Source organism: Pseudomonas sp. P1_F7 (assembly GCF_056405655.1).
This window is the reverse complement of record NZ_JBFUBR010000005.1, coordinates 230,687-287,699: the sequence shown is the minus strand read 5'-3', so window position 1 is coordinate 287,699 and position 57,013 is coordinate 230,687. Positions and strand designations below refer to the sequence as shown.

Annotated in this window: 48 protein-coding genes and 1 pseudogene (2 of these 49 cut by a window edge); 17 read left to right on the top strand and 32 right to left on the bottom strand. The window is 60.8% G+C overall.

Annotated elements, in window-relative coordinates; genetic code table 11:
* The 3 genes in view from AC1D1M_RS09720 to gspM are tightly spaced (each overlapping or abutting the next) and all read left to right on the top strand, a layout consistent with a single transcriptional unit that may run on beyond the window.
* On the top strand, positions 1-539 hold the 3' portion of the coding sequence (locus AC1D1M_RS09720) for a type II secretion system protein GspK (RefSeq protein WP_477775472.1). The gene continues 313 nt to the left of window position 1, outside the view; only the last 539 of its 852 coding nucleotides appear in the window; the start codon falls outside the window, past its left edge; the stop codon is at positions 537-539.
* Positions 536-1,642: a type II secretion system protein GspL gene (gspL, locus tag AC1D1M_RS09715; RefSeq protein ID WP_477775471.1), complete on the top strand. Its 1,107-nt coding sequence runs from the start codon at positions 536-538 to the stop codon at positions 1,640-1,642. Before AC1D1M_RS09720 ends, gspL begins: the two co-directional genes overlap by 4 nt.
* The gene (gene gspM, locus AC1D1M_RS09710; RefSeq protein ID WP_477775470.1) at positions 1,639-2,070 is read left to right on the top strand and encodes a type II secretion system protein GspM; all 432 of its coding nucleotides are present in this window, start codon (positions 1,639-1,641) and stop codon (positions 2,068-2,070) included. The genes gspL and gspM overlap by 4 nt, the downstream gene beginning before the upstream one ends.
* Here gspM and AC1D1M_RS09705 read toward each other — a convergent pair.
* Positions 2,063-3,388, bottom strand: a complete 1,326-nt coding sequence (locus AC1D1M_RS09705) for an MFS transporter (RefSeq protein WP_477775469.1) — start codon at positions 3,386-3,388, stop codon at positions 2,063-2,065. The two genes, gspM and AC1D1M_RS09705, sit on opposite strands and share 8 nt — an antisense overlap.
* A gap of 73 nt (positions 3,389-3,461) precedes the next feature.
* Here AC1D1M_RS09705 and AC1D1M_RS09700 point away from each other — a divergent pair, with 73 nt between their 5' ends.
* The 3 genes from AC1D1M_RS09700 to AC1D1M_RS09690 all read left to right on the top strand — a co-directional run bounded on the left by AC1D1M_RS09700 (position 3,462) and on the right by AC1D1M_RS09690 (position 6,123).
* Positions 3,462-4,364: a LysR family transcriptional regulator gene (locus AC1D1M_RS09700; RefSeq protein WP_150754744.1), complete on the top strand. Its 903-nt coding sequence runs from the start codon at positions 3,462-3,464 to the stop codon at positions 4,362-4,364.
* 523 nt (positions 4,365-4,887) lie between these two features.
* A complete protein-coding gene (locus AC1D1M_RS09695) occupies positions 4,888-5,151 on the top strand; it encodes a DUF6124 family protein (RefSeq protein ID WP_477775468.1) in 264 nt (87 codons plus the stop codon).
* A gap of 588 nt (positions 5,152-5,739) precedes the next feature.
* Positions 5,740-6,123, top strand: coding sequence for a type II toxin-antitoxin system PemK/MazF family toxin (locus AC1D1M_RS09690; protein WP_150726602.1), 384 nt, complete (start codon positions 5,740-5,742; stop codon positions 6,121-6,123).
* A 208-nt stretch (positions 6,124-6,331) separates the two neighbouring features.
* Here AC1D1M_RS09690 and AC1D1M_RS09685 read toward each other — a convergent pair whose 3' ends face one another.
* Genes AC1D1M_RS09685 through AC1D1M_RS09590 form a run of 20 tightly spaced genes read right to left on the bottom strand, consistent with a single transcriptional unit; the run spans position 6,332 to position 24,340 of the window.
* Positions 6,332-7,558 carry a beta-ketoacyl-ACP synthase gene (locus tag AC1D1M_RS09685; RefSeq protein ID WP_477775467.1) on the bottom strand — a complete coding sequence of 409 codons (1,227 nt, stop codon included), beginning with the start codon at positions 7,556-7,558 and terminating at the stop codon, positions 6,332-6,334.
* Entirely contained in the window at positions 7,558-8,286 is a 729-nt protein-coding gene (fabG, locus tag AC1D1M_RS09680; protein WP_477775466.1) for a 3-oxoacyl-ACP reductase FabG, read from the bottom strand. Before fabG ends, AC1D1M_RS09685 begins: the two co-directional genes overlap by 1 nt.
* A complete protein-coding gene (locus AC1D1M_RS09675) occupies positions 8,283-8,744 on the bottom strand; it encodes a hotdog family protein (protein WP_477775465.1) in 462 nt (153 codons plus the stop codon). Before AC1D1M_RS09675 ends, fabG begins: the two co-directional genes overlap by 4 nt.
* Positions 8,741-9,937: a beta-ketoacyl-[acyl-carrier-protein] synthase family protein gene (locus tag AC1D1M_RS09670; protein ID WP_477775464.1), complete on the bottom strand. Its 1,197-nt coding sequence runs from the start codon at positions 9,935-9,937 to the stop codon at positions 8,741-8,743. The genes AC1D1M_RS09675 and AC1D1M_RS09670 overlap by 4 nt, the downstream gene beginning before the upstream one ends.
* Complete coding sequence (locus AC1D1M_RS09665; protein ID WP_477775463.1) at positions 9,934-10,464, bottom strand: hypothetical protein; 531 nt, start codon at positions 10,462-10,464, stop codon at positions 9,934-9,936. The genes AC1D1M_RS09670 and AC1D1M_RS09665 overlap by 4 nt, the downstream gene beginning before the upstream one ends.
* A complete protein-coding gene (locus AC1D1M_RS09660) occupies positions 10,464-11,189 on the bottom strand; it encodes a class I SAM-dependent methyltransferase (RefSeq protein ID WP_477775462.1) in 726 nt (241 codons plus the stop codon). Before AC1D1M_RS09660 ends, AC1D1M_RS09665 begins: the two co-directional genes overlap by 1 nt.
* Positions 11,186-12,433 carry an NAD(P)/FAD-dependent oxidoreductase gene (locus AC1D1M_RS09655; RefSeq protein WP_477775461.1) on the bottom strand — a complete coding sequence of 416 codons (1,248 nt, stop codon included), beginning with the start codon at positions 12,431-12,433 and terminating at the stop codon, positions 11,186-11,188. Before AC1D1M_RS09655 ends, AC1D1M_RS09660 begins: the two co-directional genes overlap by 4 nt.
* Entirely contained in the window at positions 12,420-13,580 is a 1,161-nt protein-coding gene (locus AC1D1M_RS09650) for a sodium:proton antiporter (RefSeq protein ID WP_477775460.1), read from the bottom strand. The genes AC1D1M_RS09655 and AC1D1M_RS09650 overlap by 14 nt, the downstream gene beginning before the upstream one ends.
* Positions 13,577-15,916: an MMPL family transporter gene (locus tag AC1D1M_RS09645; RefSeq protein WP_477775459.1), complete on the bottom strand. Its 2,340-nt coding sequence runs from the start codon at positions 15,914-15,916 to the stop codon at positions 13,577-13,579. The genes AC1D1M_RS09650 and AC1D1M_RS09645 overlap by 4 nt, the downstream gene beginning before the upstream one ends.
* Positions 15,900-16,502, bottom strand: a complete 603-nt coding sequence (locus tag AC1D1M_RS09640; protein WP_477775458.1) for an outer membrane lipoprotein carrier protein LolA — start codon at positions 16,500-16,502, stop codon at positions 15,900-15,902. Before AC1D1M_RS09640 ends, AC1D1M_RS09645 begins: the two co-directional genes overlap by 17 nt.
* Positions 16,499-16,924, bottom strand: a complete 426-nt coding sequence (locus AC1D1M_RS09635; protein WP_477775457.1) for an acyl-CoA thioesterase — start codon at positions 16,922-16,924, stop codon at positions 16,499-16,501. The genes AC1D1M_RS09640 and AC1D1M_RS09635 overlap by 4 nt, the downstream gene beginning before the upstream one ends.
* The gene (locus AC1D1M_RS09630; protein WP_477775456.1) at positions 16,917-18,461 is read right to left on the bottom strand and encodes an HAL/PAL/TAL family ammonia-lyase; all 1,545 of its coding nucleotides are present in this window, start codon (positions 18,459-18,461) and stop codon (positions 16,917-16,919) included. The genes AC1D1M_RS09635 and AC1D1M_RS09630 overlap by 8 nt, the downstream gene beginning before the upstream one ends.
* A complete protein-coding gene (locus AC1D1M_RS09625; protein WP_477775455.1) occupies positions 18,442-19,383 on the bottom strand; it encodes an LpxL/LpxP family acyltransferase in 942 nt (313 codons plus the stop codon). Before AC1D1M_RS09625 ends, AC1D1M_RS09630 begins: the two co-directional genes overlap by 20 nt.
* Complete coding sequence (locus AC1D1M_RS09620) at positions 19,380-20,114, bottom strand: glycosyltransferase family 2 protein (protein WP_477775454.1); 735 nt, start codon at positions 20,112-20,114, stop codon at positions 19,380-19,382. The genes AC1D1M_RS09625 and AC1D1M_RS09620 overlap by 4 nt, the downstream gene beginning before the upstream one ends.
* A complete protein-coding gene (locus AC1D1M_RS09615) occupies positions 20,107-21,786 on the bottom strand; it encodes an ApeI family dehydratase (RefSeq protein ID WP_477775453.1) in 1,680 nt (559 codons plus the stop codon). The genes AC1D1M_RS09620 and AC1D1M_RS09615 overlap by 8 nt, the downstream gene beginning before the upstream one ends.
* Entirely contained in the window at positions 21,783-22,328 is a 546-nt protein-coding gene (locus AC1D1M_RS09610) for a COG4648 family protein (protein WP_477775452.1), read from the bottom strand. The genes AC1D1M_RS09615 and AC1D1M_RS09610 overlap by 4 nt, the downstream gene beginning before the upstream one ends.
* Complete coding sequence (locus AC1D1M_RS09605) at positions 22,325-22,579, bottom strand: acyl carrier protein (protein ID WP_007993766.1); 255 nt, start codon at positions 22,577-22,579, stop codon at positions 22,325-22,327. Before AC1D1M_RS09605 ends, AC1D1M_RS09610 begins: the two co-directional genes overlap by 4 nt.
* A 9-nt stretch (positions 22,580-22,588) precedes the next feature.
* Positions 22,589-22,849: a phosphopantetheine-binding protein gene (locus AC1D1M_RS09600; protein WP_477775451.1), complete on the bottom strand. Its 261-nt coding sequence runs from the start codon at positions 22,847-22,849 to the stop codon at positions 22,589-22,591.
* Positions 22,830-23,639 carry a lysophospholipid acyltransferase family protein gene (locus tag AC1D1M_RS09595; protein WP_477775450.1) on the bottom strand — a complete coding sequence of 270 codons (810 nt, stop codon included), beginning with the start codon at positions 23,637-23,639 and terminating at the stop codon, positions 22,830-22,832. Before AC1D1M_RS09595 ends, AC1D1M_RS09600 begins: the two co-directional genes overlap by 20 nt.
* Positions 23,615-24,340: a beta-ketoacyl synthase chain length factor gene (locus AC1D1M_RS09590; RefSeq protein ID WP_477775449.1), complete on the bottom strand. Its 726-nt coding sequence runs from the start codon at positions 24,338-24,340 to the stop codon at positions 23,615-23,617. The genes AC1D1M_RS09595 and AC1D1M_RS09590 overlap by 25 nt, the downstream gene beginning before the upstream one ends.
* A 355-nt stretch (positions 24,341-24,695) precedes the next feature.
* Between AC1D1M_RS09590 and AC1D1M_RS09585 the strand changes: the two genes are divergently transcribed.
* On the top strand, positions 24,696-25,466 hold the full coding sequence (locus tag AC1D1M_RS09585; RefSeq protein ID WP_008016979.1) for a ParA family protein: 771 nt from the start codon (positions 24,696-24,698) through the stop codon (positions 25,464-25,466).
* 15 nt (positions 25,467-25,481) lie between these two features.
* Here AC1D1M_RS09585 and trxC read toward each other — a convergent pair whose 3' ends face one another.
* Positions 25,482-25,916 (bottom strand): thioredoxin TrxC, encoded by a 435-nt coding sequence (trxC, locus tag AC1D1M_RS09580; RefSeq protein WP_477775448.1) that lies wholly within the window; start codon positions 25,914-25,916, stop codon positions 25,482-25,484.
* 194 nt (positions 25,917-26,110) lie between these two features.
* Between trxC and AC1D1M_RS09575 the strand changes: the two genes are divergently transcribed.
* Together AC1D1M_RS09575 and AC1D1M_RS09570 are read left to right on the top strand one after the other, a co-directional pair.
* The gene (locus tag AC1D1M_RS09575; RefSeq protein WP_108216275.1) at positions 26,111-26,407 is read left to right on the top strand and encodes a type II toxin-antitoxin system HigB family toxin; all 297 of its coding nucleotides are present in this window, start codon (positions 26,111-26,113) and stop codon (positions 26,405-26,407) included.
* On the top strand, positions 26,404-26,805 hold the full coding sequence (locus AC1D1M_RS09570) for a helix-turn-helix domain-containing protein (protein ID WP_477775447.1): 402 nt from the start codon (positions 26,404-26,406) through the stop codon (positions 26,803-26,805). Before AC1D1M_RS09575 ends, AC1D1M_RS09570 begins: the two co-directional genes overlap by 4 nt.
* A 6-nt stretch (positions 26,806-26,811) precedes the next feature.
* Here AC1D1M_RS09570 and selO read toward each other — a convergent pair whose 3' ends face one another.
* From selO to AC1D1M_RS09555, 3 genes are read right to left on the bottom strand one after another with little or no spacing between them, the layout of a single operon-like run.
* A complete protein-coding gene (selO, locus tag AC1D1M_RS09565; protein ID WP_477775446.1) occupies positions 26,812-28,275 on the bottom strand; it encodes a protein adenylyltransferase SelO in 1,464 nt (487 codons plus the stop codon).
* A 48-nt stretch (positions 28,276-28,323) separates the two neighbouring features.
* Positions 28,324-31,692: a mechanosensitive channel MscK gene (gene mscK, locus AC1D1M_RS09560; RefSeq protein WP_477775445.1), complete on the bottom strand. Its 3,369-nt coding sequence runs from the start codon at positions 31,690-31,692 to the stop codon at positions 28,324-28,326.
* 34 nt (positions 31,693-31,726) lie between these two features.
* Positions 31,727-33,469, bottom strand: a complete 1,743-nt coding sequence (locus AC1D1M_RS09555) for a potassium/proton antiporter (RefSeq protein WP_477775444.1) — start codon at positions 33,467-33,469, stop codon at positions 31,727-31,729.
* A gap of 300 nt (positions 33,470-33,769) precedes the next feature.
* On the opposite strand from AC1D1M_RS09555, the gene AC1D1M_RS09550 reads away from it, so the two are divergent.
* From AC1D1M_RS09550 to AC1D1M_RS09535, 4 genes and pseudogenes are all read left to right on the top strand, one after another.
* On the top strand, positions 33,770-33,979 hold the full coding sequence (locus tag AC1D1M_RS09550) for a hypothetical protein (RefSeq protein ID WP_095943263.1): 210 nt from the start codon (positions 33,770-33,772) through the stop codon (positions 33,977-33,979).
* Positions 33,976-34,278 (top strand): cell division protein ZapA, encoded by a 303-nt coding sequence (locus AC1D1M_RS09545; protein WP_007981180.1) that lies wholly within the window; start codon positions 33,976-33,978, stop codon positions 34,276-34,278. The genes AC1D1M_RS09550 and AC1D1M_RS09545 overlap by 4 nt, the downstream gene beginning before the upstream one ends.
* 100 nt (positions 34,279-34,378) lie before the next feature.
* Positions 34,379-35,452, top strand: a pseudogene (locus tag AC1D1M_RS09540) (HAMP domain-containing protein); the annotation flags it as partial.
* An 18-nt stretch (positions 35,453-35,470) separates the two neighbouring features.
* On the top strand, positions 35,471-36,316 hold the full coding sequence (locus AC1D1M_RS09535) for a methyl-accepting chemotaxis protein (protein ID WP_477775652.1): 846 nt from the start codon (positions 35,471-35,473) through the stop codon (positions 36,314-36,316).
* 141 nt (positions 36,317-36,457) lie between these two features.
* Here AC1D1M_RS09535 and AC1D1M_RS09530 read toward each other — a convergent pair whose 3' ends face one another.
* Both AC1D1M_RS09530 and putA read right to left on the bottom strand, forming a co-directional pair.
* On the bottom strand, positions 36,458-38,260 hold the full coding sequence (locus AC1D1M_RS09530) for an acyl-CoA dehydrogenase (RefSeq protein ID WP_477775443.1): 1,803 nt from the start codon (positions 38,258-38,260) through the stop codon (positions 36,458-36,460).
* Between the two features lie 256 nt (positions 38,261-38,516).
* Positions 38,517-42,467, bottom strand: a complete 3,951-nt coding sequence (putA, locus tag AC1D1M_RS09525; RefSeq protein WP_477775442.1) for a trifunctional transcriptional regulator/proline dehydrogenase/L-glutamate gamma-semialdehyde dehydrogenase — start codon at positions 42,465-42,467, stop codon at positions 38,517-38,519.
* A gap of 460 nt (positions 42,468-42,927) precedes the next feature.
* Between putA and putP the strand changes: the two genes are divergently transcribed.
* The 3 genes from putP (at position 42,928) to AC1D1M_RS09510 (ending at position 46,136) form a co-directional block, all read left to right on the top strand.
* Complete coding sequence (gene putP / locus AC1D1M_RS09520; RefSeq protein ID WP_477775441.1) at positions 42,928-44,412, top strand: sodium/proline symporter PutP; 1,485 nt, start codon at positions 42,928-42,930, stop codon at positions 44,410-44,412.
* 449 nt (positions 44,413-44,861) lie between these two features.
* Entirely contained in the window at positions 44,862-45,185 is a 324-nt protein-coding gene (locus AC1D1M_RS09515; protein ID WP_477775440.1) for a hypothetical protein, read from the top strand.
* 114 nt (positions 45,186-45,299) lie between these two features.
* Positions 45,300-46,136, top strand: coding sequence for a 23S rRNA (adenine(2030)-N(6))-methyltransferase RlmJ (locus AC1D1M_RS09510; protein WP_477775439.1), 837 nt, complete (start codon positions 45,300-45,302; stop codon positions 46,134-46,136).
* Positions 46,137-46,235: 99 nt separating this feature from the next.
* Here the strand turns inward: AC1D1M_RS09510 and msrA are convergent, their stop codons facing one another.
* The 5 genes from msrA to aceE all read right to left on the bottom strand — a co-directional run bounded on the left by msrA (position 46,236) and on the right by aceE (position 56,160).
* Positions 46,236-46,886, bottom strand: a complete 651-nt coding sequence (msrA, locus tag AC1D1M_RS09505; protein WP_477775438.1) for a peptide-methionine (S)-S-oxide reductase MsrA — start codon at positions 46,884-46,886, stop codon at positions 46,236-46,238.
* A gap of 63 nt (positions 46,887-46,949) precedes the next feature.
* The gene (locus AC1D1M_RS09500; RefSeq protein ID WP_477775437.1) at positions 46,950-49,643 is read right to left on the bottom strand and encodes a putative bifunctional diguanylate cyclase/phosphodiesterase; all 2,694 of its coding nucleotides are present in this window, start codon (positions 49,641-49,643) and stop codon (positions 46,950-46,952) included.
* A 234-nt stretch (positions 49,644-49,877) separates the two neighbouring features.
* Positions 49,878-51,272, bottom strand: a complete 1,395-nt coding sequence (locus AC1D1M_RS09495) for an alkaline phosphatase D family protein (RefSeq protein WP_477775436.1) — start codon at positions 51,270-51,272, stop codon at positions 49,878-49,880.
* Positions 51,273-51,547: 275 nt separating this feature from the next.
* The gene (gene aceF, locus AC1D1M_RS09490) at positions 51,548-53,503 is read right to left on the bottom strand and encodes a dihydrolipoyllysine-residue acetyltransferase (protein WP_477775435.1); all 1,956 of its coding nucleotides are present in this window, start codon (positions 53,501-53,503) and stop codon (positions 51,548-51,550) included.
* Between the two features lie 11 nt (positions 53,504-53,514).
* Entirely contained in the window at positions 53,515-56,160 is a 2,646-nt protein-coding gene (gene aceE / locus AC1D1M_RS09485) for a pyruvate dehydrogenase (acetyl-transferring), homodimeric type (protein ID WP_477775434.1), read from the bottom strand.
* 383 nt (positions 56,161-56,543) lie between these two features.
* Here aceE and glnE point away from each other — a divergent pair, with 383 nt between their 5' ends.
* Positions 56,544-57,013, top strand: partial view of a bifunctional [glutamate--ammonia ligase]-adenylyl-L-tyrosine phosphorylase/[glutamate--ammonia-ligase] adenylyltransferase gene (gene glnE, locus AC1D1M_RS09480; protein WP_477775433.1) — the start only. It continues 2,470 nt past the right edge of the window; only the first 470 of its 2,940 coding nucleotides appear in the window; it begins with the start codon at positions 56,544-56,546; its stop codon lies beyond the right edge, outside the window.

Genomic DNA, 57,013 nt, shown 5'->3' with positions numbered 1-57,013 from the left:
ATCTCAATGCGTTGTTACGCCAGGGGCAGGTGGATCAAGTCACCCTCAATCGTTGGGCACGTCTGCTCGAGCTGCTCGAACTGCCTCCTCTGCAACTGAGCCAGGTCGGGCCACTGCGGGAACTGAGCCAGCTGCGCTTGCTACCTGGCATTGACGCTCGCTTGCTGCAGCAGCTGGAGCCCTGGGTGGCGCTGTTGCCCACCGACGCCGCCTTGAACATCAACACCGCACCGGCGCTGCTGTTGAGAACGCTCGGCGAGGTGGACGCCGCGACCGCCGATGCGCTGGCGCGTCAGGCGGCAGCAACGCCCTGGGCGAGCGTCCAGGCGTTTACGCAGGACCCGTTGCTCTCCGGGCAGGGCCTGAACAATCACGGACTTGGTACCCAAAGCCGCTGGTATCGGATAAGGGTGCAGGTGACCCGGGGCGGGCGCGAACTGCACCTGGCCACGGATGTCGGGCACGACCCCAAGACTCGACAGCTGACGGTGCTGCAACGACGTTTTCTTCCCATGAACAGCCACGAGAGACCGCGATGAACACTTGGCTTTACCTGACCGCCGAAGGCCAGGACGCGCCATCCAGCCTCTGGCCCTGCGTCCTGTGGTCACAAACCGGTCAACGTCAGCCGATGCCACTGAATCAAGCGGCCTCGGCATTGCAGGGGCAGGCGGTCGATGTGCTGCTGCCTATGGAAATGTGCAGTTGGGTTCGTAGCGAGCCATGGCCGTCGCGACGTATGCCCGAAGCCCAAGCCATGGCCTACGCCGTGGAAGATCAACTGAGTGAAGCGCTGGAGGTCGTGCATCTGAGCATTGGCGCTCGTGATCGTGACGGCTGCTACCCGGTCATGGTCATTGGTCGCGAACGGTTGGCCGCCGTGCTCGACTTGCTGCGCGAGGCGGGTATTGAGGTGCGCGGGGTGTTCGTCGATGCAGATGTGTTGTCCGGCGATCAGCCGTACGGCGCATGGTGGTTCGGTCGCTGGTTGTTGGGCGCAGGCCTGTCGGCGCGTATGGCGTTGTCGCAAGACCACCTGGCACTGCTCACTCCGTTATTGCCCAAGGACATGCAATGGCTGGATGAGCGTGAGGCCCCCGCAGTAGTCGACCAATGCCTGGCCCGCCGTCCAACCCGGGCCATCAACCTGTTGCAAGGCACATTCGCCCCACGCGGCAAGCGTCTGCCCTGGCGTGCCGGCGGGTGGGCGCTGTTGATGCTGGCGCTGTTGACCTGGGGTGCCAGTGAAACGCGAATCCGCTTCCTCGACAGCGAAGCCCGCCGCCTCACAACTCAAAATGAACAGCGATTCAAGGCGCTTTACCCTGAGCAAGGCCGCATCGTCGATATGGCAGCGCAACTCAAGGCGCTGCAAAGCCAACCTGTCGAATCGCAAGATACCCGCATTGCGGGGCTGGTCCAGTTGATTGAGCAGGTGGTCGGCGCCAGTCCGGTCGAGGTCCTGCGCATCGAGTTCCGGGTCGGCGAAGGCTGGAAAATCCAGCTGACCGCCAGCAGCTTTGCCGAGCTGGAGCAATTGCGTGAACGCGGACGACAACAAGGCATGCCCGTCCGGCTCGATAGCGCGAACAAAGCTGCTGACCGGGTGCATGCCACCCTCACCGTGGAGGACGAAGCATGAAGCAAGCATGGCGGCGCATTTCCGTGCGCGAACAACGGCTGTTGCAGGTGTTGGGGGCTTTTTTGTTGGCGGTTGTGGCTTTCAGTGTGATCTGGCAACCGACCCGGCAGCGCCTGGAAACTGTCGAGCGACAGTATCAACAGCAGGCGGGGCTGGCCGCGCAACTGCAGCGGGCGTTACCGCGCAGCCACGTCCCCGTCGACAGCGATCAACCGCTATCGCTGCGCATCAGCGAAAGCGCCACAGCGGCGGGGCTGGAAATCCGTCAGATGGAGAGCGACAGCGATCTGCTGCGCCTGACCCTCAATGGCAATGCGCAGCCGTTGATGCAGTGGCTCGACGGCATGGAGCGCAACGGTGTCGCGCTGCAATCGCTGACCCTGGAAAAACGCGACGATGCCCTGGAGGCTCGGCTGGTACTCAAATAGCCGAGGTGTTCTGCGGCAACAACGGCAACTTCGCCAGCTTCAACGCGACCAGCAGCGCAATCACCAGCAGCGTGCCGATGAACAACCCGATGCCGTTCCAGCCGCCCAGGTGCCAGAACACGCCACCCGCCGTACCGGCGATGCTTCCCCCGGCGTAGTAGCTGAACAGGTACAAGGACGATGCTTGCCCCTTGGCCCTGGTGGCGCGGCGGCCGATCCAGCTGCTGGCCACCGAGTGGGCGCCAAAGAAGCCGAAGGTAAAGATCAGCATGCCGATGATCACCAGCGGCAATGGCGTAAACATCGTCAGGGCGAGACCACCGATCATCAGCGCGATGGTGCTCCAGAGCACTTTGCGGCGGCCGAGTCTGTCGGCCAGCGAGCCGATTTTCGCTGAGCTGTAGATGCCCGACAGGTACACCACCGACAGCAACCCGACGAAGGCCTGTTCCATGTGGTACGGCGCGGCCAGCAGGCGATAGCCGATGTAGTTGAACAGCGTGACGAACGCGCCCATCAACACAAAGGCTTCAAGAAACAGCAGCGGCAGGCCGGCGTCGCGAAAGTGCATGGTGAAACCGTCGAGCAGGCTGCGCGGGTGCAGCGAGCGGGCGCGGAAGTTGCGCGATTCCGGGAGGATTTTCCAGAACACCGCCGCGGCAATCAGCGCCAGGCCACCGATCACCAGCATCGCCGTGTGCCAGCTGACGAAGTCGATCAATACCCCGGTGATCAAGCGTCCGCTCATCCCGCCTATCGCGTTGCCACCGATGTACAGCCCCATGGCGAGGCCGATGTGCTGTGGGTGGATCTCTTCGCTCAGGTAAGTCATCGCAACCGCCGCCAGGCCGCTCAACGACAATCCAATCAGTGCACGCATCAGCAGCACACCGTGCCAGCTCGGCATCATCGCACTGGCCATGGTGCACAGCGCAGCGGCGAACAGTGCTGCCACCATCACCGGTTTACGCCCGATACGGTCGGAAATCGGGCCAGTGATCAGCAGGCCGATGGCAAGCATGCCGGTGGCGATAGACAGGATCAGGCTGCTTTGCGCCGCGTTGATGGAATACTCGTGGGACAGCAGCGGCATCATCGGCTGCACGCAGTAGAGCAGGGCGAAAGTCGCGAAGCCGCCGCAGAACAACGCCAGCACCGTGCGCATGAACGCCGGGGTGCCTTTTTCGATGTAGATCTCCGCCAGCTCAGCGGCGATAGCGTCCGGTGCTGCAGGAGGAACTTCATGGGCGAGTGGGGCGACAGCAGTTTTCACGTGGGACCTCGGAGGGCACAGCCGGTCAGGCAATGAAAAAAGCATATAGCTGGCTAATGATTCAATCCAATATATTGTTCGACCTGTTTGATAGCTTTTACGACCTAATGGGGTTTCCATGGAATTGCGTCATCTGCGCTACTTCATCGCCGTCGCCGAAGAACTGCACTTCGGCCGCGCTGCACAGGTGCTGGGCATCTCCCAGCCACCGCTGAGCCAGCAAATTCAGGCGCTGGAGCAGGAAGTCGGTGCACGGCTGTTCGAACGTACCAATCGTCGGGTCGAGCTGAGCGAGGCCGGTCGGCTGTTTCTGCAAGAGGCGCGGCTGGTGCTGGCGCAGGTCGACAAAGCGGCGGATGTCGCGCGACGGGCGCAACTGGGCGAGTTGGGTGAACTGAAAATCGGCTTCACCTCGTCGGCACCCTTCAACTCGACCATTCCCCAGGCGATTTTCTCTTTTCGCCAGCGCTTCCCGGCGGTGCACTTGAACCTGCGGGAAATGAGCAGCACCCAGGTGGCCGATGCGCTGGTGGACGAGTCGATTGAAGTCGGCATCATGCGCCCGCTCGGGTTGCCGGACTGCCTCAGTGTGGTCGAGTTGATGCGCGAGCCGCTGGTTGCGGTGCTCAGCTCCAAGCACCCGTTGGTAGAGGGCAGCGAGGAGGGCTTGTTTCTGTCAGCCCTGGCGCTTGAGCCCTTTGTATTTTTTCCGCGCAGCTACGGCAGTGGCCTGTATGCGCAGTTGCTCAGCCTGGCCCGGGACTCCGGCTTCAGCCCGCACTTCGCCCAGGAGGCAGGAGAGGCGATGACCATCATTGGGCTGGTGGCGGCGGGGCTCGGTGTGTCGGTGCTGCCGGCGTCTTATCAGCGGATGCGCATCGACGGTGTGGTCTACCGCCCGCTGCTCGATCCGGCGGCGGTGTCGGCGGTGTGGTTGGTGCAGCGTAAGGACCAGAAGTCGGCGATGGCGCGGGCGTTTGTGGAGTTGTTGACCAGGAAGGTCGAGCCGTTAGAGGCGTGACTGCTGCGCAGTCAATCGCGAGCAAGCTCGCTCCCACAGGTTTCAGCGGTGTGAACACGATTTTGGAAGTGCCGGGAAACCCTGTGGGAGCGAGCTTGCTCGCGATGGCGTCCGAGAGAACACCAAAAAGACCAGCTGTATGGAGCAAGAAGCATCAGTCCTGCCGGACGCTTTACCACCCGCCGTGGGACATTTCCGAAATCCCTCGCAACGGCTACAGCGCCTTGCGACGTTGCCTGCAACTACTCCAGAATCCGCCGGCTTGTGCGCTTTGAGGGTCATCGCTAACTTGATTCGTGTCACTGATTGTCAGTGATCGGGTTTAGCAGCCCGTGTCCACAATGAAGCGCATTTGCGCTCCTGATAGGCAGGTATATCCATACCTGCTTTTGACGGTAGCTGTGCGCAGGGCGCCTTCTGGCGCGCCGGTTTCATCGTGGCCCGGTCTGCTAACCTGCGTACAGCTGCCACCCTTTTGATCAGTAGCGATTCGGTGTGGCCCCCACTTTCAGGACGCTGAATCATGACCAATACGCCGAACCAACCGGATACCGATCGGGACGCGCCACACCAACCCAGCACCCTCTTCCTCATCGCCCCCGATATCGACAACCACACCCTGCTGGAATACGCCTGCGTGTCGCTAGCCTCGGCAAACGTCATGGCAAGTGACTTCGCCAGAGACCTGAAGGGATCGCAGGGCCACACACTGCTGGGGATCCAGCAATCGATCATGCTGGGGGAGCTGGCGGTGAATCGGGTGCTGGATAATCTTGATCCGCCCTGATCACCCCATTGATTGTTCCCATACGTGGTAACGCTCAATTCGCCTTACATCGAGCAAGCCGGAGCAAATCATGACAGGTCAATTCCGTCGCTGGGACTCTACCGAATACTTAAAGACCGAAGAGGATTTGGCAGAATATCTGGATGTTTGTATGGACGTGGGGGGGAGGGGATCCAGAATTCGTCGCCAAGGCGCTTGCGACAATTGAGCGTGCTCGCGAATCACACCCAACGTTCCCGAAAGAGGCTAATGAGAACCTTAAGATCCGGGGCAACCAACTATCCCATGGCCAGACACGTTAAGGGCTATGACAACTCGACCTGTCTGTGAAGGGGGGCCGAAAGGCGCTCAATCCAGCACGCCGCACAACGTCACACACACAACACTTCTGCTTTGGGCAGCTTTATCCGGTGGCGGCGTGGCTGGTGCAGCGCAAGGATCAAATGGTCGCCGATCACCAAGGTATTTGTTGAGCTGTTGACGAGTAGAGATAAGGGGCTTGAACGCAGGGACACTTCACGTAACGGATCCGGTTTCGTGATTCACCCGATATTGAGCAGAATCGATTTCTTTAGATGAGTGCCATGGATGCCACTTCTATATCAACCCAAGGAAGGCAGCGTACTGATTTGTGATTTCAGGGGTTACGAAGTTCCCGAAATGATCAAGGTCAGACCTGTTGTCGTGATTCGCAAACACAGAACCAACAACTTGTTGGTGACGGTTGTGCCGCTTAGTACAACCGCTCCGGATCATATGCTTGAACACCATCTAGAGCTGCCGAATCATCTGCAGGGAGCAAGTCCGACTTGTTGGGCTAAATGCGATATGGTTGCCACCGTCAGTCTTTCCAGGCTCGACCGAATAAAGAGCCGAGATCGTCGAGGGAAGCGCACTTACGTCATTTCACAACTTGAAACAGATGAGTTTTTTGCGGTCAAAGTCGCTGTACGCAAGGCCTTAGGCCTATAAGCGCAGCAGATTTGGTTGAGATGGGCAAGTTGCCAGCGGTTGTTCGTAGGGGGATTTCGGACAATACTGATGGCGTTCCCGAAAGGGGCTTGTGAGACTCTGAGGATCCTGGGCAACCAGCCATCACAGAGCCAGGCAGGTAAAGGGCGATGACAAGCCGACCTGTTTGTGAAGGGGCGCCGAAAGGCGCCCTTTGTCGTTTCTGGCCTTACGACCAGCGCTTGAAAATCAGCGACGTATTGACCCCACCAAACGCAAAATTATTGTTCATCACGTACTGGTTGCTCATCTGCCGAAACTCGCCGCGCAGGTAGTCGAGCTTGCCGCAATGCGGGTCGACTTCGTCGAGGTTGAAGGTGTGGGCGTACAGGTCGCGGTTCATCATTTCAATGCTGAACCAGGACTCCAGCGCACCGCAGGCGCCGAGGGTGTGGCCGAGGAAGCTTTTCTGCGAACTGATCGGCATGTGTTCGCCGAACAGGCTGCTGGTGGCCAGGGTTTCGGCGATGTCGCCCTGTTCAGTGGCGGTGCCGTGGCCGTTGACGTAGCCGATGTCCGACGGTTTCAGCCCGGCGTCTTCCAGGGCCAGTTCCATGGCCCGGCGCATGGTGACCTGTTCCGGACGGGTGGTGTGCTGGCCGTCGGCGTTGCTGCCGAAACCGACGATTTCGGCATGGATGTGGGCGCCGCGGGCCAGGGCGTGTTCCAGTTCTTCGAGCACCAGCATGCCGCCGCCTTCACCGATCACCAGGCCATCGCGTGCAGTGTCGTATGGGCGCGGGCTGCGTTGCGGGGTGTCGTTTTTCAGGCTGGTGGCGTAGAGCGCGTCGAAGACCATGGCTTCGGTCGGGCACAGTTCTTCGGCACCGCCGGCGAGCATCAGTGGCAGGCGCCCGAACTTGATCGCCTCGTAGGCATAGCCAATGCCCTGGCTGCCGCTGGTGCAGGCGCTGGACGTCGGGATCAGGCGACCGGTGAGGCCGAAGAAGATGCTGATATTGGCTGCCGTGGTGTGCGGCATCATGCGCACGTAGGAGTTGGCGTTCAGGCCTTCGGCCACCGAGTTGAGCAGCATGTTGCCGAACGCCTTGATCTCGTCGGTGCTGCCGGTGGAGGAGCCACAGGCGACGCCCATGCGCCCGTCCTTGATCGACTCGTCGCCCAACAGGCCGGCGTCGGCCAGTGCCATCTCCGCCGCCCCCACAGCAAGCCGTGAAACCCGGCCCATGCTGCGCAGTTGCTTGCGGGTCCAGTGGCTTGGGACCTTGAAGTCATCGATGGGGCCCGCCAAGCGCGTATTGAGCTCGGTAAAACGATCCCACTCGTCCATCCGGCGGATGCCGCTGCGGTTGGCCGCGAAGTTGCCGGCGATGGTCTCCCAGTCGCTGCCCAGTGAGGTGATGCCGGCCATGCCGGTGACGACGACGCGCTTCATCAGCACAGGCCTCCATTGACGGCCAGAACCTGCCGGGTGATGTACGAGGCTTCCGCCGACATCAGGAAATTCACCGCGCCGGCCACCTCTTCAGGGGTGCCCATGCGTTGTGCGGGGATCATTTTCATCAGTTCTTCCACCGGCACGTTTTCGTCGAGCATGGCTGTGTCGATCAGGCCGGGGGCGACACAGTTAACGGTGATTTTGCGCTTGCCCAACTCGATCGCCAATGCCTTGGCCGCGCCGATCAACCCGGCCTTGGAGGCACTGTAGTTGACCTGGCCACGGTTGCCGATCAGGCCGGATACCGAGGTGATGCAGACAATCCGCCCGGCGGCGCGACGACGGATCATCGGCATCATCACCGGGTGCAGCACGTTGTAGAAACCGTCGAGATTGGTGCGCATCACCACATCCCAATCCTCCTCGCTGAGGGCCGGAAAGGCTCCATCGCGGGTCAGGCCGGCATTGAGCACCACGCCGTAATAGGCGCCGTGGGTTTCCACGTCGGCTTCGAGAATTTCTTTGCAACGGGCGCGGTCGGACACGTCGAACTGCAGGATGCGCGCACGACGGCCCAAGGCCTCGACTTCGGCCTTGACGGCGTCGGCGTCGGCCAGGCCGCTGCGGCAATGCAACACGATGTCGTGCCCGGCCTGGGCCAGGCGCAAGGCGATGGCACGGCCGATGCCACGGCTGGAACCGGTGACCAGTACGGATTCAGTCATGGCTGGACTCCTTCGGGTTCATGGAGATATTGAGCGGCCTGGGGTGGGCGATACACGTTCAGACGGGCGGTGACATGTATGCCGGGGGCGTTGATGTGGCACTCGAACACGCCCATGCCGTTATCGTCTTCCAGGGAGCGAATCCCGTGGATGGTCAACTCGGTGCCGGCCGGGAAGCTTTCAACGTTGCATTCGAACTTTCGGCTGCCGAGCAGGAAGCCCAGCTCCACCGCATCACCGCGCTGACGCGCATGGCAACCGGCGAAGGCGGCCACGCTCTGGGCCATCAATTCGATGCCGACCCAGGCCGGCAGGCTGCCGTCGGGGAGATTAAACAGGCCATCGGGCTTGACGGTCAGGCGCGTGTGAATCTGCTCTTCATCGAATGCCAGGATCTGATCGATAAGGATCATGTCGCCAGCGTGGGGCAGCAATTCGGCGAGCGGCCAGTCAATCATGGGGCGTCTCCGATAATCAGGCTGACGTTGTTGCCACCGAAGGCAAAGGAATTGCTCATCAGGTAGCGGGGTGCAATGGACGTCAGGCGAGTGGTCGGGGTCACCCATTGCAGCGGCGGCAGTTCGGGGTCGGGCTGTCCGTCCCAGACGTGGGGCGGCAGGGCATGCTCGCGATTGTCCGGGCTCAGGCTCAACCAGCAGAACGCCGCTTCCAGCGCCCCGGCGGCACCGAGGGTGTGGCCGGTCATGGGTTTGCTCGACGAACAGGGTACGCCGGCCGGGAACAGCGTCGCCACGGCCTGGCTTTCCATGGCGTCGTTGTGCTGGGTGGCGGTGCCGTGCAGGTTCAGATAAGCGATCTGCTCCGGTTGCAGGTTGGCACGGCCCAAGGCTTTGCGCATGGCTTGCAGGGCGCCACGCCCGCTCGGCTCCGGGGCGGAGATGTGATGCGCATCGGAACTGGCGCCGCTGCCGAGCAAGGCAATCGGTTGGCTGTCGCCTGCACGCCGGGTCATCAGGAACAGCACCGCCGCTTCGCCAATGTTGATGCCATTGCGGTTCACCGAAAACGGATTGCAACGCTGTTCCGAGACTGCTTCCAGCGCCGAGAAACCGTTGAGGGTCAGCTTGCACAAGGTGTCGACACCGCCACACAGCACCGCGTCGCAAATGCCCAGGTCCAACAGGCGCTGGGCGCTCATCAAGGCCCGGGCGCTGGAGGTGCAAGCCGTGGAAATGACATAGGCCGGCCCGCTCAATTGCAGCCACTCGGCGAGGAAGTTTGCCGGCGCACCGAGTTCCTGTTGCTGATAGTCGTACTCGGCAGGGAACTGCTTTTCGCGCAGGTAATGCGCCAGGCCCTGGCTGGCCTCGTCGATACCCGAAGTGCTGGTGCCCAGCACGACACCGATGCGGTCGCGGCCGTAGGTCTGGATCGCGTTGTCGATGTCCGGGCGGATTTGCAGCGTGGCTTCCAGCAACAACTGATTGTTGCGACTGTGATGGCGCGACATGTCGGCTGGAATGCTTGCCAGTTTGCCCTGCACCGCACCGACCGGTAGCGCGCGTTGCGGTACCCACCCGGCTTGTTCGCGCATGCCGGAGCAGTCGCCGGCAAACAGGTTGCGCGCGACCTCCTGCTTGTCGCGGCCTAGCGCGCAGACCACTCCGAGGGCATTGAGGTAAGCGGTCATGGCTTTTCACCGCTCAGGGGCGTGACTTGATAGGTCGGACCACTTGGAAACTTCAATTCAAAATTCTGCGGTTGTGCGTAACGGATGTCCCAGCGCTCGGGCAGGGACCGTTGTCTGCCGTGCTGCCAGGCGCCGGGATAGTTGGTCGCCAGTTCATCTTTCGGCGTCAGCGCAAACAGCAGTGCCGCGAACAGCTCCCGGGCTTGCGGATTGGGCGGCAAGAAACCATCGGACTCCCAGGTTTTGTCGATCAATTTCTGGCGGGCCTGGGGAATGCCCAACAGGTCCATCATCGACCAGCGAATACCAGCCTCTTCACGCTGGATCACCAGCACCCAGTCCTGGCGGTCGTCGGGCTGTAAGAGCTGGATGTGCAGTTGCAGCGGCAACGGCAGATCCGGATTGTGCTCGGGCAGTGGCGCCCGGCCGGCGCAGGCGCTCAGCAGCAGGGTTGCGGCGATTAACAGAAATCGCATAGCACCGGTTACCCCACAGGTTTGGTAGTTCAAGCGGCTGGCAATGAACATCACACCGTTCCTTCAAAAGGTTTGCGCGCCACCACATTGACCAGGGTTTCTTCCCGTTGGCCAAAGGGTTTTGGCTTGCACACACCCAATAGTTCGAGCAGGCCGAAATCCTTGGCGCGACTCCACCACAGGTACGGATAAGACACGTTTTGTGCCGAGAATTCGAAACCCTGCTGGCGAATCATTTGCAGATACTGCGCAGCGCTTTTCTGCACGTGCATCGGGTGGCGGAACAACCAGCGGATCACCCAGGTATCAATGTAAGCCTCGGTGGATTCGGCGAACAGCAGATAACCACCGGGCTTGAGCACGCGGTAGAACTCGGCCAGTGCCTGTTCCTGCTCCACCAGATGATGGAAGGTCTGGTGACAGAACAGCAGGTCGATACTGGCGTCCGGCAGCTTGAGGCTGGCGCAGTCACTGCCGATCAACTCCACGTCCATGCCCTGGCGCGCCGCTTCTTCGCGGCTCTGGTCCAGGCTGTGGGGGTCGGCATCGACGCCAATCAGGCGACCGGGCGCAAAGGCCTGGCGCAGCAGCGGGAATGACTTGCCCTGACCGCAACCGGCATCCAGCAGCACCGGGCTGACCGGTAGCGCTTCGCTGAACAGGTTGCGCAAATCGTCGATCGCCAAGCGCAGCACATAGTGTTGCCAGATCCGGCTGCGCAGGAACCACAACCCGAAACGGGTTTCTTCGACGTAGTGGTCGCTCAAGTAGTTCATGACGCATCCATTGCACAGAACTCCGATATCACCTTCAACCGGCGCCTGGCTTCGCTGACGAACGGGTTGCTTGGGTCCCAGGCATATCCGGCAAGAATGGAGCTGATCATCCCGCGGATTTCCGGCGAGCTGCCCTCATGGAAAATCACGTCCTGGAAGGTCCCGGCGTACCAGCCTTCGACGTAGCAACGGAATGTATCGACGCCGCGCTTGAGCGGTTCGGCGAACTCGGTTTGCCAGTCGACGGCTTCGCCTTGCAACTGACGGTGCAAGACCCCGGCGGCCATGCTCGCCGAACGCATGGCGATGGTCACGCCGGAGGAGAATACCGGGTCGAGGAATTCCGCGGCATTGCCCAGCAGCGCGAAGCCCGGACCGTGCAGGGTTTTGACGTTGGCCGAATAACCGCCGATGGTTCGCGCCTCGGTGTCCCACTGCGCATTTTGCAACACACTGGCCAGGCTTGGCGTCTCGGCGATAAAGCTGCGCAGGCACTCATCCAGATTGTCGCTGCGGCCGGTGAAACGTTCCTCGGCGGCGACCACGCCGACCGAGCAGCGCCCGTTGCTGAACGGGATGGTCCAGAACCACACGTCGCGCAGGGTCGGATGAGTGGTCACGAGGATCTTGCTGCGGTCGAAGGTCGGGAGGTCGATACGGTCTTCGATATGAGTGAACACGGCCTGACGCACCGGGAAATTCGACGGTGCCTCGAGGTCGAGCAAGCGCGGCAGCACGCGGCCGTAACCACTGGCATCGAGCAGAAAATCGGCTTCGACGCGATACTCGCTACCGTCTTCGCGGCGCACGCCGAGCTGCGGTTTCCCCGGGGCAATGTCGACGCTGACGATGGTTTCGCCATAGCGGATCTCCACGCCTTGCAGCGCGGCCTGATCGGCCAGCAGCTTATCGAAATCGGCGCGCTGGACCTGAAACGTCGTCGATTTGCCGTGGCTGAACGTTTCGCCGAAATCGAACGCGCTGTAGCGTTCGCCCCAGGCAAACGCGGCACCGGTTTTCAGCTGGAAACCGGCGGCGTTGACGGCGTCGAGCATGCCCGCTTCCTCGACGAAGTCCAGGCAGTGCGCCAACAGGCTCTCACCAATCGAAAACCGTGGAAAATGCTGACGCTCGATCACCAGTACATCGTGTCCCTTGCGCTTGAGCAACGCAGCGGCGATGGCCCCGGAGGGCCCGGCGCCGATGACTACGACCTGACGACATTCCATTTCAGCGGTTGGCATGGGGGCTCCTTGCCGGGACAGCGGTATTCAGGGGGATTCGGTGCATGCCGGTCAGGGCTGGCAACAGTGTAGCGATCAGGCCCATCAGCATCAGGGCAAAGTACAGCGGCGGGCTGATGAGTTGCTGCTGCAGCAGCAGGTTGAGAAAAACGATCTCGCTCAAGCCACGGATGTTCAGCAGGACACTTTCCCGCCAGCGGCTGGCGCCCTTGAACGAGGCCCCGGCCCAGCCGAGGCCAAGCCAGTTGCCCAGCAGTTTGCTCAGCATCGGCAACAACAGCAGGGCGACCAGTTGCACCCAGCCGAGGCTGTCCATCGCGCTGTGCACGTTGATCTGCACGATGCCGAACGTGAGGATCAGCGGGATGGCGATGTACGTCTGCAATCGGCTCATCCACAAGGCCGGCAACGGCAGCACCAGCGGCGCTTTCAGTGCGGCCATGATCAACACATAGCCAATGCCGAAAATCAGCGCATTGAGCTTGTAGTGCTCGGCGACGACCAGCAGGGCGAAAAAACACAGGCTGTAAAGCCAAGTCTGGCGCAAACCGAGCAACCGCAGCAGCACCGGCAGGCACGCGCCGGCCAGGGGCAGCAACAGGCTGCTCAGGTGCAGGCTGCCTTGGGCGATGCCGAACAGCGTCCAGCAGGCGAGGTCGATGAGGATCGCAGTTTGCACCAGACGCCGGGTGGCGGCGGGTGGGTAGTCGATGTGCCGCAGGTACAGGTACAACACCGGAATCGCGGTGATGGCGAACAACAGGCCGACGGCCAGTGAGCTGATCCACGGTTGCGGCGGCAACAACCAGACCGCCGTGGCCAGGCCGCAGGCAAACGGAATGCAAAAGCTGGGCAGGGCGATTTTCAGGCTTTGGCGATCCAGTTGCAGGTCGATCACATCGCTGAGGATGTAGCCCAGCAACAAGGCAAAGCTCAGGCTGTAGAGGTTCTTCAGCCAGCCCGGCGACACCAGCAGCGCACCGCTCAACTGCCATTGGGGCTCGATCCAGAAATACATCAACAGCGGCAAGCCGAGGGTCGCCAACAATAACTGGCTGACGATGGGGATCAGGCCGAAATGGCGGCCGACACGGGTCGCCACCGCGAACAACACCAGCGCCATCGCCCAGAACAGAACGACCATCATGTTGCCCGCTCCACGGCCGTAGGCTCATGCACCTGTCGACCGGCCCAAGGCGCGAGCAGGAAGCTGAAGATCAGGCCGAGGCTCACCGACAATCCGAAATTGCTCACCGCCGGGGTGCTCGACACCGCCAGCAAACCGAACGACAGCCAGGTGGTCAACGCCGCCAGCAGGGTGCCCAGCAGGCTCACGGCCGCGCCGCCGACCTGTTCGCGCATCAGGATCGCGTAATCGACGCTGATCGCCGTCACCAGCAGCAGGCCGAACAGACTGAACAGGGTCAACGGCTGCCCCAGCCAGCCGAGGCTGGCCAGGCTGCACAACGCTGCCAGCAGTGGCAGGGACACGATACGCAACGCACCGCCGAGGCCGAATGGCAGGATCAGCACCAGCACGATCAACACGCAGGAGGCGAGTTTCAGTTCGGCGGCACTGATTTGGGTGGCCGCGAAGACGTTGTTCAACTCACCCAGTCGATCCACCAGTGTCACGCCGGGTAAATCCTCACCCTGGAGCCGCAGCAGGGCCGGGTTGTTGATGCCTTGCAGGCTGATCATCGCCGCCACGCCATCATCGGTCGGCCCCAGCCACAAGGCCCGGAAGGGTTCTGCCAACGGGCCGCTGAGCGCTGCGTCGATGTCCACGGTCGGCAATGCCTGTAACTTCGTCAGCTCGGTTTGCAGCGCCTCGGCCGGTACGCCGATGTCGAGCAACGGTTGCCAGAACGAAGGCAGTTTGCTCAACGCTTCGCGCACCTGTTGCTGTTCGCTCGGCGGGCTGACCAGTTGATTGAGCGACAGATAACCCTGGAGCTTTTCCAGGCCAATCAATTGATCCAGTCGCTCTCTCAGGGCGGTCTGGCGTTCGAGCAGTTGCTGCTGATTGGCGGCGCGTATCAGGAAGAACTGGCTGGTGGGTTGATAGCCGGTAATCCGGGCAATGGTCTGGGCTTCGTCGGTCAATTGTTGCGGTGCGCTGATCCACTGGCGGATGTCGTTTTTGCTGCCCAGCTGCAACAGGCCGCCCACGCAAAAGGCGATAAGCAGCGCCAGCAAGACAGGCGTTTTCGCCTGTTTGAGCAGCGCTTCACGACAGTCCAGCAAAAGCTCGCAAAGGCGCAATGGCCACTGCGCCGGGCGCAGGTCTACGCCCTTGAGCAATGCCGGCAACAGGCACACGGCGGACAGGTAGGCGCCGAGCAAACCGGCGGCAGAGAATGCGGCAATCTGGGTCAGTGCCGGGAAGGGTGTCCAGGCCAGGGCCAGATAGCCGATGCCGCTGGTGATCAGGCTCAGGGTCAATCCGGGCAAGGTCATGCGCAGGGCAGGCCAGCTGTGCCAGGGTTTCAGGCTCCAACTCTTGGACAGGTAATGCAGCGGGTAATCGACGGCAACACCGATCAGGCTCGAACCCAGCACCAGCGTCATCACGTGCATATGGCCGAACAACGCAACGCAAGCCACCGCACCGAAGAGCATCCCGACCAGCACCGGCACGAACGCCAGCAAGACGCGCCAGCGTCGGAAGGCCAACAGCAGCAACAGCAAAATCCCGGCGGTGGCACCGCCGCCGACCCAGGTCATCTCCCGGGCAGCCTGCTGCTGCCCGCTGGCTGCGTACAACAGGCCGCTGGCGGCGAGCAGTTGTACGTCGTGCCGGGCGGCTTCTTCGCGGCTGTGCTTGAGCAGGTCGGCCACTTGCAGCGGCAGGTTCATGTCGAAGGCGTTGCCGGTGGTGCGCGCGCGCAGCAGCACCCAGCTCTTGCCATCGGCATCGGCGACCAGGGCGCCGCTGCCGATGTCCAGTTGCACCGAACCGCGTTGCGGCTGGCTGTTCTGGATGCGCCCGGTCAGGCCCAGCCAGTCGTCCTGGCTCGGCACCAGGCTGTAACCGTTGAACGGGTCGAACAACGCCTGCACGCGTTGCTGGATAAAGGTCTCGGGGTGCTCGATCAGCAGTTGTCGGTCCGCCGCCTGGAGCATCGCCAGGCGACCTTGCAGCAACTGCGTGCGCAACGCCGGCAAGTCAGCTTGCAGGGTCCACTGGACCTTTTCGAACAAGCCGCTGGCCTGCCATTGCTCGCCGAGGGTTTGCGCCATGGCGACGGCTTGCTGGCGATCGGTGTGGCCGACCAGCACCAGCATTTCGCGGTTCAGCGGTTCTTGCATGCGTTGTTCGGCGCGCAGTTCAAGGGCATCGGGCGCCGTGCCGGGCACCAGTTCCATCAGGTTGGCCGACAGCGGCGCGGCATCACGCCATTGCCAACCGGCGAGCGCCAGTACGGCCAGCAGCAGGATCAGAAACAGCCGTGGCAACCACCGTTCACTCGGCAAAGTCATGTTGCTCCGCGTCGCTCAAGGGTTGGGCGCTGGTGCTGTCCTGCATGCGCAACAACGTACTGTCGCCCTGGGTTTCGAGCAGTTCGATGCTGTGCACCAGTTCTGCGCCGGTAATGTTGATCTGGTTGAACACCTGCTTGAGCAGCATCGAGCGTGGCAGCAGCGTGAGCTTCCAGTTCTGCGCGTCGCCGCTCAAGGACAACTCGAAATCCCGTTGCAGGCCGCTGCTGTCACCTTGCAGCACGGCGAGGAACAAACGGTTCTGCTCGGCACCGGCGCTTTTGCCCGGCAGCATTTGCCAAACAATGCCGTCACGCCGGGCAATGCCTTTGGCGGTGATGCGATAGTCCTGTTGCAGTGGCGTTTTCAGCAGCCACAACAAGCCGTGGTTTTTTGCCAGCACGAACGTGCCTTTGCTGGTCAGAGGCTGGGGCAGGGCGCGCAGGTGTTTTTCCTGGATGAAGCTGCCGTGGATCACCTCGGGCCGGGCCAGTTGATCGCTGAGTTGTTGCAGGTCGAAGGCGCTGGCCATTGAAGAGAGCCCGAGCAGCGCCAGAACAGCGAGGCATCTGCAAATCGACTTCATGCCAGCACCTTCGCCACGGCGTCGGTGAACACTGTCGGCGAGACCAGTTGCATCTCGCGGCTGGCGATGTCGACGGCCACCTGTACCGACATGGCCCGCGTCAGGCGCTCACCGGTTTGCAGGTCGCTGATCAGGTAGTTGATCTTCAAGCGGTTCTCCCACTCCACCAGGTTGGCGCGCACGTTGAGTTTCTGGCCGAACACCGCACCGCGCACGTAGCGCAATTGCAGGTCGATCACCGGCCACGCATAGCCGGATTCGTTCATCGCCGTGTAGTTGTGGCCGATCTTGTCCAGCAGCGCACAGCGGGCGACTTCCAGGTATTTGACGTAATGGCCGTGCCAGACTACGTGCATGCTGTCGACGTCAAAGAACGGTACGACGATTTCCGTGTCGGTGTAGAGAAATCCCTTACTACGCATGCAGCCTCCAGTGTTGTTCGGCGATGCGTAGCAGGCACAGGCGCAATTCGCCTTCCAGCGCGCGGTCTTCGATGACCGGTGGGAAGTCCCTGGCCAAGTCTTCATGCATGGCGGCCAATGCGGGTGGCAGTGGTCGTGCATCTTCGGCCTGGCCGCGCAGCCAGACGCCCTGATTGGCCGCCAGCAGCGTGGCGGCGGCCACCTGCTCGGTCAATTCCAGTACGCGGATCGCATCCCGGGCGGCGATGGTGCCCATGCTGACTTTGTCCTGGTTGTGGCATTCGGTGGAGCGCGAGAAGACGCTGGCCGGCATGGTGTTTTTCAGCGCTTCGGCGGTCCAGGCACTGGTGCCGATCTGCACCGCCTTGAAGCCGTGGTTGAGCATGGCGCGATCAGCTGTGGCGCCGGACAGGTTGCTCGGCAAACCATGGTTATAGCGCTCATCCACCAGCAGCGCGAGTTGCCGGTCCAGCAGGTCGGCGACGTTGGCCACGAGGTTTTTCAGGCTGTCCATGGCGAAGGCGATGTGCCCACCGTAGAAGTGTCCACCGTGCAGCACGCGCTCGGCCTCGGCGTCGATGATCGGGTTGTCGTTGGCGCTATTGAGCTCGATTTCGATGAACGAACGCAGCCAGTTCAGGCTGTCGGCCAGTACGCCCAGCACATGGGGCGCGCAGCGCAGGGAATAGCGGTCTTGCAGGCGATGCAGCGGCGCGGTCGGGGCGTCGATGGCCAGATCCTTGCGCAACCACGCGGCGACTTGCATCTGACCCGGGTGTGGCTTGGCGGCGAACAGGCGCTCGTCGAAGTGCTCCGGGTTGCCTTGCAGGGCGACCACGTTCAGCGCGGTGATGCGCGTGGCCAGATGCAGCAGGTAATCGGCGCGGGCGTAAGCCAGGCAAGCCAGACCAGTCATCACCGCGGTGCCGTTCATCAATGCCAGGGCTTCTTTCGGACGCAAAACCAGCGGCTGCCAGCCGAGTTCGCGGTGCACATCGGCAGCCTGCCGGCGCTCGCCGCGGAACATCACCTCGCGTTCGCCGGACAGTGTGGCGGCAACGTACGAAAGCGGCGTCAGGTCACCACTGGCGCCCACCGAACCTTCCTCCGGAATCAGCGGCAGGATGTCGTGTTCAAGGAACGCCTGCAGGCGTTCCAGCAGTTCCACGCGGACCCCGGAAACACCGTGGCACAACGACTGCAAACGCGCGGCCAATACCGCACGAGTGGCCTGGGCGTCGAGCAGTTTGCCCAGACCGCAGCCGTGGAAGGTATACAGATGACGGGGCAGCGCCTCGACGTGATGCAACGGCACCGCGACCACGCAGGAGTCGCCATAACCGGTGGTCACGCCGTAGATCACGCCTTCCTTGTCCAGCAGAGAGTCGAGAAAACGCGCGCCCTTGGCGATGCGCTCGCGGTAGGCGGGATCGCTTTGCAACTGCGTCGGCACCTTGCGGTTGGCCAGTGCCAACACATCTTCAATGCGCAAAGGGCGTTCGCCGAAGGTTACCGGCTCAAGCGTTGGCGTCGTCATCGGTCTTCCAGAAAGGGTAAAAGTTGAACCATTGTTGGGGCGCTTCGAGGCAATAGTGACTCAGGCGCTCGGCATAGCGGGAGGCCCACTGATGAATGACCTGTTCACGGTCGCTGCGCTTCCAGGTGATTGCCTCAGCGAACGGCTCGATGGTCAGTCGATAGTCACCGTCGGGCTTTTTCAGGCACAGCAGTAGGTTGACCGGGCATTTCAGCAGGCCGGCCAGCAGCCACGGGCCTTGGGGGAACCTGGCCGGATGACCGAGGAAATCCACGGTCGCGCAGCGTCCGCCATGCAGCGGCACGCGGTCGCCGGCAATCGCCAGCCACTCGCCACGCTCCAGGCGTTCGCTCAGTTGCAGCATGATCCCCGGGTCGAGCTCGCTGACTTGAATCAGGCGCAAATTGGTTGCCCCGGCTTCGCCCAGCAAACGGTTGAACTGTTCGGCGTGCTTGGTGTGCACCAGCACGTTCATCGTGACTTTCTCGCCGATCTCTGCCAGTGCGCGGCAGACTTCCAGGTTGCCCAGGTGCGCGCCCACCAGCATTTGCCCGCGGACACCGCGCAACTGATCGCGCAGCAGCGCCGGGTCGATGATTTCGATTTGTTCGATGCTCAGCTTGCCGTTCCATACGTCGAGTTTGTCGAGCATGGAATCGGCGAAGGCCATGAACTGGCCGAACACCCGCCAATGGCTCGGGCGCAATTCGCTGCGACCGCTCCAGTCGCTCAGGCGTTGCTGGTATTGCCAGGCACTGTGTCGGGCGCTGCGACCGAACAGGAAAAAGTACAACACGATGCCGTACAGCACTGGGCTCAGTACTCGACGGCCCAGCACTTTGGCGCCGAACGCGGTGAGCTTCATCAGCCAGAAACTGCCCCGTTCTTCGCGGTCGGCCCAGTGCTGCTTGTCTGTGCTCATGCCCGCCACCGTCGCCAGAGGATCACTGGCGCGCGCAGTAACATGCCGAAGAACAGCCGCGTGTGCATGCTGGAAATCAGCACGTTGTCGTGGAACATCCGAAAATGCGAAACGCCATCCAATGGATAGTGGACCTTGGTTTGCAGCCATTGCATCGGCTGATTGCGCCAGGCCAGGCGCACCAGAATGTCTGAGTCGAAGTCCATGCGCTTGCCGATTTTCGCTGACTCGATCAACGCCAGAACCGGTGGCAATGGGTAAACCCGGAAACCGCACATGGAGTCGCGAATCTGCAACGACAGGGTGTTGATCCAGACCATCACGTGAGTCAGGTAGCGCGCATACAAACGGCCTTTCGGCACGCTGGCGTCATATAGCGGATAACCACAAATCACCGCCTGCGGATGGCGGCGTGATTGTTCGATGAAGCGTTTGACGTCCTGCAAGTCGTGCTGGCCATCGGCATCCACCTGCAAGGCGTGGCTGAAACCCAGGCGTGACGCTTCGCGCAAGCCGGTCATGACCGCGCCACCTTTGCCCTGGTTTTCGGCGAGACGGATCAGGTAAACCATTTCACGTTGGGCCAGGCGATCCAGCACCCGGGCGCAGCGCGGGCTGCTGGCATCATCTACCAGAATGCACGGCAAATGGCTGGCGATCAGGGCATCGACCACCGTGGTGATCGCGTCTTCGTGGTTGTATACCGGGACGATGGCGCAGGGGCTATGCATGCGACGCCTCCAGCAAGATCCGCCCGCTGGAGCAAGTGGCGGTTTCGTTGCGATAGGCGAAATACAATTTGCCGCGCGCCGGATCAAAGCGCAGGTGCAGTTGGATTTCGTCTCCCGGGCGCACCAGTTGCTGGAACTTCAAGACTTCCAAGCCGGCGAATTTTTTCGGCAGGTTCATCAGTTGCTGGCCCAGGCTCAGCGCCCAGTCCACCTGCACCACGCCAGGCAACACCGGCGCCGTGGGGAAGTGACCGCTGAAATAGGCCAGGTCCGGTGGCACGGCCAGTTGCAGGCTCCACTCACCATGGCTTTCGACTTGCTCCAGCACCTCAGGCGCTTTGGGGCGCGGTGCCAACAGCAAGGCATCGACGTCGGCCTGGGGCAGTTTGCCCTGAGTGTTCAGCGGCAGATGCCGCAGCAGACGCCAGCGCCTTGGCAGGGCCAGGGCTTCGCAATGTTGGCTCAGGCGTTGGCGCAATTGCTCGGTGAGGCTGCGTCGACCCTGATTGCGCAGCACATGCAAGCCAGCCTCGCTCAGCACCAACAACGCACCCAGGGAGGCGCGGTTTTCCTGAACGACACCGAGCCGCGCTTCGACGACCCATTCATGGGCCATCAGCGCCTGTTCCAGCATCGGCAGCGAGATGCGTTTTTCTTCCAGTTTGACGATCCGGTCCAGTCGCCCGAGCAATTCGAAGCGCCCATCGACGGCAATGCGCGCAGCATCGGCGGTGTGTTCGACCTGGCCACTCGGCAAATACGGCGAAGCGATCAACAGCGCGCCATCACTGTCCTGACTCAGCGTGACATCGGCAAAGGGCTGCCAGAGTTCATCGCCCTGACGCCAGGCGATGCCGCCGGTTTCCGAACTGCCGAAAATTTCCGTTGGCCATTGCCCCAGACGCTCATGCAGGCTCTGTGCGGCCTCGACCGGCAATGCGCCGCCGGAGGAAAACACCCGGCGTACGGAGCTCAAGGCCGGCCAGTCGAGGTTGTCGCCCATGCGCTTGAGTAGCGCCGGGCTGGCCACCCAGGCGAAGGCCGGGTGCTCGCGGCTGGCGCGTTGCAGGTCTTCCGGAAAGGCCAACTGCCGACGTACGAACGGGCGCCCGGCGCACAGCGGCCACAGCACCCGGAACAGCAGGCCATAGATGTGTTGGGTGGCCACACTGCCAATGATGCATGCCGGGCCAAGGTCCGCGCCCCATAACTGCTCAAGGGATTCGACTTCATTGGCCAGTTGGCGCAGGTTTTTTTCGATGCGCTTGGGTTCGCCACTGGAGCCGGATGTGCACAGGCTGAGTTGGCAGTTATCCAGGTCCAGCGCGGCGGCACTGAGCGGCGGCTGTTGGAGGTCGCCAAGGTGCGTGTCGTCGGGCTGATCGCTCAGCCACAGATCAACGTCACCTGACCAGCGTTGGCGGGTCTGCGGTTGCAGGTCGGACGGCAGCAGCACACTGACCCCGGCACGCCAGGCGCCGAACAGGGCAATCGCCAGGTCGGCGGCATCCTCAAGGTGCACGGCCATTTGCCGTACCCCCCGGGCTTGCAGGCCGGCAGCCAGGCGCAGCGCCTGTTCGCACAGTCGGGCGTGATCCAGTGCCGGAGCGGTCGTTACGGCGCGCTCAGGCTGAGCCTTGAGCAGCAGGTGCTCAAGTTTTATCCAATTCATGGGCGGCCTCGTACCCTTTGTCGAATGAGCCATTCAATGGCAAACATCAGGCCTATCAATCCGTAGGAAATCAGGCCGGTGTACAACGTCCACCAGCTCAGCGGCGCCCAGACGGTCAGGGCGGCGGCGCACACACCGTTGCAAAGAAAAAAGACGCTCCAGGCGATGGTCACCTGACGGGTATAGCGAATGCCCTCGGCCGGCAGTTGCGGCTCGCGTACCCGGGCCAGGCGTTCAACGATCGGTGGGCCGAATGTCAGGCTCGATCCGAACAGCACCAGCATGAAGCTGCTGATCAACACCGGATACCAACGCAACAGCGCCGGGCTGTCGAACAGTGCCAGCAACAGGCAGAACACAATGGCCACCGTGGCCATCCACAGGCTGCCAGGCCGGCGTTTGCCGGTCAGCGCCCGGGCCAGCCACAGTCCTCCCAGCAGCAGCCCGAACTGCCACGGGGCGAAATGCTCCATGCCGAAATACACCGCAAAGGGATACAAAAGGCCAGCCAGCAGCAGGCCGAGGCCAATCAGTCGATTCATGCGACCGGTTGAACCAGACGGTAGACCGCCTCGACCACGTCACTGACGGTACGCACCGATTTGAATTCTTCGGCGGCGATTTTCTTGCCGGTCTGACGTTTGATGTGATCAATCAGGTCGACCGCGTCGATGCTGTCGATTTCCAGATCCTGATACAGGTTGGATTCCAGGCTCACACGCTCGGGGTCCAGTTCGAAGAGCTCGACCAGGGCATCGCGCAGGGTGTTGAAAATGTCGTCACGAGTTTGCATGGTCCGGTCTCAAGCTGCCTGTTTTGCGGTGACGAACGCCGCAAGGCTCGCCACGTTACTGAAGTGATTACGTGTGTCTTTGGCATCGGCGTCGATTTTGATGCCGTACTTTTTCTGGATGGCCAGGCCCAGTTCCAGGGCGTCCACCGAGTCCAGGCCCAGGCCTTCGCCGAACAGCGTCTGGTCGTTGCCGATGTCTTCGGCGCTGATGTCTTCCAGGCCAAGGGCGTCGATGATAAGCATTTTGATATCACGGTGCAGATCGCTCATCTTCGGCGAGCTCCTTAATAAAGTAAGAATGTAGATAATCGTTGAGCTTGCGCGAGGCCTGCGGAGCCGGCCCCTGCGTGGCGAAGGTCTGTGGGTCTATATCGGCCCCGACCCGGAAACTGAAGTGCACGCGCCGCTTGGGGATGCGATACCAGGGCTCGGCCTTGGTCAGTGTGGTCGGGCTGACCTTGATAATGACCGGGGTGAGGATTTTCGCACCGCGCAGGGCGATTGCCGCGCCGCCCCGATGAAAGGCCGGTGCCTGGCCGGGTCGGGTGCGCGTCCCTTCGGGGAAAATGATCAGGGTCTGGCCGTCTTTCAGTGCATCGGCAGCCGCGTCGAGCATGTCCATGCTGCCGTCGTTGCTGATGTACTCAGTGCAGCGCAGCGGTCCGCGGGTGAAGGGATTTTCCCAGAGGCTTTGCTTGACCACGCAGTTGGCGTGACGCACCAGGCCGATCAGAAACACCACGTCGATCAGCGACGGGTGATTGGCAATGATCATTTGCCCGGGACGACCGAGTTTTTCCGCGCCTTCAATGGTGTAGGTCAGCACCCCGGTACGGGCCATGAAGCGCACAAAAATCCAAAAACAGCGGCTGACCGTTTGCCGGGCCCGCAGCCGGTGGGTTCGGGCGTCGCCCGGCAGGCAGTTCAGCAAAGGGAAAATCGCCAGACGCAGGCACAGCCCGCCCAACCCGAACAGGGCAAAGCTCGCGGCGGTGGCCAGCAAGCGCCAGTAATAGGCGTCGCGGTTTTTCTCGGTCACGGGTTGCGTTGCCAGGTCCATACACGATTTTTCCAGGCATGTTGGCAGGTGGTTTGCTGGCCGAGCAGCATACGCAACAGATTCAGCGCGTGGGGCCAGCGGGGTTTGGACAACGCATCCGAGGGGCTGTTCAGGGACAACCGCCAGTCGGTGCCGGGTGTGATCAGCAGGCCGACGGCATAAGGGAACGGCACGTCGTCGATCCAGGTTGAGTAAGCCTCGGGCGGCTGCTCTTCGGTGACCACCAGCAGTACTGCGCGAGCGCCTTCAGCCAGCAGCGCGGCAGCTTCCAGCATGCCGTGTTCCAGGCCATCGCCGGCGGCAGCCAGGGCCGTCATTTCGCTGGTTTCACCACGCATGATCGACCACAAACCAATAATCGCGTTATGCACCGACAAGCTGAACTGGGTTGGCGACAGCGGCTGATCGGCGGCCAGATCACTGAGAATGTCGACGGTGCGGGGCGTTTCGCCGTGACGGGAAACAAAGACCAATGGCAAATCCTGCCGACCTTCGGCCAATGGCCAGCCAACACTGAAGGCCATCCGCGCCAGGCGGCTGAGCCGCCGGCGCTGCATGGCCGGCAGAAAGGAAACGTCGGGAGCGGCATCGCTGTCCGGCAGTACGACCGGTTGTCGGCTCCAGGCCTGCCAATCGCTCACGCTATCAAGCCCAGGGGCCCAAGCGCGCCATTGGGCGATGTTGAAGTTGATCACAGACATTCATCCCACCCTCACGGGCTTACTTGACGCGGGGAGTGGCTGAGAGCCGGGACTTACCCTGCGTGGCGTTTGGCGCCGAGTGGCGCGCATTATCCCGGTGCCGGGAACGTGTAGCAAATGCTGGTTACATTTTGCTCAGCAAGATGAAGCGGTTGGCTCGCAAAAATTGAACGATTGGTAATTATTCACAGAGTTTTTGCTCCGTCTGTCGGTTTTGGCGTCGAATCACTGAGCCGTTCAGGGCTTTTCAAGCAAGAGAAGGCAACTGACTGTGTAGTCCCTTTGCCGACAAGGTAGCGAAGCAACGCGGTGGACCACTACACTCGGTCATTCTTTGGTACACGGAGGTTTTGACATGCGGCGCGTGGTGTTCAATCAGAAAGGTGGCGTTGGCAAGTCCAGCATTGCCTGCAATCTGGCGGCGGTCAGTGCCAGCGAGGGTTTTCGCACCTTGTTGGTGGATCTCGATGCCCAGGCCAACTCCACTCAGTACCTGACGGGGCTCACCGGTAACGATATCCCGATGGGCATCGCCGATTTCTTCAAGCAGACGCTGTCTTCCGGGCCGTTCTCCAAAAAGAATCAGGTCGACATCTACGAAACCCCGTTCGATAACCTCCATGTCATTACCGCCACCGCCGAGCTCGCGGACTTGCAGCCAAAACTTGAAGCCAAGCACAAGATCAACAAGCTGCGTAAGTTGCTTGAAGAGCTGAGCGAAGACTACGACCGGATTTACCTTGATACCCCGCCAGCGCTGAATTTCTATGCGGTTTCTGCATTGATTGCCGCCGATCGTGTGTTGATCCCCTTCGATTGCGACAGCTTTTCACGCCAGGCACTGTACGGCCTGATGGCGGAAATCGAAGAGTTGAAGGACGACCATAACGAAGGCCTGGAAGTCGAAGGCATCGTCGTCAACCAGTTCCAGGCCCGCGCCAGCCTGCCCCAGCAAATTCTCGACGAACTGATCGCCGAAGGCCTGCCGGTGCTGCCGGTGTACCTGGCCAGCTCGGTACGCATGCGCGAATCCCACCAGGCCAACACACCGCTGATCCATCTCGACCCGCGGCACAAGCTGACCCAGCAATTCGTTGAGCTGCACAACCTGCTGGAAAACGCCTGAAAAACCTGTGGTGCTTCAGATGCCCTGGCTACGCAACCAGCTCATCAACTGCGGTAACGGAAAGGCCCCGCTCTGCCGGGCGATTTCCCGGCCGCTTTTGAACAGGATCAGGCTCGGAATCGAGCGAATCCCCAACTGCGCCGACAACTGCTGGTTCGCCTCGCTGTCCAGTTTGGCCAGCCGACACTTGCCCTCCAGTTGCCCGGCTGCCTGCTCGAACACCGGCGCAAACGACTTGCACGGCCCGCACCAGTCCGCCCACACGTCCACCAGCAGCGGCAGATCGCCCTTGATCTGGCTGGCGTAGTCGCCTTGCTTCAATTCAAACGGTTTGCTCAGCAGGACTTCGGCCTTGCAGCGTCCGCATTTTGGATGGTCGTTGAGACGCTCGGCGGGAATGCGGTTGAGGCCGTTGCAGTGGGGGCAGGGGATGAGGAGTGGGTCGGTCATGAGCGATATCCAATGGGAAGCAGATAACACCTAGTTGGAGACGTTTGCTCATGTTTTCAATCGCGCAGCGACAAACGATAAAACTAGGCTAAGTCGTGCTGAGCCACACCGCTGGTCTGCCAAGGATTATCGCAACTTGCGATATTTTTGATCTGTGATTAACTCCCCATAGCAAAGTGCGATAAGGATGTTGCATGCATGTTCTCACCGAAAAAAGAGTACGTGAAGCCAAGGCCAAATGGCCAATGGCAGCCAACGCGCTGGATCATTGGTATCAATTAGCCAAAGGAAGCAAACCGCCGGATTTTGCGGCGATGAGAGCCACATTCCCTGCTGTCGACAAGGTAGGTGAGTTTCATGTTTTCGATATTGGTGGCAACAAGTTGCGGCTGATAGCTTTTGTCAGATATCGATCGCAAAAGCTTTATATCAAGCATGTGCTGGATCACCGCGAATATGACCGTGGCAAATGGAAGGAGGAAAGAGCATGAGTGTCCTGATCAAAAGAGCTGCCGAGCACTGGGAGTTCGTCTCACCGCTGCTTCGAAAGCCGAAAAGCGAAGATGACTATGACCTGCTGGCGCATGCGCTGGACGAGTTGCTCGAGATGACCGGCGATGATGAGTCCCACCCGCTGATGAGTCTGGTGGATATCATCGGTGACTGGATTGAGGAGTGGGACCATAAGCATCACCCGATGCCGAAGCCTAGCGGGGTCGAGGTTCTTGGCTACTTGATGCGTGAACACGGCCTGAGTCAGAGTGACCTGCCTGGCATCGGCCCTCAGTCTGTGGTTTCCGAGATCCTGAGCGGCAAGCGCCAGCTCAACCTGCGGCAGATCCGCTGGTTGGCCGAGCGCTTTGGTGTGTCGGCAGAGGTCTTTATCTGACCCGCCTCACGACGAACAACTGATCTCCAGATGCTTGCCCCACTCCGGTGGTCGCTCGGCATAACTTTCCATCCCCGGTTGTTCCACAAACGGATTGCTCAGCACCCCGTGCAGTCGGCGGACTTCCGAATAGTCGCCGCTCTGCGCTGCCTCGATGGCCTTTTGCGCCAGGTAGTTGCGCAGGATGTACAGCGGGTTGACCGCGTGCATCCGCTGGCGGCGCTGCTCTTGATCAAGCGTGCCTTCTCGGGCCACCCGGGCGACGTAGAGTTCGCCCCAGGCATCAAAGCCCTTGAGGTCGACGAAGTCGTCACGCAAGCGGGTGATGGCCTGTTCCGGTGCTTCTTCACCCAAACGGCGGAAAAACAGGCTGTAGTCGACGCCGCTGTTCTGCATCAGCTGCAGCAGGTTCTCCAGCAATTTCTGATCGTCATCCTCCGCGGTGGTCAGGCCGAGGCGGCGACGCATCAGGTCCAGGTAATGAGCCTGGAACAGCGGCAGGTACAGGCCGAGGGTTTCGCGCAGGGCCTCGACGCTGATGAACGGCGTCAGGGCCTGGGCCAAGGCGCTGAGGTTCCACTGGCCAATCGGCACCTGGTTGCTGAAGGAGTAACGGCCCTGGTCGTCTGAGTGATTGCAGATGAAGTTGGCGTCGAAATCGTCGAGGAAGGCGAACGGGCCGAAATCGAAGGTGATGCCCAGGATCGACATGTTGTCGGTGTTCATCACCCCGTGGCAGAAGCCATAGGCCTGCCACTTGGCAATCAGCTCGGCATTGCGCTCTACCACTTCGCGGAACATCGCCAGGTACGGCTCCGGTTGTTCCAGGCACTGCGGGAAGTGCATGGCCAGCACGTGATCGCCCAGCTCTTTCTGCTGCTCGGGGCGCTTGGTGTAGTAGAAATATTCGAAGTGGCCGAAGCGCACATGGCTCGGCGCCAGGCGCAGGACCATGGCCGCGCGCTCCTGCTTTTCGCGCCATACCGGGGTGTCTGAACCGATTACGCACAGGGCGCGAGTGGTCGGGATGTTCAGGGCATTCAGGGCTTCGGACGCGAGGAATTCGCGGATCGACGAGCGCAGTACCGCCCGGCCATCGCCCATGCGTGAAAACGGCGTCTGGCCAGCGCCCTTGAGGTGCAGGTCCCAATGTTCGCCAGCCTCGTTGTACACCTCGCCGAGCAACAGGCCGCGACCGTCGCCCAGTTGCGGGTTGTAGGAACCGAACTGATGCCCGGAATAGACCATCGCCCTTGGAATCGCGTCGGCCCAGAGCTTGTGGCCGCTGAACAGTTCGGCGAACTCCGGGGTTTCGGCCTCGGCCGGGTCGAGGTCCAGCAACGCCATGGCGGCGGGGCTGGCCACCACCAGGCGCGGATTATCGATGGGCTCGGGCAGCACATGGGCGGAAAACGCATCGCCCAGGCGGTCGAAGCGATTATCGAAAGTGAGTTCGTCGAGGGCTTTCAAGGGCCGGCTCCAGCAGAATGTCCGAGCATTCTGCTGGGGAATGGCCAGTTAGTCGAGTTTGGCGGCGGGCGGTTCTTGCGCCGGCTTGCCGTCGACGACCGGCACGATGGTTTTCGCTTCCGGTTCGATCGGCACCATCTTGTATTCCTGGCCGTGCAGGTTCTTGAGGTAGACCTCCATCTGCCGGAACGAGATGTTGATGTGCTGCTTCTTGAACTCGCGGTTGATGAAGCGGTTGACCTCGTCGAGCACCGGGTTGCGGTCGCCGAGGTCGCGCACGTGCATGCGCAACTCGTGGTCGAGGGTGCTTTCGCCGAAGTTCAGGAAGTACACGTGCGGTTCCGGGTCTTTCAGCACGCGCGGGTTATCGCGTGCCGCCTTGAGCAACAGTTCTTTCACCAGGTCCAGGTCCGAGCCGTAGTCGACGCCGAGCTTGAGGGTTACCCGGGTGATGGTGTCGGTCAGCGACCAGTTGATCAGTTGCCCGGTAATGAACGTCTTGTTCGGGACGATGATGTCCTTGCGGTCGAAGTCGGTGATGGTCGTGGCACGGATGCGAATCTTGCTCACGGTGCCCGACAGGTTGCCGATGGTGATGGTGTCACCGATCCGCACCGGGCGTTCGAACAGGATCATGATGCCGGAAATGAAGTTGGCGAAGATCTCCTGCATGCCGAAACCGAGGCCGACCGACAGTGCCGCCACCAACCATTGCAACTTGTCCCAGCTCACGCCGAGGGTCGACAGCGTCGAGACGAAACCGACACCGGCGATCACGTACGACAGCAGCGTGGTGGTCGCGTAGGCGCTGCCCTGGGCCAGGTTGAGCTTCGACAGCACGAACACTTCGAGCAAGCCCGGCAGGTTGCGCGCCAGGGCGAAGGTGATGCCGATGATGATCAGTGCGCCAAGCATGTCGCCTATGCTGATCGGCACCATGCTCATGTTGGCGCCGGTGCCGCTGGTGTATTCGTAGAGAGTGACGTTGTCCAGGTACGAGAACACGGTGATCAGGTCGGCCCAGACCCAATACAGTGCCGCCATGAAGCCGCCGAGCAGTGCCAGGCGGATCAGGCGCAGGGACTGTTCGTTGACCTTCTCGATGTCCATGCTCGGCTCTTCGATCACCGCTTCGCCATCGCCGGCCTCCTTGGCGGCCAGTCGTTTGGCCAGGGCGCGCTGGTAGGCCAGCCGCCGGGCTGCCACGCTGAGACCGCGCACGAACGTGGCTTCGATCACCAGCCAGAACATCAGCAGGTACAGGGTGTTGATCAAGCGGTCGCTGAGCTTCAGCGCGGTGTAGTAGTAGCCGAAGCACACTGCCACGAACAGCGCGACGGGCAGGGCGGTGAACAGGATCCCCACGAGCTTGCGGAACAGCGAGGCGTTCTCGTGGGTCGGGCTGCTGATGAGCAAGCGGCTGAGCAGCAAGGTCATCAAGGCGTAGCAGGTGAGCACCACCGGCATGCCGATCACGTCATCGGCCAGCGCCGCCGGTTGCAGTTCGGCAACGGCCACTACGGTCACCAGTGCCATCACCACGATGCCGAGGCGGCGGACCCATCTGCGCAGGAATTCCACCTGGGGCTTTTCCCAACGGAAATGCAGTTCTGCCACACCACCCGGTGCGAGGATCCGGTAGGCGGTGTAGAACACCAGCCAGGCCCCGGCCATTTGCAGCAGCGCCGCGCCCATATTGGCGTTCTGCCCACGGGCGTCGATTCGCAGGGCCAGCCCGCACAATGCGAGGCCCAGGGAAACCGGCATCGCCAGCAGAATATTGATCAGAATCGCCTGCGGCGTGTGCCACTGGCTATCGCGTTTGAAGTGACCGATGTCCTGGTGAACCTTGTTCAGTCGCGCGTACAGATTCTTGCGCCGCCACAGCAGTGCGCCGATCAGCAGTGCCAGTGGCAGGAACAGCAGCGGGCGCTGGGTCAGGCCGTCGGTCAGTTCGCTCAGGCTTGACAGTACCGGTAGTGAATCGAGTTGACGCTGGAGGCGATCCGGCACACTGCGAATCCACTCCAGTTCCAGCGGCTTGTTGCTCGGGATCCAGAACATCTGCTCATCTAGCGTCGCCCGCAGGCTTTGCGCCGTGCTGAGCAGTTGCTTCTGGTTCAGTTGCAGGGTGATGGATTCATTGAGCACAGCGCTCAGTTCGCGATTGAGGCGTTCCAGCAGGTCGGCGCGGGTGGTGGCCAGCTCCATCAGGCTTTTGCGCAGCTGCGGCGTGACTTGCTCGGGCGGCTGGGTCGCCAGCAGGTTTTCGACGTAGGTGGTCGGACTGCTCAGCAATTCCCGTTGCTGGCTGACTTCGAATTGGTACAGGCGAATGTCGGCGATCTGGTCGGCCAGGTTGCGGTCGAGCCGCAGGCGCGGCAACGCTTGTTTCTGTTTGTAGAGAATCTTCGAGAGCAGCAGGCTGCCTTTGAGCACGTTGATTTGCTCGTCCAGGGCCGAGTCGCTCTGGGTCAGGCTGTCCAGCTGTTGCTTGGTCTGCAGGTTTTGCTGGGTGACTTCGTTGAGGCGGTCAGTGCTTTTGAGCAGGTAGTCCGAAAGCTTCAGGTTGGTCGCGCTTTCGGTGGCCAGCAGGCTGCTGCCGCCGGCCTTCTGCGCTTCGATGGATTGCTGGGTGACCGTTTCCTGGGACAACGCCAGACGCTTCTGGTTGATCAGGGTTTGCAGTTCCTGGATTTCCCGATCCAGGCGATCGGACCGCTCCGACAACAGGTCATGCTGGCTGTTGCCGAGGTCTTGCAATTGGGTATTGCCGGCCAGTTCCTGGCGGCGCAGCGGGATCAGGGCGTTCAGCGCTGCCAGTTCGGCATTGAGCTGGTCGCGCTGCTCGGCGCTCAAAGTCTTGCCGCCGTCCTTGCCGTTCTTGAGGATGGTGTTGATCTGCTGAATGCGCGTCTGGCTGCTTGAGATCTCCGCCTGGGCGCGCTCGGGGCGGGTCTGGGCGGTGATGATCAGGCTGTTGGCATCGGCCAGGGCTTTTTGCAGTTCGCCTTGCTGGGTGGAGCGCTCGGTGAGCAATTGTTCCAGCTGCTGGATCGGTTCTTTGGCGAAGCGCTGCGCCACCGGCACCACGGTGCTGGCCTTGAGGCGGGTCAGTTCACGCTGGTTCTCGAGGGTCTGTTTGGGCGCATTGTTCAATTGCTGCTTGAGCGCGGTCAGTTTCTGCTCGTAATCACGCTTGTTGTTGAGCTGGCTCAGCGTGTTTTGCAGAACGGTTTGCAGGGCCTTCTGATCGGCTTCCGGCAATTTGCGGTCGGCGATCTTGTCCAGGCTCGTCTGCACGGCTTCGCTGGAGGGTGGTTCGGCCGCCTGCACCGCTTGCGATAAACCAAGGGTGCCGACAGAGAGACTCAAGCCCAAAAGGGCAATGGCGAAAATAGAGCGCAGGTTAGGCATAAAGACCGGTCAAGCAAGTGATAGTGGAAGCAGTTTAGAGGAAGAGTCCGGGACCCGGGCGACTTCCTTCGGGGAATCTGACGCCCACTTTGCCGATCTTGTTCCCGTCCATTACGGCCACGGTCCAGATGGTGTTGTTCCATTCCACCTGGTCACCCACCACTGGCGCGCCGCCAACCTTCTGGGCAATGAAGTGGCCCAGGGACATGTCCGGATCGATGCCTTCGACTTTCAGGCCATACAGGGCTGCAACCGCGCCCAGCTGGGCGTCTCCTTCCAGTACGAAGTCGCCGAAGAAGCGCAGATCGAGGCCCCGTTGTGGCGCCTGGCTGAAGAGTTTTCCGAGGGCCGGCAGGTTGTGTTCATGGCCGATAACACACAGCAAATCATCGACTTCGAGCACCGTACTACCCGACGGATGGAGCAATTGTTGACCGCGAAACAGGGCGGCGATACGGGTGCCTTCGGGCATTTTCAGCTCCCGCAGGGGCGAACCGATGCACCATTTCTCCGCACCGAGGCGATAAACGAACAGCTCCCACTCGCTGGTGACGTGCACTTCCAGGGCCGAGCGGGAGATGGGGGCAGGCTCCGGGGGCACCGTCACCTTCAGCAGCTTGGCGACCCACGGCAGGCTCGTGCCCTGAACCAGCAGCGACACCAGTACGATAAAGAACGCGAGGTTGAAATAGAGCTGGGCGTTAGGCAGGCCGGCCATCAGCGGGAACACCGCCAGAATGATCGGGACCGCGCCGCGCAGGCCGACCCAGGAGATGAACGCTTTCTCGCGACCATGGAACGCTTTGAATGGCAGCAGGCCAACCATCACCGACAGTGGCCGGGCAAACAGAATCATCCACAACGCCAGTGCCAGTGCCGGCAAGGCAATAGGCAGCAGGTCGTGAGGCGTCACCAGCAGCCCCAGCACCAGGAACATGCCGATCTGCGCCAGCCAGGCCATGCCGTCGAGCATGTGCAGGATGCCGTGGCGGCTGCGCACCGGACGGTTGCCGATCACCAAGCCGCAGATGTATACCGCCAGGAAGCCACTGCCGTGTAGGGCGTTGGTCAGGGCAAACACCACCAGGCCACCGGCAATCACCAGGATCGGATACAGGCCGGTGGCCAGGTTGATGCGATTGACCAGTTGCAGCATCAGCCAGCCACCGCCCAGGCCGATGACGCCACCGATACCGAACTCGCGCAGCAGGTGGGTCAGCAGGCTCCAGTGCAGGCCGGTCTGGCCGCTGGCGAGCATGTCGATCAGGGTGACGGTGAGAAACACCGCCATCGGGTCGTTACTGCCGGATTCGATTTCAAGGCTGGCGGTTACCCGTTCGTTCAGGCCTTTGCCGCCCAATAGCGAGAACACCGCCGCAGCGTCGGTGGAGCCGACGATGGCGCCGATCAGCAGGCCCTGGATCAGGTTCAGGTTGAACAGCCACGCGGCTGCCATGCCGGTCAGTCCGGTGGTAATCAACACGCCGACCGTGGCCAGCGAGAGCGCCGGCCATAACGCCACGCGGAAACTCGACACCCGGGTGCGCAAGCCGCCGTCGAGCAGGATCACCGCCAGCGCGAGGTTGCCGACCAGATAAGCCGTGGGGTAGTTGTCGAAAATAATGCCGGCGCCATCGACGCCGGCCGCCATGCCGACGGCCAGGATGATCACCAGAATCGGGATGCCGAGGCGGGACGAAAGTGAGCTCACCAGAATGCTCGCACCTACCAGCAACGCGCCGATCAAGAACAGGCTGTTGATGGTCGTCGCATTCAAAGGCAGTACTCCAGAAAGCTGAAAGGCGGGCGCAAACTGACCATGCAGTCTGCGTGCCAGCGATTCTAACCTGTTGAAATGTGATGCTGTCAAAAAGCTTTTGTCGCTTGCGCAGGGAGAGGGACCGCACAAACGCCACGGCGACGAAGTGCAGGAACCAGATCGGGCAATCACAGTCTCTACAGTTCGCGAGAAAGGTCACTGGTCAGCAAAATCAAGGCCTTGCGCCTGTATAACCCTGGCATCCAGGGTGACTTTTCTTTATCGTACGCGCCCTTTGAAAAAGCCCGGAAAATCAAAATGTTGGAAGCATCCCTAAGTCAATTGGAACAACTGGTCAGCGACCTGGTGCAACAGAACCAGAACCTGACCGCGGAACTGGCCCAGGCCAAAGATGAAAACGAAAGCCTGCAACTGAGCCTGATGGAGCACGAAGAGAAGCAAGGTGCCACGGCGGCTCGCATCCAGGCCCTGGTTGAGCGTGTCAGCGCAGGTCCTGTCAGCGCATGAGTTACAACGCCGCAGGGGTAAAAGTCGTCTCGATCCTGGGAGAGGACTATTCGATCAAGGCACCGGCCGGGGAAGAACAGACCCTGCTGGACGCCGCGATGATGTTGAAGGCAGCCCTGGCCGAAACCAAGAGGAAGTACCCGACGCTGATCGGTGACCGACTGCTGGTGCTGGCGGCGATGAATCTGTGCTCCCAGCAGATCGAAATGCAGAAGCAGCACAAGCTCGAACTCGACCGTTACCAAGAGCAAGTCAGCGCCACGGTTGAAGTGATCTCCAAGACGATCAATCAGGCCTGATCGGCTTTGCGCACAACCAAAGAATAAATTGTCGGTTGGTTTGTATACAATCGGCACGGCTGTTGCAGTGTTTCAGCCTCTTATTCTTTGGGGGTGCTCCATGCAGTTCTGGCGACGCAGTATTCAATGGCAGTTGATCCTGAGTATGGGCAGCGCTCTGCTCGTCAGTATCCTGATCGTGGTTGGCATTTATACCCTGGTGGTCAACCGCCTCGCCCAGAGCTATCTGGTCGAGCAGGCCTTGCCATCGAGCATCGAAGCGATGCGCAACGACATCGAGCGGATCCTCGTTCAACCCCTCACCGCCGCCAAGGACATCGCCAGCAACAGCATGGTGCGCGACTGGCTGGCCGGGGGTGAAGACAGTGCCCAGGCTGGCACGTTTACTACCTATCTCGAAGGTATCCGCGCCGAGCACAAGGCCTTTACCGCGATTATTGTCGGCACCGCGTCCAACCATTACTTCACCGAAAAAGGCCTGGATCGCACCCTCAGTCGTTCCAATCCGAAAGACGCCTGGTTCTACTCGTTCCTCGACAGCAACCAGCCGCGCACTCTCAACATCGATAACGACACGGCCACCGGAGAATTGGCGCTTTTCATCGACTTCAAAGTCGAGCAGGCCGGTAAAGTCGTGGGCGTTGCCGGGCTTGGCCTGAGCATGAAAGAGCTATCGGAGCTGATCCACAACTTCAGCTTTGGGGAGCGCGGCAAGGTCTATCTCGTGCGTTCCGACGGTTTGATCCAGGTGCATCCCGAGGCGCAATTCAGCGGCAAACGCACTTTGACCGAGCAGATTGGTCCTACGGCGGCACAATCGGTGATGAGTCAAAACGCTGCCACCAGCAGCGGCTTCCAGCGTGACGGTGAAGACTTCCTCGCGTTAAGCCTGCCATTGCGCGATCTCGGCTGGACCCTGGTGGCTGAAGTGCCGCAATCTCAGATCTACGCCGAAGCCCGCCGCGCCATGTGGATGAGCAGTGGTATCGGCCTGGCGGTGGCCTTGGTGTGCCTGTTGCTGGTGGTGTTGCTGGCCCGTGGGCTGGTGCGCCCGATTCGTCAGGTAACAGCGGCATTGGTAGCAATCGGTAGTGGCGGTGGAGATTTGACCCACCGGTTAGATTCTAGCCGTGCTGATGAGCTGGGCGACCTGGCTCGCGGTTTCAATCGGTTCCTGGATAGCCAGCGCGACATGATCGGCGAAGTGCTGACCACCAGCGAGCAGTTGCGCACCGCTGTCGGCCAGGTTGCACGGGTTGTGGATAACACCGCTGAACGCTCCGGCCGCCAACAGGAAATGACCGACATGGTTGCCACTGCGGTTCACGAAATGGGCCTGACCGTTCAGGAGATCGCCCAGAACGCCGGCAACGCGGCGGTCGCATCGCAAACGGCTCGGGATGAGGCGATGCAGGCACGGGAAGTGGTAGGCGGATCGATTCGGCACATTGAAAATATGTCTGACGAAATCGGCGTCGCGGCCACGGCGGTAGGTGAACTGGCCCATCAAGTGGCGTCCATCGATCAGGTGCTGGCGGTGATCCGCGGGATTTCCGAGCAGACCAACCTGCTGGCGCTCAACGCCGCTATCGAMGCGGCGCGGGCCGGGGACATGGGGCGTGGATTCGCGGTGGTGGCCGATGAAGTGCGGACATTGGCGCGACGCACTCAAGCCTCCACCGATGAAATCCAGCAGATGATCGGCAGCCTCAAACAAGGCGCGGAAAACGCCGTGTCATCGATGCATTCCGGACAAGCCGCGACGGGCACGGGGGTCGAGTCGAGCCAGCGTACCGGCGCCTCGCTGACCGCGATTACCGGGCAAGTGGAACGCATCAGCGACATGAACCATCAGGTGGCGACGGCGACGGAAGAGCAATCGGCGGTGACCGAGGAAATCAATCGCAACGTGCAGGGCATTTCCGATCTGGCCCGGGCGACGGCGGGGGAGGTCAGGGCCTGTCGGGATGATTGCCAGACGTTGCAGCGGTTGGCGGATGATCTGGCGCGGCAGATGGGTGGGTTCAAGCTGGGCTGATGTGTTGAGAGTGCCGACGCCATCGCGAGCAAGCTCGCTCCCACAGGGTTTAATGTTAAACACAAAATTTGTGAACAACAGAGACTCCTGTGGGAGCGAGCTTGCTCGCGATTGGATCTCAGCAGCTAAACAGGATCAGGATCAGAACCACTCATCCTGCATCCCCAGGCATACATCATCCCGAGCTTCAAGAATCGCCAGCTCATGGTGGCAACCCGGCACTTCCCACGTCAGGAAGTAGCGCGCCGCCTGCAGCTTGCCTTTATAGAAACTGACATCCGCCGCATTGCTCTTGGCTAAGCCTTCTTCGGCGCGGATCGCCTGCTCCAGCCAGCGCCAGCCAATCACCGTGTGACCAAACACCTTCAGGTACAACGCCGAATTCGCCAGGCTGCTGTTGACCTTGCCTTGTGCCAGATCAGTCAGCAGGCCAATGGTCACGGTTTGCAGGCGCGCCACCAGTTTCTCCAGCGGTTCGCGTAGCGGCGTCAGCGAATCAAACGCCTGGGCGCGCTCGGCGGTATCGGCGATCAGGCGGATCAGCTGCTTGAGCCCCGCACCGCCGTTCTGCGCCAGTTTGCGCCCCAGCAGGTCCAGCGACTGAATGCCGTGGGTGCCTTCGTGGATCGGGTTCAGGCGGTTGTCGCGGTAGTACTGCTCCACCGGGTATTCGCGGGTGTAGCCGTGGCCGCCGAGGATCTGGATCGCCAGCTCGTTGGCCTTCAGGCAGAACTCCGACGGCCAGGATTTGACGATCGGCGTCAGCAGGTCCAGCAGTTCATGGGCCTGCTTGCGTTCGGCTTCAGTCGCAAGCGTGGTGGTGTCATCGAACAGCCGCGCCGCATACAGGCCGAGGTCGAACGAGCCTTCGACGTAGGCCTTTTGTGTCAGCAGCATGCGTTTGACGTCGGCGTGCTGAATGATTGCCACCGGCGCGGTGTTCGGGTCCTTGCTGTCCGGCACGCGCCCCTGCGGACGCTCGCGGGCATATTCCAGCGAGTACAGGTAACCGGCGTAACCGAGCATCACCGCGCCCATGCCGACCCCGATCCGCGCCTCGTTCATCATCTGGAACATGTAACTCAAGCCCTGGTGCGGCTTGCCCACCAGATAGCCGACGCACTCGCCGTTATCGCCGAAATTCAGCGCGGTGGACGTGGTGCCACGCCAGCCCATCTTGTGGAACAGCCCGGCCAGCAGCACATCGTTGCGCTGACCCAGGCTGCCGTCATCGTTGACCAGGAACTTGGGCACGATGAACAGCGAAATGCCCTTCACCCCGGCCGGCGCGTCCGGCAGCTTGGCCAGTACCATGTGCACGATGTTTTCCGACAACGGGTGATCGCCGCCGGAGATGAAGATCTTGTTGCCCTTGAGGCGATAAGTGCCGTCAGACGCCGGCTCGGCGCGGGTACGAATATCCGACAGCGACGAGCCCGCGTGGGGTTCGGTCAGGGCCATGGTGCCGAAGAAGCGGCCGTCGATCATCGGTTGCAGGAAGCGGCGCTTCTGCTCTTCGGTGCCGAAGCTTTCGATCAGGTTGGCCGCGCCCATGGTCAGGAACGGATAAGACGTCGACGCGGCGTTGGCCGACTGGAAGTGCGAAAAGCAGGCCTGGGAAAGCAAGGTAGGAAGTTGCATGCCGCCAGCGTCGAAACTGCGCGCGGCGTTGAGGAAACCGGCTTCGAGGAAGGCGTCTACCGCCGGTTTCACTTCCGGAATCAGAATCGCCTGACCGTTTTCATAGCGCGGCTCGTTCTCGTCGCCCTTGCGGTTGTGCGGGGCGAAGAACTTCTCGGCGATGCTGCGGGCGGTGCCAATGGCCGCATCGAAGGTTTCGCGATTGTGCTCGGCGAAACGCTCGCGCTGGGTCAGGCCCTCGGCATCGAGGACTTCATACAGCTCGAAAGCCAGATTGCGGGAACTGAGCAACGTCTCGGACATGGCGGCCTACCTTTTGTTGGAATGGGCCGAGTCTAGGCGTGGGAATAAAGACTGAACAGGATGATTGATGAGGGTGATGGTGGGGTAGGGCAGTGACTTAGTGGTCACCACAAACCACTGTGGGAGCGAGCTTGCTCGCGATGGCGGCAGATCAGTCAACATTGAAGGTGACTGATAGATCGCTATCGCGAGCAAGCTCGCTCCCACAGGGATTTTGCACGCCAGGCAGCCATTGCAGCTGCCTGGCGTATCGGTTTTAGCCGATCGTCATCAGGCTGGCATTACCACCCGCCGCCGCCGTGTTGACACTCAACGCCCGCTCGATCACCAGGCGTTCCAGCGCAATGTTGGATTCGCCTTGCGACAGGCCCTGAACCCCAACGATGGCGCCGGCACGCTTGGCAACCTGCTGGCACACCGCACGCAACTGGTCGGAATGGCCGTGATGCACAACCGCATCAAACACCACTTCGTCCTTGTTCCAGTCGGAAACCAGCTTGATGCGTGCCTGAATATCCTTCGGCAGACGTGCGAACAATGCCTTGCTCAAGTCAGTTTCCGGCCAGACCGCCGAACCACCGACAGCCAATACCGCCGCCAGTTGAGTCAGCAGATCGCCTTCGACTTCCGTCAGGCACAGCACGTGTTCGCGTGGCAGGATCGCGTAGCTGTTGCGCTCGCCAGTCGGGCCAGCCAGAACGCGGGTGATGCCGCTTTGCGATTGCGCAGCGAACTGCACGCACAGGGTGCTCAGATCGGCGAACTTGTGGCTGTCGGCCCAGGCTTTCAAGGCGGTCAGCGGCTTGCTCATGGCGTCGCGCAGACGAACGTCCGGTGCTGCGGCAGCATCACCGCGAGCGAAGGATTGTTCGATGGCATCCGCAGGGCGGGTCGACAGCAGGCGGTACAGGTACAGCGGGCCACCGGCTTTCGGGCCGGTACCCGACAGGCCTTCGCCGCCGAACGGTTGAACGCCGACCACGGCACCAACGATGTTGCGGTTGACGTAGACGTTACCGGCGTTGACGTTGTCGATCACCTTGGCGATGGTTTCGTCGATGCGGGTGTGCACGCCCAGGGTCAGGCCGTAGCCGGAAGCGTTGATCTGACCGATCAGTTGATCGATGTCTTTGCGCTTGTAGCGAACCACGTGCAGCACCGGGCCGAAGATCTCCCGTTGCAGTTCGTCGAAGCTTTCCAGTTCGATCAGCGTCGGCATCACGAAGGTGCCGCGTTTGACTTCTTCGGCATCGGCGATGGCCACCTGGTACACGCTGCGACCTTTGTCGCGCATGGCCTGGATGTGCTTCTCGATGCCAGCCTTGGCTTCGGCGTCGATCACCGGGCCGATGTCCACGGACAGACGCTCAGGGTTGCCGAGACGGCTTTCAGCCATCGCGCCCTTGAGCATTTCGATGACGCGGTCGGCGGAATCTTCCTGCAGGCACAAGACACGCAGGGCCGAGCAACGCTGACCGGCGCTGTCGAACGCCGACGAAACCACGTCGATCACCACCTGTTCGGTCAGTGCCGAAGAGTCGACGATCATTGCGTTCTGGCCACCGGTTTCGGCGATCAGTGGGATCGGACGACCCTGGCTGTCCAGACGGCCGGCGATGTTGCGTTGCAGCAAGCGCGCGACTTCGGTGGATCCGGTGAACATCACGCCTTTGACGCGATCGTCGCCGACCAGGCCGGCACCGACGGTTTCACCGCGACCCGGCAGCAGTTGCAGCACGCCTTCCGGAATACCGGCTTCGAGCAGCAGGCGCACGGCTTGAGCCGCAACCAATGGAGTCTGTTCCGCAGGCTTGGCCAATACCGGGTTACCGGCAGCCAGGGCGGCAGCCACTTGGCCACTGAAGATCGCCAGCGGGAAGTTCCAAGGGCTGATGCACACCACTGGGCCCAGCGGACGGTGGGCGTCGTTGGTGAAATCGTTGCGTGCCTGCACCGCGTAGTAACGCAGGAAGTCCACGGCTTCACGCACTTCAGCGATGGCGTTGGCGAAGGTTTTGCCGGCTTCGCGAGCCAGCAGGCCCATCAGCGGCTGGATCTCGGCTTCCATCAGGTCGGCGGCACGTTCCAGGATCGCGGCGCGTTCGGCGGGCGGCGTGGCCTGCCAGATCGGTGCGGCGTTCAGGGCGCACTGGATCGCGTTGTCGACGTCTTCGACGGTGGCTTCCTGTACATGGCCGACCACATCACGCAGATCGGATGGGTTCAGCACCGGTGCCGGCGCTTCGCTGCTGGAAACACAACCGAGCATCGGCGCGGCTTTCCAGTGGTTGTGCGCGGTAGCAAGAAGCGCGCAGGACAGGGACGCCAAACGATGTTCGTTGGCCATGTCGATGCCGCTGGAGTTGGCGCGCTCAGAGCCATACAGGTCGCGTGGCAGCGGAATGCGCGGGTGCGGCAGGCCGAAACCACCTTCCACGGTCGCCATCTGCTCGATGCTGGCTACCGGATCGGCTACCAGTTCCTGGATGGAAATCGACTGGTCGGCGATACGGTTGACGAAGGAAGTGTTCGCGCCGTTTTCCAGCAGGCGACGCACCAGGTAGGCCAGCAGGGTTTCGTGGGTGCCGACTGGAGCGTACACACGGCACGGACGGTTCAGCTTGCCTTCGGAAACTTTGCCTACAACCTGTTCGTATAGCGGTTCACCCATGCCGTGCAGGCACTGGAACTCGTACTGACCCGGGTAATAGTTCTGACCGGCAATGTGATAAATGGCCGACAGGGTGTGGGCGTTGTGCGTGGCGAACTGCGGGTAGATGACTTCTGGCACCGACAGCAGCTTGCGGGCGCAAGCGATGTAGGAAACGTCGGTGTACACCTTGCGGGTATAGACCGGGTAGCCTTCCAGGCCTTCGACCTGGGCGCGCTTGATTTCGCTGTCCCAGTACGCGCCTTTCACCAGGCGGATCATCAGGCGATGACGGCTGCGGCGAGCCAGGTCGATCACGTAGTCGATCACGTACGGGCAACGCTTCTGGTACGCCTGGATCACGAAACCGATGCCGTTCCAGCCAGTCAGTTGCGGCTCGAAGCACAGGCGCTCGAGCAGATCCAGCGACAGCTCGAGGCGGTCGGCTTCTTCGGCGTCGATATTCAGGCCGATGTCGTATTGCTTGGCCAGCAGGGTCAGCGACAGCAGGCGCGGGTACAGCTCTTCCATCACGCGCTCGTACTGCGCACGGCTGTAGCGCGGGTGCAGGGCGGACAGCTTGATCGAGATGCCCGGGCCTTCATAAATCCCGCGACCGTGGGAGGCTTTGCCGATCGAGTGGATGGCTTGTTCGTACGAGGCCAGGTACTTCTGGGCGTCGTGCTCGGTGAGCGCGGCTTCACCCAGCATGTCGTAGGAATAGCGGAAGCCCTTGGTTTCAAACTTGCTCGCATTGGCCAAGGCTTCGGCGATGGTTTCGCCGGTCACGAACTGCTCGCCCATCAGACGCATGGCCATGTCGACGCCCTTGCGGATCATCGGCTCGCCGCTCTTGCCGATGATGCGGCTCAGGGACGACGTCAGGCCGGCTTCGTTGTGGGTCGACACCAGTTTGCCGGTCAGCAGCAAGCCCCAGGTGGCGGCGTTGACGAACAACGACGGGCTGTTGCCCAGGTGCGGCTGCCAGTTGCCGGTGCTGATCTTGTCGCGGATCAGGGCGTCGCGGGTGCCTTTGTCCGGGATGCGCAACAGCGCTTCGGCCAGGCACATCAGCGCCACGCCTTCCTGGGACGACAGGGAGAACTCCTGCAGCAGGCCCTGAACGATACCGGCACGGCCGCCAGCGCTCTTCTGGTTGCGCAGTTTTTCAGCAATCGAGGCGGCGAGTTTGTTGGTGGCTTCAGCCATCGGCGCCGGCAGGCGTGCCTGCTCGATCAGCATCGGCACCACTTCGGGTTCCGGGCGACGATAAGCGGCGGTGATCGATGCACGCAGTACCGATTGCGGCAGGATGCTTTCGGCGAATTCGAGGAAGCACTGGTGGGCGTGATCCAGAGGCGCGTCGACGCTGTCGTCGGAATCCTTGGGCAAGCCGCTCAGCTCGGTCAGGGTTGCACCACCCTCGAGTTTTTCCAGGTAATTGAAGATTGCCTGCTTGATCAGCCAGTGCGGCGTGCGATCAATCGAGGTCGCGGCGGCCTTGAGGCGTTCGCGGGTCGGGTCGTCAAGTTTGACCCCAAGGGTGGTGGTAGCCATGTTTTTATCCTCATGTTTGCCACGACTGCGTGGCATCAGCTGGCGGCAAGATTAGCCGTGCGACTGTTGAGGTGCAACCGGGTGCAACCCTTTTTTTGTCGGAATATTACGCAGCTCATCAGGAAATAAATTCTGGTACGGCTTTGCTGCATTTGCTTGGTGCTTTTCCAGTGAGTTAACACTCGTTTTTGCTCCGAAAAGGAGCAAAAACGATTTTTAACGTTTATTTCCGACTAGGTGCAACTTATTCTCAAGAAACTGGTTGCACCTTATTTACTTTGTTGAATAGCATTCGCGCCCAAGGTGCAACCTAGGGAAAACCCGGGTGCTCCGGCTGATGGCTTTCCTGGGGAAACATCAGTCATAAATGCGCGGGAATCCGGATCGTCTGTCAAACGTATGCGTTTGCGAGCGGTTCACCAGCCGCCGCTACATAAAAACAAAGCCAGGGCGTCACTTAATGAGCGTAAGCAATCCAACCCTGATCACGTTCGTGATCTACATCGCAGCAATGGTGCTGATCGGCTTGATGGCCTATCGCTCCACCAACAACCTTTCCGACTACATTCTGGGCGGCCGTAGCCTGGGCAGCGTCGTGACCGCACTGTCCGCCGGTGCCTCCGACATGAGTGGCTGGTTGTTGATGGGCTTGCCTGGCGCGATCTACATGTCCGGTCTTTCCGAAAGCTGGATCGCCATCGGCCTGATCGTCGGCGCCTACCTGAACTGGCTGTTCGTCGCCGGCCGTCTGCGTGTACAGACCGAGCACAACGGTGATGCACTGACCCTGCCGGACTACTTCGCCAGCCGTTTCGAAGACAAAAGCGGCCTGCTGCGGATCATCTCCGCCGTCGTGATCCTGGTGTTCTTCACCATCTACTGCGCTTCCGGCATCGTTGCCGGTGCCCGTCTGTTCGAAAGCACCTTCGGCATGTCCTACGAGACTGCGCTGTGGGCCGGTGCTGCGGCGACGATTGCCTACACCTTCGTCGGCGGTTTCCTGGCGGTGAGCTGGACTGACACCGTACAAGCCACCCTGATGATCTTCGCGTTGATCCTGACGCCGGTCATCGTGCTGCTGGCCACCGGTGGCGTTGACACCACCTTCCTGGCTATCGAGGCGCAAGATCCCGCCAACTTCGACATGCTCAAAGGCACCACTTTCATCGGCATCATCTCGCTGATGGGCTGGGGCCTGGGCTACTTCGGTCAGCCGCACATCCTGGCGCGTTTCATGGCTGCCGATTCGGTTAAATCGATCGCCAACGCCCGTCGCATCTCCATGACCTGGATGATCCTGTGCCTGGGCGGCACCGTGGCAGTCGGCTTCTTCGGTATCGCCTACTTCTCGGCCAACCCGGCCGTGGCCATGCCAGTGAGTGAAAACCACGAGCGTGTGTTCATCGAACTGGCCAAAATCCTCTTTAACCCATGGATCGCCGGTATCCTGCTGTCGGCCATTCTGGCTGCCGTCATGAGCACCCTGAGCTGCCAGTTGCTGGTGTGCTCGAGCGCCCTGACCGAAGACTTCTACAAGACCTTCCTGCGTAAATCCGCTTCGCAGCTGGAGCTGGTCTGGGTCGGTCGTGCCATGGTGCTGTTGGTTGCCCTGATTGCTATCGCGCTGGCGGCCAACCCGGAAAACCGTGTTCTGGGCCTGGTGAGCTACGCCTGGGCCGGTTTCGGTGCCGCATTCGGTCCGGTCGTGCTGATCTCCGTGATCTGGAAAGACATGACCCGCAACGGCGCACTGGCCGGTATCCTGGTCGGCGCGATCACAGTTGTGGTCTGGAAGCACTTCGAACTGCTGGGCCTGTACGAAATCATCCCTGGTTTCATCTTCGCCAGCCTGGCGATCTACTTCGTCAGCAAACTGGGTACACCGACTGCCGGCATGTTCCAGCGTTTTGCTGCTGCAGAGAGTGATTATCGTCTGAACAAGTGATGAGTGATGGGTTGAATTCTACCCATCCCTGATAAAGGAACGGCTCGCAGCCTTATGGTGCGGGCCGTTTTTTTTTGCTTCTCCAATCTCCGTGGTGCCCGTCATCATCTGCGAATTTTCCGGGCAGGGTCCTCGGACGTTTCCTTCAAAACGTAGCGGTTTTCATGAAGTGGTGCGATGCGAGTTCCGTCGATAGTCTTTTGCGGTCACTGACAATTCAGTGGTGGGGTGTAGGAACCTCTCAAGGCCGATGGGAAGCACTTAGCGTCAATACTTGGTTTGCGGTCGTTTACATGCGCCCGTAAGATCAGTTGCGGCAGCTATGCGCGGGCACGCTTCGGCGTGGTCGGGTTTTCCCAAAGGTCTCGATATTCCTACCCCGCGCTTAGCTGCCACCCTGGCCTGTAGGAAGGCTGATGGCAGCTCCGATTCATCTTTGGGAGCTACTAATGAAAACAATTCACCCTGACCCACCCTACGAAAAACCAATCCCCCATCCCGACAACCGCTTCATGGCATTGACCAGCAACTGCACCGATATGCCCACCCTGTTCGTCGACACCCATGCGCCACTCGACATCCTCAGCGATGCCGCCAACTACAGAATCCGCGCAGTCACCCAAGTGCTTGAGAACCTGTCCATGCGCGGTTCGATCGAGTGCGAGTCCTTCATCCTCAGCGATTTCGCCTTGCTCTGCGCCATTGCGTTACGCGATGGCTGTGATGTGCTGGATGTGGTTGGGCGGCGGTTGCGGGCGCGGCCTTCGGTGTAGCACATAGGGCTCTTGTGGCTAGGGGGGTGTAGTGCCTCAACTGGCCACTCAGCCGCGAACCCCTGACTTGCCGGCCGGTAAAAGGTAAACTTCCCGGCCTTCGCAGGAGCAGCCATGAATTATCGTCACGCCTTCCATGCCGGCAATCACGCCGATGTGTTCAAACACCTGACCTTGACCCGCCTCATCGCCCTGATGTCGCGCAAGGAGCAGCCGTTTGCCTATCTCGACACTCACGCCGGCATCGGTCTGTATGACCTTCAGGGTGACCAGGCCAACCGAACCGGTGAGTACCTGGAAGGCATTGCGCGTTTGTGGGATCAACCGGATCTGCCGATCCTGACCGCTGATTACATGCAGGTGCTGCACGAGATGAACCCGGATGGCCAGTTGCGCTATTACCCGGGGTCGCCGGAACTGGCGCGTCGTCTGACCCGCCCGCAGGACCGTGTGTTGCTCAACGAGAAGCATCCGGAAGACGGCGTGCTGCTCAAGGACAACATGGCCGGTGATCGCCGGGTCAAGGTGCACCTGGGCGAGGGCTGGCATGTGCCGCGGGCCTTGCTGCCGGTGCCGGAGAAGCGTGCGGTGATGTTGATCGATCCGCCGTTCGAGAAGCTCGACGAGATGCAGCGTTGTGCCGCGTCGTTGAAGGAAGCGATTGGCCGGATGCGCCAGACCGTTGCGGCAATCTGGTACCCGGTGAAGGATCAGCGCGCGTTGCGTCGCTTTTACCAGGATCTGGCTGGCACCGGTGCGCCGAAGTTGTTGCGCGTGGAGTTGCTGGTGCATCCACTGGATACGCCCAACAGCCTGAACGGCTCCGGGCTGGCGATTGCCAATCCGCCTTGGGGGCTGGAGGAAGAGTTGCGTGAACTGTTGCCGTGGTTGTCTGAGAAGCTGGGGCAGACACAGGGTGGGTGGCGGATGGATTGGTTGATTGCCGAGTAGTAGCTGCATGATCAAAAGATCGCAGCCTGCGGCAGCTCCTACAGGGTTATGCGTACACCCGTAGGAGCTGCCGAAGGCTGCGATCTTTTGTTTTGGCGGTCAGATCGGGCAGGTCACGCCGGTACCACCGATACCGCAATAGCCTTCCGGATTTTTCGCCAGGTACTGCTGGTGATACGTCTCGGCAAAGTAGACGGTCGGGGCCTGGTCGATTTCGGTGCTGATTTCACCGAGACCAGCCTTGGATAGCTCGGCCTGGTAGGTTTCCTTGCTCTTGAGCGCCGCGTCCAGTTGTTCCGGGCTAGTGGCGTAGATCGCCGAACGGTACTGGGTGCCGATGTCATTGCCCTGACGCATGCCCTGCGTCGGGTTGTGCAATTCCCAGAACATCGCCAGCAGTTCTTCGTAGCGGACCTTGGCCTTGTCATACACCACCAGCACCACTTCGGTGTGGCCGGTCAGGCCCGAGCAGACTTCTTCGTAGGTCGGGTTCGGCGTGAAACCGCCGGCGTAGCCGACCACGGTGCTGACCACGCCTTCACGCTGCCAGAAGCGGCGTTCCGCGCCCCAGAAGCAGCCGAGGCCGAAGATCGCGAAGTCGACATCTTCGAAGAACGGGCCAAGCAAGGGGGTGTCTTTAAACACAAAGTGCTTTTCAGGCAGGGTCATCGCGGTTTCGCGGCCGGGCAGAGCTTGTTCTTTAGTCGGGAGCACGTTTTTGTTCACCAGAATTTCCGAGCGCAGAACCATGATCAGTCCTCTCAGTCAGGATAATTAGACAGACAAACAGTTTGCCCGAGAGTTGGAGCGCTGTCAGGCGATTGGGCCACGCGGGTAGCGTTTGAGCTTGTCGATCAGCTCGTTGCCCGGGATTGGACGGTCGAACAGGTAGCCCTGGCCGACGTCGCAGCGGTGACGGCGCAGGAACGACAACTGCTCGGCAGTTTCGATGCCTTCAGCCACGACCTTGAGTTTCAGGTTGTGGGCCATGGCGATCACCGCGGAGGTGATTTCCATGTCGTCCTGGTTGTCCGGGATTTCGTGGATGAAGCTTCGATCGATCTTAATGATGTCGATGGGGAATTTTTTCAAGTAACTGAGCGACGAGTAACCGGTGCCGAAGTCGTCCATGGCCAGGGTCAGGCCCAGGCGCTTGAGCTGGTCGAGCTGCAAGTGGGTGTCTTCGGTGGCTTCCAGCAGCAGGCCTTCGGTCAGTTCCAGCTCCAGCAAATGAGCTGGCAGGGCTTCTTCCTTGAGGATGTTGGCAATGGAGGCCACCAGGTCCGGATCGGAGAACTGCTTGGGCGACAGGTTGATCGCCACTTGCAGGTTGCCCAGGCCGGCGGCGGTCAGCGCTTTGCTCATGCGGCAGGCCTGGCGGGCGATCCATTTGCCGATCGGAATGATCAATCCGGTTTCTTCGGCGACGCTGATGAACTGGTCCGGGCGGATCATGCCTTTTTCCGGATGATCCCAGCGCAACAGTGCCTCCATGCCCAACAGGCGTCCGCTGCGCAGGCACAGCTTGGGCTGGTAGAACACGTCGAGTTCGTTCTGGGTCAGGGCGCGGCGCAGGTTGTTTTCGACGAACAGCTTGTAGCTGGCCTCGGCGTTCAGCGCTTCGGTGAACACTTGCACCTGGTGTTTGCCGTTGGCCTTGGCCTTGTGCAGCGCCAGCCCGGCGTTGCGCATCAGGGTTTGCGGGTCGCGCCCGTGCAGCGGCGCGCAGGCCAGGCCGACGGAGCCGGTAACGCTGATCAACTGGTTGTCGACGAACATCGGTTTGTCGAGGGTCGCCAGCAACTGGTTGGCCACTTGCTGACCGACCGTGAGGTCGCTGTTGTCCAGCAACACGGCGAATTCGTTACTGGCGAATCGCGCCAGGCTGCCGCTCGGGATCAAGCTGTTGCGCAGGCGCCGGGCCAGGCTGATCAGCAGCTTGTCGCCGGTCTGGTGGCCGAGGCTGTCGTTGATCCGCTTGAAGTTGTCGATGTCCACCAGCAACAGGCTGATCGGCGCGTCGCTGTCCCGGGCGAAGCGTTCATCGAGGTTGCGGATGAAGGCCGGGCGGTTGCCGAGATTGGTCAGGTTGTCGGTGTAGGCCAGGCGCTCGATGCGTTGCTGGGCGAGCTTGGTCTGGGTGATGTCTTCGTAGATGCCGATGTAATGGGTCAGCTCGCGGTTGTCGCCGTACACCTTGGAAATCGACAATTGGCCCCAGTAGGGTTCGAGGTTTTTCCGGCGGCTCTTGAATTCGCCCTGCCAACTGTTGCTGTTGGCCAGCGCCGATGGCGCGTCGAACAGCAGTTCGCTGAGGTTCTCCAGGGCCGGCAGTTCCGACAGGCGCTGACCGTGCACTTCCTCGGTGGAATATTGGGTGATCGCGGTGAAGCTCGGGTTGACGTATTCCACCATGCCGTCGCAATTGACCAGCAGAAAGGCGTTGGCACTTTGTTCGACGGCTCGCTGGAACAGGTGCAGGGCGCTGGTGGCGGTTCGCCGGTTGTGGTTGCTGATGACCTGGGCAAACTGGTCCGCCAGCTCTCCGGCGAAGGCTATTTCATCCGACTGCCAGGCGCGGGTCGCACCGGTCTGCTCCAGGCATAAAACGCCGACCACCTGGCCATCGACGCGGATGCTGGCGTCGAGCATTGCGTTGACGTCGCGCGGGCGCAGGCTTTCGGCCATCTCCCGGGTGCGCGGGTCGCGCATGGCGTTATGGGCGTCGATGGCGCGGCCGGTGTGCAAAGCGTCGAGGTAATCGGGGAAAACACTGACGTCGATCGGCTGCGGCAGCAGGTATTCCTGACTCGTGCGGTGATAGGCCGAGATCGGCACCAACCTCGAGCCTTCGAGGTGCCACAGGCTGGCGCAGTCGATTTCGTAAATGTCGCAGGCGCTGCGGGTGATCAGCTCGGCGGCTTCCTGCAAGGAGTTGCCGCTGCTGTAGCGTTGACGGGTGAGCAGCAGGATCAGGTCCTGCTGGGCACGCACCCGGTCCAGATGCAGCAGTTGCTCCTGCTGGGCACGCTGATTGAGTTCCAGGGCGATTTGCAGGCGCGAGTTCTGGGTTTCCAGATCCAGGGCCGGTTGCAGCGGGTCATCCTCGAACAGGCCGTCAATGACCAGCAGGTAGCCGCGCAATAGATGGCGATTGTGTTGTTTGTAGGCTTCGCCCAGTTCCAGCAGATTCAGGGAGCCCGAGGCGGTGTGCAGGGTGTAGCGGATCAGGTAATGCTTGCTTTCAGTCAGCTGTTGCTGGACCGCGTCGTGCAGTTGGTAGCGCGCTTGCGGCTCCATCAGGCTGGCATAGGGCAAGCCCACCAGCGCACATAGCTCCACGGCTGGCAGGCCGAACTGGCGTTCGCAATTGGGATCGAGAAACAGCAGCGCCCAGCTGGGTTCATTAAGCCGTTCGAAACGCAGCATGCCGAGCCGCGAGGGCACAGGCAACTGCGTCACTACCTCGGCCACCATACGGCTGGTGGCATCGGGTTGGCTTTTCATGGAGGGAAACTCGCTTCGAATATGCTGAACGCGCTGGGCTCTCGCCCTCTTGACTGTTGCCTGCGGCAAGGTTGCATCATTGCGACACCGACTGACAAGAGAGATGAAGGCCAAGTGCTATAAGAATATGTCGGCAGGCGACGGGATTTCTTCAGTCGGTGGTAAAAAGTAATGCGATTCGCCGAAAAATCGCAGTTTTGCAAGTATTGCCAATGGCTGCGATCTGTTTCCGGGTCAGCGAAACCGGATGCCAATGGACTGCAACAACTTGCCTTCCCGATCGTGATAATTCACCTGAAGCTGCCCGGCATCGACGACCAGGTGGGCAAAGTTATCCTGGCTGATCACGTTGCTGGTCAGCTCATGGCAATAGTCGCCGGAAGCGGTTCGTGCCAGGGGTTGATCGAAGGCGAACGTGGAGGCCGTGGCATAGGGCAACATTCTGCTGTTGCACAGCGGTGACGAGACAATGGTGTGGACTTCGAAGTCCGGGTCCTCGCTGTGGGTCAACCGGCTGGTCAGCGAGCCGTGGACATCGCCGGAAATGAACACGACGTTTTTGATGCGGTGTGTGCGAATGGTCTCCAGCAACCGTAGCCGTTGTTCAGGGAAGGCCTGCCAGGCGTCATCACCCAGGCGTTTGCGGTCAGGGTAGAACATGACACTTGTGACCACGAATTTGACCCGCGCCGGGCTGTGGATCAGCCAGTCGCACAAGGCCTGTTCCTGGGCTGCGTCGAGAATGCGTCGGTCAGTGGTCGACAGATTGCGTCGGGTTCGACTGTCGGTAACAAACCATTCGATATCACCTTCAGTAAATTGATACCAGTATTTGTCCAGTCGTTTAATTATCAGTCCATCACTGGTTAGTGCATGAGCTGGGCTATGGCTGGCCTGATACAACTCATAGGCCCTGATTGCGTTTGCATATAAGTAGTCATCGGACCTGCTCTTGTTGGCGGGCCAGTTGTCTTCTATTTCATGGTCGTCAAGGATCATGTAAGTGGGCAGGCGGGACATTAATCTGGCGATATTTATCTGCGAAAACGCCACGCGATATTTTTGCAGGATTTCCTTGAGTTCCCGATCAGGAGCAATGATGTTCAAATCATCGACATAAATTTGGTCTCCCGTCATCACCAGCGCACTGACGGGAGGACTGGCTTGCTCCACCAGACGTGAAATTGAAGCGAAGATTCTGTCGCCCAAGTGAGGGGCGAATGCGATGCCTGCGGTCATGCGCAGATATCGGCAGGAGCCGACAATATAGGCCCTTGGCAGGTTGGCTTCGCTGGAGCGGGTACGCAGTTGATAAGTCTGCCGTGGCCATTGCAGCGGCAGTTCCTTCACCGTGTCGACGGTGTGCGCCGGGCTTATCGGGCTGAACCACCCGGCCTGATATTCATAGTCGGAGTCGGCGGACAGATTGTTTAGTGCAAAGACTTCGCACATGTCGTGATCGGGTTCGAGTTTCGCAAAGTTGCCTTTTGACCAGTGATCTTCGCCTTGTCGTCTATAACGAATGCCGGCAAATACCAAAGTGTTTTTATTGTGTTCACCGCGCAAAAAAATACGTGCGTGATTAGTTGTGGTGTGACCAATAATCGGGCCGACAGTTGGTTTGAGCATGTTTGAGTCCATTCGGCTGCTTGCGAATTAGTTAGATGGTTGTTTCGGATGTAATAAGTAGTCTTGCAGCCAAGGCTAGTTATTTGGCCCGAAAAAATATCTGGCAGAAATGGATTCGAGTTGTGGGCGATATCAGCCACAAATGTAGGAAGACGTTTTAAACAATAACTTCAGGCAAAAAAAAGCCCCGCCAAATTGGCGGGGTTGAGGTACGAGCGTGGCGCTCGGAAACGTGGAACGCGATCGGCCCTCCGGTGAAGGAGGGCCGGTCGGTGTTACAGGAGCATGGTGCGGATGTCGCCCAGCAGGTCGCTCAGACGCTTGGTGAAGCGTGCAGCAGCGGCGCCGTTGATCACGCGGTGATCGTAGGACAGCGACAGCGGCAGCATCAGTTTCGGCTGGAAGGCTTTGCCGTCCCAGACTGGCTGGATGGTTGCCTTGGAAACACCGAGGATCGCCACTTCCGGCGCGTTGACGATCGGCGTGAAGCCGGTGCCGCCAATGTGGCCGAGGCTGGAAATGGTGAAGCAGGCGCCTTGCATCTCGTCCGACGAGAGCTTCTTGGTCCGGGCTTTTTCAGCCAGGGAAGCAGCCTCGGCGGCCAGTTGCAGCAGGCTCTTCTGGTCGACGTTCTTGATGACCGGTACCAGCAGGCCATCCGGGGTGTCGACGGCGAAGCCGATGTTCACGTATTTCTTGCGGATGATCGCTTTGCCGCTTGGCGCCAGCGAGCTGTTGAAGTCCGGCAGTTCCTTGAGCAGGTGCGCACAGGTCTTGAGCAGCAACGGCAAGATGGTCAGCTTGACGCCGGCCTTCTCTGCAACGGCTTTCTGGGCAACGCGGAACGCTTCGAGCTCGGTGATATCCGCCGAGTCGAATTGCGTCACGTGCGGCACGTTCAGCCAGCTGCGGTGCAGGTTGGCAGCGCCGACCTGCATCAGGCGGGTCATCGGCACTTCTTCGATTTCACCGAAGCGGCTGAAGTCCACCACCGGAATCGGCGGGATGCCCGCGCCACCGGTTGCGCCGGCAGCAGCGGCCGGTGCTTCCTTGGCCTTCTGCATCATGGCTTTGACGTAAACCTGCACGTCTTCTTTCAGGATGCGACCGTGCGGACCGCTGGCGCCAACGGCGCTCAGCTCGACGCCGAATTCACGGGCCAATTGACGCACGGCAGGGCCGGCGTGAACTTTGGCGCCCGGCTTGGCTGGAGCGGCGGCCGGGGCAGCAGCAGGTGCAGCGGCGGCGGCAGGAGCAGCCGCTGGAGCAGGTGCGCTCGGAGCAGCAGCGGCAGGTGCCGGTGCAGCGGCCGGAGCGGCGCCTTTGACTTTCAGTTTCAGGATCAGGTCGCCGGTACCGACTTCGTCATCGAGCTTGATGGAAACGCTTTCCACCACGCCAGCGGCAGGCGATGGAATTTCCATGCTCGCCTTGTCGGATTCCAGGGTGATCAGCGACTGGTCGGCTGCAACGGTGTCGCCGGCCTTGACCAGGACTTCGATGATCTTGGCCTTGCCCGCCGAACCGATGTCCGGAACGTGGATGTCCTGAACGCTGTCGGCAACCGGTGCAGCCGGGGTGGCAGCGGCAGGCGCTGGAGCAGCGGCGGCAGGTGCAGCGGCCTGAGCAGGAGCGGCAGCAGCCGGTGCCGCAGCACCCGCCACTTCCAGGTCCAGGATCAGGTCGCCGGTGCCGACTTCGTCGTTGAGCTTGACGCTGATGGCCTTGACCACGCCAGCGGCAGGCGACGGGATTTCCATGCTCGCCTTGTCGGACTCCAGGGTGATCAACGATTGATCAGCCGCGACGGTGTCGCCGACCTTGACCTGGATCTCGATGATCTGGGCCTTGCCCGACGAACCGATGTCCGGCACGTGCACTTGCTGAACGCTGGCGGCAGCCGGCGCAGCAGCAGGAGCGGCGGCAGGAGCTGCAGCCGGTTTGGCTTCAGCCTTGGCCGCCGGTGCGGCGGCTGCCGCAGGGGCCGCAGCAGCGGCACCTTCGACTTCCAGCTCCAGCAGTTCGTCGCCTTCTTTCAGGCGATCGCCCAGCTTCACTTTCAGGCTCTTGATAATACCGGCCTTCGGCGCGGGCACTTCCATGCTCGCCTTGTCCGATTCCAGCGTCAGGATGCTCTGGTCGGCTTCGATACGGTCGCCGACCTTCACAAACAGTTCAATTACTTCACCTTCACCGCTGCCGATGTCAGGTACGCGAATGAGTTCGCTCACAGAATCTCTCCTCAGCAGTCCAGTGGGTTGCGTTTTTCCGGGTTGATACCGAACTTGGCGATGGCCTCGGCCACAACCTTAGGTTCGATGTCACCACGGTCAGCCAGTGCTTCCAGGGCTGCCAACACCACGAAATGACGGTCGACTTCGAAGAAATGACGCAGTTTCTTGCGGCTGTCGCTGCGGCCGAAACCGTCGGTGCCCAGGACTTTGAATTCCTTGGACGGTACCCACTGACGGATCTGCTCGGCGAACAGTTTCATGTAGTCGGTCGACGCGATGACCGGACCTTTACGGCCGTTCAGGCACTCTTCGACGTAGCTCAGCTTAGGCTTCTGGCCAGGGTGCAGACGGTTGGTGCGCTCAACGGCCAGGCCGTCGCGACGCAGTTCGTTGAAGCTGGTAACGCTCCACACGTCGGCGCCGACGTTAAACTCTTCGCGCAGGATCTTGGCTGCTTCACGGACTTCACGCAGGATGGTGCCGGAGCCCATCAGCTGAACGTGGTGCGCCGCTTCGCGGGTGTCTTCTTCGAGCAAGTACATGCCTTTCTTGATGCCTTCTTCGGCACCGGCCGGCATGGCTGGCTGCTGGTACGACTCGTTCATCACGGTGATGTAGTAGAAGACGTCCTGTTGCTCTTCGGTCATCTTCTTCATGCCGTCCTGAATGATCACCGCCAGCTCGTAGCCGTAGGTTGGATCGTAGGTGCGGCAGTTCGGGATGGTCGCGGCCAGCAGGTGGCTGTGACCGTCTTCGTGTTGCAGGCCTTCACCGTTCAGGGTGGTACGGCCGGCGGTGCCGCCGATCAGGAAGCCACGGGTGCGGCTGTCGCCTGCGGCCCAGGCCAGGTCACCGATACGCTGGAAGCCGAACATCGAGTAGAAGATGTAGAACGGCAGCATCGGCTGGTTGTGGCTGGAGTACGAAGTGCCGGCAGCGATGAAGGAGCTCATGGCGCCCGCTTCGTTGATGCCTTCCTCGAGGATCTGGCCCTTCTGGTCTTCCTTGTAGAACATCACCTGGTCTTTATCGACTGGCTCGTAGAGCTGGCCGACGGAGGAGTAGATGCCCAGCTGACGGAACATGCCTTCCATACCGAAGGTACGGGCTTCGTCCGGGATGATCGGCACGATGCGCGGACCGATTTCCTTGTCCTTGACCAGTTGCGCGAGGATCCGCACGAAAGCCATGGTGGTGGAAATTTCACGGTCGCCCGAGCCGTCCAGGATCGCCTTGAGGGTTTCCAGTGGCGGAGTCGGGATGTTGAAGCTCTTGGCGCGACGCTGAGGCACGAAGCCGCCCAGTGCGGTACGACGCTCGCTCAGGTAACGGGCTTCGGCGCTGCCTTCTTCCGGTTTGAAGAACGGCAGGTTTTCCAGTTCATCGTCCTTGACCGGGATGTCGAAACGATCACGGAACAACTTCAGGCTGTCGACGTCGACTTTCTTGGTGTTGTGCGCAGTGTTCTTCGCTTCGCCGGCGCCGGTGCCATAACCCTTGATGGTCTTGGCCAGGATGACGGTCGGTTGTTCTTTGTGGTTTACCGCTTCGTGGTACGCCGCGTAGACCTTGTACGGGTCGTGGCCGCCACGGTTGAGTTTCCAGATCTCGTCGTCGGACAGGTCTTCAACCATTGCCTTGAGTTCAGGCGTGTTGAAGAAGTGTTCACGCACGAACGCGCCGTCTTTGGCTTTGTAGTTCTGGTACTCGCCGTCGATGACTTCGTCCATGCGACGTTGCAGGATGCCGTGGGTGTCCTTGGCCAGCAGCGGGTCCCAGAAACGGCCCCAGATGACTTTGGTCACGTTCCACTGAGCACCGCGGAACACGCCTTCGAGTTCCTGGATGATCTTGCCGTTGCCGCGAACCGGGCCGTCGAGGCGCTGCAGGTTGCAGTTGATGACGAAGATCAGGTTGTCCAGCTTCTCGCGGCCGGCCAGGGAGATCGCGCCCAGGGATTCCGGCTCGTCGCACTCGCCGTCGCCCAGGAAGCACCAGACTTTCTGTTTGCCTGGCTGGATGAAACCGCGGTGTTCCAGGTACTTCATGAAGCGTGCCTGGTAGATCGCCTGGATCGGGCCCAGACCCATGGATACGGTCGGGAACTGCCAGAAGTCAGGCATCAGCCAAGGGTGCGGGTAGGACGACAGGCCCTGACCGTCGACTTCCTGGCGGAAGTTGTTCATCTGGTCTTCGGTGATGCGGCCTTCCATGAATGCACGGGCGTAAACGCCTGGCGAGGTGTGGCCCTGGAAGTAGATCAGGTCGCCGCCGTGTTCATCGGTCGGGGCCTGGAAGAAGTAGTTGAAGCCGATGTCATACAGGGTCGCACTGGAAGCGAAGCTGGAGATGTGACCGCCGAGGTCGGAATCTTTCAGGTTCGTACGCATTACCATGGCCATCGCGTTCCAGCGTACCAGCGAGCGAATGCGGCGTTCCATGAACAGGTCGCCAGGCATGCGTGCTTCGTGGGTAACGGGGATGGTGTTGCGGTAAGGCGTGGTGATGGCGTAAGGCAACTGCGAACCGCTGCGGGTCGCGAGCTCACCCATACGGGTCATCAGATAGTGAGCACGGTCTTCGCCTTCTTTGTCGAGAACCGATTCCAGGGCGTCCAGCCATTCCTGGGTTTCGACGGGATCGAGGTCTTGCATGGCTTGCTCCAGGGCGGAAAGGCTTCCAGAATCGGTTGCCTGAGTTTGCGACTGGCCTTGTGGGCAGACGATATAAATTCTTGGATTGCCGATAGGTTGTTCCGGCGGCGTGTAGTTTTACTACAAATCTTCCGGCATTTCAGCCCGGCTAATGTATATACGAGTAGTAAAACTACAGATGAGTGGCTTGTGGCCCCCGGCTGTGTTGTGAGAATAATCGTTAAGGTTGGTCTTTTTCCAACTACAAAAGGTAAAAGCTTGATGCTGGCTGCCAAAATTAAAGAAATTTCAGCTATTTCTAACTTTTGTTCGACAGTCCCTCAGGTAGTGGGTTTTCGAAAACCACTACATGCAGTCCGTTGTACGCCGATCAAGGATAGACCATGAGCCTCCCTTCGCTTGCTGAACTGCCCGCCATTCTCCTGCCGTTTGTCACCCGTGCCGAGCAGTCGTTCCGGGCTGCCGTCGCCGCCCTGGTTGATGACCACGGGCTGTCTGCCTGGACGCCAGAACGCTGGGCGCAATTTGCCCGCGTCACCGCCGCCAGCGATTTCGTGATTGAACAGTGTGTTCGTGACCCTTTGATGTTGCTGGAATTGGTGCAGTCCGGCGAACTGGACCGCGGCTTCGCTCCCGGTGAGTTGTGCGGGCAGATCGCGGCCGCCGTGAGTGCGGCCGAGACCGACGATCTGCTTGGCCGCGCCTTGCGCCGCCAGCGTGCACGCCACCAGGTGCGGATCATCTGGCGCGACCTGACCCGCCAGGCCGATTTGATCCAGACCTGCCGCGACCTCTCGGACATGGCCGATGCCAGCATCGATCAGGCCTATCAATGGTTGTACGTGCGCCATTG

Coding starts and splice junctions, on each gene's coding strand:
- gspL (WP_477775471.1), top strand. CDS start 536: ATGAACACTTGGCTTTACCTGACCGCCGAAGGCCAGGACGCGCCATCC.
- gspM (WP_477775470.1), top strand. CDS start 1,639: ATGAAGCAAGCATGGCGGCGCATTTCCGTGCGCGAACAACGGCTGTTG.
- AC1D1M_RS09705 (WP_477775469.1), bottom strand. CDS start 3,388: ATGCTTTTTTCATTGCCTGACCGGCTGTGCCCTCCGAGGTCCCACGTG.
- AC1D1M_RS09700 (WP_150754744.1), top strand. CDS start 3,462: ATGGAATTGCGTCATCTGCGCTACTTCATCGCCGTCGCCGAAGAACTG.
- AC1D1M_RS09695 (WP_477775468.1), top strand. CDS start 4,888: ATGACCAATACGCCGAACCAACCGGATACCGATCGGGACGCGCCACAC.
- AC1D1M_RS09690 (WP_150726602.1), top strand. CDS start 5,740: ATGCCACTTCTATATCAACCCAAGGAAGGCAGCGTACTGATTTGTGAT.
- AC1D1M_RS09685 (WP_477775467.1), bottom strand. CDS start 7,558: ATGAAGCGCGTCGTCGTCACCGGCATGGCCGGCATCACCTCACTGGGC.
- fabG (WP_477775466.1), bottom strand. CDS start 8,286: ATGACTGAATCCGTACTGGTCACCGGTTCCAGCCGTGGCATCGGCCGT.
- AC1D1M_RS09675 (WP_477775465.1), bottom strand. CDS start 8,744: ATGATTGACTGGCCGCTCGCCGAATTGCTGCCCCACGCTGGCGACATG.
- AC1D1M_RS09670 (WP_477775464.1), bottom strand. CDS start 9,937: ATGACCGCTTACCTCAATGCCCTCGGAGTGGTCTGCGCGCTAGGCCGC.
- AC1D1M_RS09665 (WP_477775463.1), bottom strand. CDS start 10,464: ATGTTCATTGCCAGCCGCTTGAACTACCAAACCTGTGGGGTAACCGGT.
- AC1D1M_RS09660 (WP_477775462.1), bottom strand. CDS start 11,189: ATGAACTACTTGAGCGACCACTACGTCGAAGAAACCCGTTTCGGGTTG.
- AC1D1M_RS09655 (WP_477775461.1), bottom strand. CDS start 12,433: ATGCCAACCGCTGAAATGGAATGTCGTCAGGTCGTAGTCATCGGCGCC.
- AC1D1M_RS09650 (WP_477775460.1), bottom strand. CDS start 13,580: ATGATGGTCGTTCTGTTCTGGGCGATGGCGCTGGTGTTGTTCGCGGTG.
- AC1D1M_RS09645 (WP_477775459.1), bottom strand. CDS start 15,916: ATGACTTTGCCGAGTGAACGGTGGTTGCCACGGCTGTTTCTGATCCTG.
- AC1D1M_RS09640 (WP_477775458.1), bottom strand. CDS start 16,502: ATGAAGTCGATTTGCAGATGCCTCGCTGTTCTGGCGCTGCTCGGGCTC.
- AC1D1M_RS09635 (WP_477775457.1), bottom strand. CDS start 16,924: ATGCGTAGTAAGGGATTTCTCTACACCGACACGGAAATCGTCGTACCG.
- AC1D1M_RS09630 (WP_477775456.1), bottom strand. CDS start 18,461: ATGACGACGCCAACGCTTGAGCCGGTAACCTTCGGCGAACGCCCTTTG.
- AC1D1M_RS09625 (WP_477775455.1), bottom strand. CDS start 19,383: ATGAGCACAGACAAGCAGCACTGGGCCGACCGCGAAGAACGGGGCAGT.
- AC1D1M_RS09620 (WP_477775454.1), bottom strand. CDS start 20,114: ATGCATAGCCCCTGCGCCATCGTCCCGGTATACAACCACGAAGACGCG.
- AC1D1M_RS09615 (WP_477775453.1), bottom strand. CDS start 21,786: ATGAATTGGATAAAACTTGAGCACCTGCTGCTCAAGGCTCAGCCTGAG.
- AC1D1M_RS09610 (WP_477775452.1), bottom strand. CDS start 22,328: ATGAATCGACTGATTGGCCTCGGCCTGCTGCTGGCTGGCCTTTTGTAT.
- AC1D1M_RS09605 (WP_007993766.1), bottom strand. CDS start 22,579: ATGCAAACTCGTGACGACATTTTCAACACCCTGCGCGATGCCCTGGTC.
- AC1D1M_RS09600 (WP_477775451.1), bottom strand. CDS start 22,849: ATGAGCGATCTGCACCGTGATATCAAAATGCTTATCATCGACGCCCTT.
- AC1D1M_RS09595 (WP_477775450.1), bottom strand. CDS start 23,639: ATGGACCTGGCAACGCAACCCGTGACCGAGAAAAACCGCGACGCCTAT.
- AC1D1M_RS09590 (WP_477775449.1), bottom strand. CDS start 24,340: ATGTCTGTGATCAACTTCAACATCGCCCAATGGCGCGCTTGGGCCCCT.
- AC1D1M_RS09585 (WP_008016979.1), top strand. CDS start 24,696: ATGCGGCGCGTGGTGTTCAATCAGAAAGGTGGCGTTGGCAAGTCCAGC.
- trxC (WP_477775448.1), bottom strand. CDS start 25,916: ATGACCGACCCACTCCTCATCCCCTGCCCCCACTGCAACGGCCTCAAC.
- AC1D1M_RS09575 (WP_108216275.1), top strand. CDS start 26,111: ATGCATGTTCTCACCGAAAAAAGAGTACGTGAAGCCAAGGCCAAATGG.
- AC1D1M_RS09570 (WP_477775447.1), top strand. CDS start 26,404: ATGAGTGTCCTGATCAAAAGAGCTGCCGAGCACTGGGAGTTCGTCTCA.
- mscK (WP_477775445.1), bottom strand. CDS start 31,692: ATGCCTAACCTGCGCTCTATTTTCGCCATTGCCCTTTTGGGCTTGAGT.
- AC1D1M_RS09550 (WP_095943263.1), top strand. CDS start 33,770: ATGTTGGAAGCATCCCTAAGTCAATTGGAACAACTGGTCAGCGACCTG.
- AC1D1M_RS09545 (WP_007981180.1), top strand. CDS start 33,976: ATGAGTTACAACGCCGCAGGGGTAAAAGTCGTCTCGATCCTGGGAGAG.
- AC1D1M_RS09530 (WP_477775443.1), bottom strand. CDS start 38,260: ATGTCCGAGACGTTGCTCAGTTCCCGCAATCTGGCTTTCGAGCTGTAT.
- putA (WP_477775442.1), bottom strand. CDS start 42,467: ATGGCTACCACCACCCTTGGGGTCAAACTTGACGACCCGACCCGCGAA.
- putP (WP_477775441.1), top strand. CDS start 42,928: ATGAGCGTAAGCAATCCAACCCTGATCACGTTCGTGATCTACATCGCA.
- AC1D1M_RS09515 (WP_477775440.1), top strand. CDS start 44,862: ATGAAAACAATTCACCCTGACCCACCCTACGAAAAACCAATCCCCCAT.
- AC1D1M_RS09510 (WP_477775439.1), top strand. CDS start 45,300: ATGAATTATCGTCACGCCTTCCATGCCGGCAATCACGCCGATGTGTTC.
- msrA (WP_477775438.1), bottom strand. CDS start 46,886: ATGGTTCTGCGCTCGGAAATTCTGGTGAACAAAAACGTGCTCCCGACT.
- AC1D1M_RS09500 (WP_477775437.1), bottom strand. CDS start 49,643: ATGAAAAGCCAACCCGATGCCACCAGCCGTATGGTGGCCGAGGTAGTG.
- AC1D1M_RS09495 (WP_477775436.1), bottom strand. CDS start 51,272: ATGCTCAAACCAACTGTCGGCCCGATTATTGGTCACACCACAACTAAT.
- aceE (WP_477775434.1), bottom strand. CDS start 56,160: ATGCAAGACCTCGATCCCGTCGAAACCCAGGAATGGCTGGACGCCCTG.